The organism is Desulfosporosinus metallidurans (assembly GCF_001936615.1).
Lineage (GTDB): Bacteria > Bacillota > Desulfitobacteriia > Desulfitobacteriales > Desulfitobacteriaceae > Desulfosporosinus > Desulfosporosinus metallidurans.
Window position 1 is genome coordinate 1 of the sequence record NZ_MLBF01000012.1, and the last position, 57,671, is coordinate 57,671.

General features: G+C 44.1%; 45 protein-coding genes and 5 pseudogenes (1 of these 50 running past the window's edge). 8 read left to right on the forward strand and 42 right to left on the reverse strand.

What is annotated here, in order from left to right:
- Positions 1–1,104, forward strand: a 1,104-nt coding sequence (locus DSOL_RS09835) for an SEC-C metal-binding domain-containing protein (RefSeq protein ID WP_170871481.1), incomplete at its 5' end; no start/stop codon positions are given.
- Positions 1,105–1,160: 56 nt separating this feature from the next.
- On the opposite strand, the gene DSOL_RS09840 is transcribed toward DSOL_RS09835, so the two are convergent.
- Positions 1,161–1,454, reverse strand: a complete 294-nt coding sequence (locus DSOL_RS09840; protein WP_083642420.1) for an HIT family protein — start codon at positions 1,452–1,454, stop codon at positions 1,161–1,163.
- A 44-nt stretch (positions 1,455–1,498) separates the two neighbouring features.
- Positions 1,499–2,974, reverse strand: a complete 1,476-nt coding sequence (locus DSOL_RS09845; protein WP_075364701.1) for a protein adenylyltransferase SelO — start codon at positions 2,972–2,974, stop codon at positions 1,499–1,501.
- Positions 2,975–3,272: 298 nt separating this feature from the next.
- Here DSOL_RS09845 and DSOL_RS09850 point away from each other — a divergent pair, with 298 nt between their 5' ends.
- Entirely contained in the window at positions 3,273–3,677 is a 405-nt protein-coding gene (locus DSOL_RS09850) for an RDD family protein (RefSeq protein WP_075364702.1), read from the forward strand.
- A gap of 29 nt (positions 3,678–3,706) precedes the next feature.
- Here the strand turns inward: DSOL_RS09850 and DSOL_RS09855 are convergent, their stop codons facing one another.
- A complete protein-coding gene (locus tag DSOL_RS09855) occupies positions 3,707–4,282 on the reverse strand; it encodes a Uma2 family endonuclease (RefSeq protein ID WP_075364703.1) in 576 nt (191 codons plus the stop codon).
- A 212-nt stretch (positions 4,283–4,494) separates the two neighbouring features.
- Between DSOL_RS09855 and DSOL_RS09860 the strand changes: the two are divergent.
- A pseudogene (locus tag DSOL_RS09860) lies at positions 4,495–5,235 on the forward strand (sigma-70 family RNA polymerase sigma factor).
- Between the two features lie 463 nt (positions 5,236–5,698).
- A complete protein-coding gene (locus tag DSOL_RS09865; protein WP_075364704.1) occupies positions 5,699–7,000 on the forward strand; it encodes a homocysteine S-methyltransferase family protein in 1,302 nt (433 codons plus the stop codon).
- Positions 7,001–7,099: 99 nt separating this feature from the next.
- Here DSOL_RS09865 and DSOL_RS09870 read toward each other — a convergent pair whose 3' ends face one another.
- Positions 7,100–7,933, reverse strand: coding sequence for a deoxyribonuclease IV (locus tag DSOL_RS09870; RefSeq protein WP_075364705.1), 834 nt, complete (start codon positions 7,931–7,933; stop codon positions 7,100–7,102).
- A gap of 317 nt (positions 7,934–8,250) precedes the next feature.
- Between DSOL_RS09870 and DSOL_RS09875 the strand changes: the two are divergent.
- The 3 pseudogenes from DSOL_RS09875 to DSOL_RS09885 all read left to right on the forward strand — a co-directional run.
- Positions 8,251–8,776, forward strand: a pseudogene (locus tag DSOL_RS09875) (UBA domain-containing protein).
- A 30-nt stretch (positions 8,777–8,806) separates the two neighbouring features.
- A pseudogene (locus DSOL_RS09880) lies at positions 8,807–9,343 on the forward strand (response regulator transcription factor); the annotation flags it as partial.
- A pseudogene (locus DSOL_RS09885) lies at positions 9,342–10,577 on the forward strand (sensor histidine kinase); the annotation flags it as partial. The pseudogenes DSOL_RS09880 and DSOL_RS09885, both read left to right, overlap by 2 nt.
- 203 nt (positions 10,578–10,780) lie before the next feature.
- On the opposite strand, the gene DSOL_RS09890 reads toward DSOL_RS09885, so the two are convergent.
- The 11 genes and pseudogenes from DSOL_RS09890 to DSOL_RS09940 form a co-directional block, all read right to left on the reverse strand.
- Complete coding sequence (locus DSOL_RS09890; RefSeq protein ID WP_075364706.1) at positions 10,781–11,719, reverse strand: DUF401 family protein; 939 nt, start codon at positions 11,717–11,719, stop codon at positions 10,781–10,783.
- 335 nt (positions 11,720–12,054) lie between these two features.
- Complete coding sequence (locus DSOL_RS09895; protein ID WP_083642433.1) at positions 12,055–12,651, reverse strand: peptidoglycan recognition protein family protein; 597 nt, start codon at positions 12,649–12,651, stop codon at positions 12,055–12,057.
- Between the two features lie 524 nt (positions 12,652–13,175).
- Positions 13,176–13,808: a corrinoid protein gene (locus DSOL_RS09900; protein WP_075364707.1), complete on the reverse strand. Its 633-nt coding sequence runs from the start codon at positions 13,806–13,808 to the stop codon at positions 13,176–13,178.
- Positions 13,809–13,831: 23 nt separating this feature from the next.
- On the reverse strand, positions 13,832–14,626 hold the full coding sequence (locus tag DSOL_RS09905; RefSeq protein WP_075364708.1) for a methyltetrahydrofolate cobalamin methyltransferase: 795 nt from the start codon (positions 14,624–14,626) through the stop codon (positions 13,832–13,834).
- A 79-nt stretch (positions 14,627–14,705) separates the two neighbouring features.
- On the reverse strand, positions 14,706–16,052 hold the full coding sequence (locus DSOL_RS09910; RefSeq protein ID WP_075364709.1) for an MFS transporter: 1,347 nt from the start codon (positions 16,050–16,052) through the stop codon (positions 14,706–14,708).
- A gap of 13 nt (positions 16,053–16,065) precedes the next feature.
- Complete coding sequence (locus tag DSOL_RS09915; RefSeq protein WP_207649621.1) at positions 16,066–17,097, reverse strand: MtaA/CmuA family methyltransferase; 1,032 nt, start codon at positions 17,095–17,097, stop codon at positions 16,066–16,068.
- An 11-nt stretch (positions 17,098–17,108) separates the two neighbouring features.
- A complete protein-coding gene (locus DSOL_RS09920; RefSeq protein WP_075364710.1) occupies positions 17,109–18,158 on the reverse strand; it encodes a uroporphyrinogen decarboxylase family protein in 1,050 nt (349 codons plus the stop codon).
- Complete coding sequence (locus tag DSOL_RS09925) at positions 18,142–19,311, reverse strand: glycerate kinase (RefSeq protein ID WP_075364711.1); 1,170 nt, start codon at positions 19,309–19,311, stop codon at positions 18,142–18,144. Before DSOL_RS09925 ends, DSOL_RS09920 begins: the two co-directional genes overlap by 17 nt.
- Positions 19,312–19,526: 215 nt before the next feature.
- A complete protein-coding gene (locus DSOL_RS09930; protein WP_075364712.1) occupies positions 19,527–20,747 on the reverse strand; it encodes a CdaR family transcriptional regulator in 1,221 nt (406 codons plus the stop codon).
- Between the two features lie 724 nt (positions 20,748–21,471).
- A pseudogene (tnpA, locus tag DSOL_RS09935) lies at positions 21,472–21,882 on the reverse strand (IS200/IS605 family transposase).
- Between the two features lie 217 nt (positions 21,883–22,099).
- Positions 22,100–30,685, reverse strand: coding sequence for a GH36-type glycosyl hydrolase domain-containing protein (locus tag DSOL_RS09940; RefSeq protein ID WP_075364713.1), 8,586 nt, complete (start codon positions 30,683–30,685; stop codon positions 22,100–22,102).
- Positions 30,686–30,928: 243 nt separating this feature from the next.
- Here DSOL_RS09940 and DSOL_RS09945 point away from each other — a divergent pair, with 243 nt between their 5' ends.
- Positions 30,929–31,432 (forward strand): hypothetical protein, encoded by a 504-nt coding sequence (locus DSOL_RS09945; RefSeq protein ID WP_075364714.1) that lies wholly within the window; start codon positions 30,929–30,931, stop codon positions 31,430–31,432.
- Between the two features lie 738 nt (positions 31,433–32,170).
- On the opposite strand, the gene DSOL_RS09955 is transcribed toward DSOL_RS09945, so the two are convergent.
- The 27 genes from DSOL_RS09955 to DSOL_RS10090 form a co-directional block, all read right to left on the reverse strand.
- Complete coding sequence (locus DSOL_RS09955; RefSeq protein WP_083642437.1) at positions 32,171–33,040, reverse strand: hypothetical protein; 870 nt, start codon at positions 33,038–33,040, stop codon at positions 32,171–32,173.
- Position 33,041: 1 nt separating this feature from the next.
- Positions 33,042–33,983, reverse strand: a complete 942-nt coding sequence (locus DSOL_RS09960; RefSeq protein ID WP_075364716.1) for an aminopeptidase — start codon at positions 33,981–33,983, stop codon at positions 33,042–33,044.
- An 11-nt stretch (positions 33,984–33,994) separates the two neighbouring features.
- Positions 33,995–34,669 carry an AroM family protein gene (locus DSOL_RS09965; protein ID WP_075364717.1) on the reverse strand — a complete coding sequence of 225 codons (675 nt, stop codon included), beginning with the start codon at positions 34,667–34,669 and terminating at the stop codon, positions 33,995–33,997.
- 22 nt (positions 34,670–34,691) lie between these two features.
- Positions 34,692–35,627, reverse strand: a complete 936-nt coding sequence (locus DSOL_RS09970) for a DUF1177 domain-containing protein (protein WP_075364718.1) — start codon at positions 35,625–35,627, stop codon at positions 34,692–34,694.
- A gap of 17 nt (positions 35,628–35,644) precedes the next feature.
- Entirely contained in the window at positions 35,645–36,718 is a 1,074-nt protein-coding gene (locus DSOL_RS09975; RefSeq protein WP_075364719.1) for an S-methyl thiohydantoin desulfurase family protein, read from the reverse strand.
- 9 nt (positions 36,719–36,727) lie between these two features.
- Entirely contained in the window at positions 36,728–37,381 is a 654-nt protein-coding gene (locus tag DSOL_RS09980) for an aspartate/glutamate racemase family protein (protein ID WP_075364720.1), read from the reverse strand.
- A gap of 19 nt (positions 37,382–37,400) precedes the next feature.
- Complete coding sequence (locus tag DSOL_RS09985) at positions 37,401–37,619, reverse strand: hypothetical protein (RefSeq protein WP_170871482.1); 219 nt, start codon at positions 37,617–37,619, stop codon at positions 37,401–37,403.
- A 175-nt stretch (positions 37,620–37,794) separates the two neighbouring features.
- The gene (locus tag DSOL_RS09990; RefSeq protein ID WP_075364722.1) at positions 37,795–39,396 is read right to left on the reverse strand and encodes an OPT/YSL family transporter; all 1,602 of its coding nucleotides are present in this window, start codon (positions 39,394–39,396) and stop codon (positions 37,795–37,797) included.
- 512 nt (positions 39,397–39,908) lie between these two features.
- Positions 39,909–40,661 (reverse strand): IclR family transcriptional regulator, encoded by a 753-nt coding sequence (locus DSOL_RS09995; RefSeq protein ID WP_075364723.1) that lies wholly within the window; start codon positions 40,659–40,661, stop codon positions 39,909–39,911.
- A 652-nt stretch (positions 40,662–41,313) separates the two neighbouring features.
- On the reverse strand, positions 41,314–42,144 hold the full coding sequence (locus tag DSOL_RS10005) for an ATP-binding protein (protein ID WP_235838767.1): 831 nt from the start codon (positions 42,142–42,144) through the stop codon (positions 41,314–41,316).
- A 19-nt stretch (positions 42,145–42,163) separates the two neighbouring features.
- Complete coding sequence (gene cooS / locus DSOL_RS10010) at positions 42,164–44,113, reverse strand: anaerobic carbon-monoxide dehydrogenase catalytic subunit (protein WP_075364724.1); 1,950 nt, start codon at positions 44,111–44,113, stop codon at positions 42,164–42,166.
- A 131-nt stretch (positions 44,114–44,244) separates the two neighbouring features.
- Positions 44,245–44,931: a Crp/Fnr family transcriptional regulator gene (locus tag DSOL_RS10015; protein WP_075364725.1), complete on the reverse strand. Its 687-nt coding sequence runs from the start codon at positions 44,929–44,931 to the stop codon at positions 44,245–44,247.
- 658 nt (positions 44,932–45,589) lie between these two features.
- On the reverse strand, positions 45,590–45,943 hold the full coding sequence (locus tag DSOL_RS10020) for a hypothetical protein (RefSeq protein WP_075364726.1): 354 nt from the start codon (positions 45,941–45,943) through the stop codon (positions 45,590–45,592).
- 143 nt (positions 45,944–46,086) lie between these two features.
- Positions 46,087–46,965: an urease accessory protein UreD gene (locus tag DSOL_RS10025; protein WP_075364727.1), complete on the reverse strand. Its 879-nt coding sequence runs from the start codon at positions 46,963–46,965 to the stop codon at positions 46,087–46,089.
- Positions 46,962–47,573, reverse strand: coding sequence for an urease accessory protein UreG (ureG, locus tag DSOL_RS10030; protein ID WP_075364728.1), 612 nt, complete (start codon positions 47,571–47,573; stop codon positions 46,962–46,964). Before ureG ends, DSOL_RS10025 begins: the two co-directional genes overlap by 4 nt.
- Before the next feature lie 15 nt (positions 47,574–47,588).
- On the reverse strand, positions 47,589–48,269 hold the full coding sequence (locus tag DSOL_RS10035) for an urease accessory protein UreF (RefSeq protein WP_075364729.1): 681 nt from the start codon (positions 48,267–48,269) through the stop codon (positions 47,589–47,591).
- On the reverse strand, positions 48,266–48,697 hold the full coding sequence (locus DSOL_RS10040) for an urease accessory protein UreE (protein WP_075364730.1): 432 nt from the start codon (positions 48,695–48,697) through the stop codon (positions 48,266–48,268). Before DSOL_RS10040 ends, DSOL_RS10035 begins: the two co-directional genes overlap by 4 nt.
- A 33-nt stretch (positions 48,698–48,730) precedes the next feature.
- On the reverse strand, positions 48,731–50,437 hold the full coding sequence (gene ureC / locus DSOL_RS10045) for an urease subunit alpha (protein ID WP_075364731.1): 1,707 nt from the start codon (positions 50,435–50,437) through the stop codon (positions 48,731–48,733).
- Positions 50,438–50,493: 56 nt separating this feature from the next.
- Complete coding sequence (locus DSOL_RS10050; protein WP_075364732.1) at positions 50,494–50,844, reverse strand: urease subunit beta; 351 nt, start codon at positions 50,842–50,844, stop codon at positions 50,494–50,496.
- On the reverse strand, positions 50,841–51,164 hold the full coding sequence (locus DSOL_RS10055; protein WP_075364733.1) for an urease subunit gamma: 324 nt from the start codon (positions 51,162–51,164) through the stop codon (positions 50,841–50,843). Before DSOL_RS10055 ends, DSOL_RS10050 begins: the two co-directional genes overlap by 4 nt.
- A gap of 28 nt (positions 51,165–51,192) precedes the next feature.
- On the reverse strand, positions 51,193–51,885 hold the full coding sequence (gene urtE / locus DSOL_RS10060; protein ID WP_075364734.1) for an urea ABC transporter ATP-binding subunit UrtE: 693 nt from the start codon (positions 51,883–51,885) through the stop codon (positions 51,193–51,195).
- Positions 51,878–52,630 (reverse strand): urea ABC transporter ATP-binding protein UrtD, encoded by a 753-nt coding sequence (urtD, locus tag DSOL_RS10065; RefSeq protein WP_075364735.1) that lies wholly within the window; start codon positions 52,628–52,630, stop codon positions 51,878–51,880. Before urtD ends, urtE begins: the two co-directional genes overlap by 8 nt.
- A gap of 69 nt (positions 52,631–52,699) precedes the next feature.
- On the reverse strand, positions 52,700–53,806 hold the full coding sequence (urtC, locus tag DSOL_RS10070) for an urea ABC transporter permease subunit UrtC (RefSeq protein WP_075364736.1): 1,107 nt from the start codon (positions 53,804–53,806) through the stop codon (positions 52,700–52,702).
- 33 nt (positions 53,807–53,839) lie between these two features.
- Positions 53,840–54,748: an urea ABC transporter permease subunit UrtB gene (urtB, locus tag DSOL_RS10075; RefSeq protein WP_075364737.1), complete on the reverse strand. Its 909-nt coding sequence runs from the start codon at positions 54,746–54,748 to the stop codon at positions 53,840–53,842.
- Positions 54,749–54,839: 91 nt separating this feature from the next.
- A complete protein-coding gene (urtA, locus tag DSOL_RS10080; RefSeq protein ID WP_075364785.1) occupies positions 54,840–56,069 on the reverse strand; it encodes an urea ABC transporter substrate-binding protein in 1,230 nt (409 codons plus the stop codon).
- Positions 56,070–56,369: 300 nt separating this feature from the next.
- Positions 56,370–57,452, reverse strand: coding sequence for a response regulator transcription factor (locus DSOL_RS10085; RefSeq protein WP_075364738.1), 1,083 nt, complete (start codon positions 57,450–57,452; stop codon positions 56,370–56,372).
- Positions 57,453–57,469: 17 nt separating this feature from the next.
- Positions 57,470–57,671 carry the 3' portion of a hybrid sensor histidine kinase/response regulator gene (locus DSOL_RS10090; protein WP_235838763.1) on the reverse strand. Its footprint extends 2,492 nt past the window's final position, so 202 of the gene's 2,694 nt are visible here — the last part of the coding sequence; the start codon falls outside the window, past its right edge; it ends in the stop codon at positions 57,470–57,472.

Below are 57,671 nucleotides of genomic sequence, written 5' to 3' on the forward strand. Positions count from 1 at the left end.
ATATTTTTAATGACCAAGCTTTTTGAATTTCCTAATGGTCAGAAATTAGGGGATTTTTCATTTGAGGAAGAGGACAAAAGTTTTATCACAGTACTTGATGAGCATCCTGAAATCAAGACACTATTGGAACGGAGGCATCTTTACCCTGAGGCTTTGACGATTAATGAGGTAAATCCTATACTTCATGTCATGATAGAAAGCATTATTGAAAACCAGCTGCAAAGCCAAGCAGAGGTACAAGAAATCTATTACAAATTACAGAAAGAAGAGAGCCTCACTCCTCATGCTGCTCGAGCTTGTATCGCCAACGTATTCCTGCATGATTTCTCAGCTGTTTTAACTGAGCACAAACCATTCGACCAGGAATCTTTTGTTCGTCGTCTAAGTTTAATCGGAACAGATGTTAGTAACCTTGGCAGAAACGATCGATGCCCATGCGGAAGCGGTGCAAAGTTTAAACGCTGCTGTTCTCCCTATGCCGAAGCCTTTATCGTTTCCCCACTTACGGGAAGAATGGACTTGGGATATGGATCATATATCTTTGATACGCCCGAAAATATTGAGGACCCCCTCGATCCAATTTTTCAACTAGAAGCACGCTATCACATCGCTAAGTATATGAACACTCATAAGGACTTAGACGGTGCCGTTAAAGTACTAAAAGAAAATATCACCCAAGCCGAATTTTATGACGGAGGAAACTTTTTGGAAAATGCTTGGCAGGATTATATGTCATTTTGTCAAAACCACGAGCAACTTGCCCAAGAATTTTTCAAAGCATCTGAACATCTGATTTTACTAACCGATGATGACGAAGAAAAAGGAACTCTAATCTGCGATAAGGCAGATTTTCTCGCCCAAATGGGAAATATGGAGGCCGCAGAGGCAGAATACACACGTCTCTTCAGCTCTCTACCAAAATTTCATTTCGGTCGCTACCGCTATGCTTTAATGCTCAGTGACAATGATCGGGAAGATGATGCCATTAAAGCCCTAACTGATCTGCTTAGTTTGAAGGATATCGATGATCAAAGCCATGAAGAAGCATTGACTCTCCTCGAAGTTTTAGGAGGAGATACCTCAGAATTTGAATATCTGTATTAAACACAGCATACCGTAGAAAAGCAAATGGTGGACAAGCAATTGGACGCAGGACTCCTCTACTCTTCTCCCTCCCCAGTATTGGGTACCAAACTCTTCTTGATATTCCGGATACCACCACGCGGATCCGAAACATCTCCTTGATACCGTGGGATGACATGAACATGCAAGTAAAAGACCGTTTGCCTTGCGGCTGCTCCTACATTAACTCCGACATTGTATCCATCGGGGTGGAACCGCTTATTCAGCTCCTCTATCACTTCTTCAACTAACTTCCAGATGCTCATAATTTCTTCCTGGGTCGTTTCAGAAAGACTTGCAAGATGCCTCTTCGGGATAATTAAAAAAATCATGCGCCTGGCACTCGGGCCACGTTCCTATGGATAATGCTTCTATATCAGGTACCGCAAAAGGTTCGGTAAGGATGGGTTGGTGGTGCAGGCAGTGTGGAGTAATCAGCCTGTTCGGGGGAGTACGCGTAGGGGCTTGAAAGAACATCAAGAAGCCGCTCCATCACGCTGTAGTCTCCTTCTTTCACTGCGGCTTCTAGTACGGCTTCTACCCGATGGTTGCGAGGGATTAGCGCAGGATTGCTGTTCCTCATCAAAAGATGTGAGGAGGCTTTCGGTTCCTGCTGCCTGCCTAGTCTCGCCTGCCACAGCTCATGCCACTGAGTAAATTCTGTGATGCCAAACAGGACCGTATCTTCCGGGTTATCAGACGTTAATGCGCGGAAGGTATTGGTATAGTCCGCACGATACTTCTGCATCATACTGAGCAGCCCTTCAATAAGGGATTCATCCTGTATCTCTTCGTTAAATATTCCTAGTTTGGCTCTCATTCCCGCGAGCCAATTAAGGTGATACAACTCAGTAAAATCTGAAAGCGCATCCTGGGCCAGTTTGACAGCCTGCTCCTGATCAGCATGCAGCAGTGGCAATAGGGTTTCCGCAAATCGCGCGAGATTCCACCCGGCAATATGCGGTTGATTACCATAGGCATAGCGGCCATGAAGGTCAATGGAACTGAATACCGTGGCCGGGTCATAGGCATCCATGAAGGCGCAAGGACCATAGTCAATGGTTTCTCCACTAAGGGCCATGTTGTCGGTGTTCATCACCCCGTGAATAAAGCCAACCAGTTGCCATTTGGCAATCAGTACTGCCTGACGCTTGAGCACTTCCTGAAGTAGCAAAAGATAGCGGTTCTCAACATCGTCAACGTCTGGAAAATGTCGTTGCAATGTATAATCAGCCAGAACTCGGAGATCCTTAACAGTGCCCCATTTTGAAACGTATTGAAAGGTGCCGACGCGCAGATGACTGGCAGCCACGCGGGTCAGAATTGCACTAGGCAGCTCGGTATCGCGGATGACTGACTCACCGGTTGTCACCACTGCTAGGCTGCGGGTGGTAGCAATACCCAGCGCATGCATTGCTTCGCTGATGATGTATTCGCGCAGCATCGGTCCAAGTGCCGCTCGACCATCGCCCCCGCGGGAGTATGGCGTTCGACCTGAACCCTTGAGCTGAATATCAACCCGCTCACCTAGGGGAGTGATCTGCTCTCCAAGCAGCAGAGCCCGGCCATCCCCTAACATGGTAAAATGCCCGAATTGATGCCCCGCGTAAGCCTGAGCAAGAGGCAATGCGCCTTCAGGAATTTGGTTGCCAGCAAGCACCGCTACACCATCTTCGCCTTGCAGCACCTGGACGTTCAACCCCAGGGATGTTGCCAACGGATCATTGAGAATGATCAACTTTGGTGAGCGTACAGGGATTGGGTTAAGAGTGGTAAAAAATGATTTTGGGAGACGAGCATAACTGTTGTCTAAGTTCCATCCTGTTTTGATTATTGAATTTCCCTTTGTCATCGTATCTCCTTTTCTGCTTTTGTTTTTTTGTATCCTAGTTTTTCCTTTTACATAAAATAAAAATCATAGGCATTCTATGATTTTCTTAGTATCTACTTTCTATACCAACACAAGGCAACCCCTTTTAGTGTGTCTACTTCTGCCGAGTTATTATACCCTTCCACATTGAAATAATCCAAGTTTTACGAACACTTTGGGCCTAACAAGTCTTGCTAGGTTAATGATAAAATCTTCGTGACAGAAGTGATATAATAAATATACTAGATATAACGCTTAATGAATGGAAGGAGGCGGTGTTATGGAGCAACCGTCTATGGTAGACAGATATAAGTCGCTAATGGTTGATTTTATTATTATATTGGAAATCACAATACTACTTATGCATTCACCGTCTTACCTGGTCAAATTCATTGCTATATTCATCCCACTGGTTTATTTCCCTATTCTCCACACTCTTTTGAGCCGTAGCATTGGTGATATAGTTTCCAAGTTAAAGGTCGTTGACCAACAAGGCAATAAAATAGGCTTCTGGCTAGCCTTGAACAGATTCTTCTGGGTATTTAAGTGTTCTATTTTTGCTTTATTATTTAGTAACCTGTTATTTATGTTTTTTATCCTTTTCCCAGGCACATTAAAAAATATTACAGAAGTTTCATTTGACTATGAAGGGGAGAGCAAGACCTATTTAGTAAAAACAAGTTAATGTCCCGCTAACCCTTACCAATAAGCTCATCACATACCGTCAAACACTGGTTTTAAATCAATCGTGAAATCCGGAAAAACAGATAATTGCACTTTATCTTCCTCAGTGTATGCTTCTGGGCGGCCGTATCGTTTGTTTTCCTGTAATGTGAACACGTTAATATATTTGCCGTCTGGTTCTACAATCCAATATTCTTTAACGCTGGCCGTTTCATACTTGTTGAACTTGACTACCCTGTCCTGCCGAGCAGTCGATGGTGACGATATTTCAATGATCAGAGTCGGTACTCCAAAATATCCAGTTTTCCTAAGCTTGGTTTCATCACACACTACAACAATATCCGGTTGTATAATACTTGAAATTTCATCGTCATTTTCATTGTATTCTGCCAGACATAAGTCAAAGGGTGATGCAAACACTCTACATGGTTTACCAATCAAGTAGTTTGATATTTGCCTGTGAAGCTCACTGGATATGCTTTGGTGTTGCCATTTAGGAGCAGACTGCATATAAGGTACTCCGTCAATTATTTCCCATCGTTCATTTTCCGGCCAGGTTATATAATCAGCATAGGTATGTTTTTTATTTTCTTCCGGTAAGGACATCACATGAACCCCCTTTCATAACTTTCTATATAATAACATTCTTTGTGGCGCGAACTATTTCCCATATTATAACATATTTTTTTAAGAAATCTATACTCCCTAGGGTACGTTTAGTACTACAAATTTATAGAACTCATAACCTTTCCCTCTCCTAGGACAAACACCAACTTCATTTCTTTCGCATACCACAATGCGAAAGGAGGCTGACATGAATGGAAGTTTTCCTGATTAGTTTTGCCCTCTCAGTTCTTAAAGGGGTAACCTTACTCGTTTCATATATTAACAATAACTCGTTTCCACACCCTCTGAGTAAAGAAGATGAATCACGCTACTTTCAAATCATACAGCGCGTTCATACTAACTCAGACTCAGACTCAGATTCAGACCTAGACGTGATCGACGAAGCCCTTAGGATAGAACAGGCCCGAAACAAGTTGATCGAACACAACTTGCGTTTAGTGACCTATATCGTCGAACGATTTGGCGAAACGGAAGAAAAGAACGACGATCTGTTTTCAATAGGAATGATTGGCTTAATCAAAGGAATTGATACCTTTAATCCGAGTATTGGAGCCAAACTGAGCACTTATGCGGGGCGCTGCATTACGAACGAGATCCTTATGTACTACCGTAAAGATAAAGGAAAGTCAGAAACGTCCCTCTTTAAGCCTATCGCGCAAGATGATAGTGGATCAGATCGTAAACGAAGAGGAGCAACGAATTCTACTCGAAAACATTGAAAAACTCCCGATTCGATACCGTCAAGTCCTACAAATGAGATATGGTTTGCAGATAACCAACCGATTCCTGAGATGAACAGCCCGGAGCGTTCACAACAAGAGATCGGTGATACACTTAGGATATCACGTTCCTATGTATCAAGGATAGAAAAAAAGGCCCTCCAAATGCTAATCCATGAAATGAGGGATAGTCAAGGACTCAGCCGAATTTAGCGGCTGAGTCTCTTAGCTTATTTCCCCCGGCCTCTTCTCTATTGATAAGCTTGGGAAGACATCTTTTTACGGAGGGATTTATCGTAACCATCTTCAGACATAAACTGTAGTGATTCACTTAACTCCTTGATTTCCGCCTGGAGTTCCAGATCATTCATCTCACAGGCCATAAGGATTCAGGGCGTTGATACTTGCTTCAAGTACTTTAACGTGTGAAGCGATCATAATATCGTTTGCCATCACCAAATTTAATGTTGTTCAATCATTCCGATGGCTTCTCTCCCTGATGGACCCACAACTATCTTAATGATACAACTCCGATCGATATAAAAAGGCCACGGAAAAATGGAGTTTAAATAAAATCAGAGTCTATGACCAATTTGTTTGCGAAAAGGGGTAACTTAGGCTTAGAATTGAGGTTATCGGCAAACTATATTTCGATCTTTACAAGGGAGGCTAAATCATGAAGAGTTTTCTAAGTTCCATTCAAGAAAGGGTTTTATTATATGATGGTTCTAAAGGGGTTATGCTCCAAAGGAGAGGTCTAACCGGAAATGAAGCTTCAGAATCGTGGAATTTATCCAATCCAGAGGAAGTAAAAAATCTATATAACGAATACCAACAAGCCGGTTCTGATGTGATTCAAACAAATACGTTTCCAGGCAATAGAGTTACCTTAGATAAGCATGGTATAGGAGATAAAACGTATGAAGTAAACTTTGCAGGTGTGAAATTAGCCAAAGAAATAGCAAGTAGAAACACATACGTTGCTGCTTCATTGGGTCCTACCGGTGTGTTATTAGAACCCTCCGGCAATTTAAGCTTTGATAAAGCCTATAGTATTTTCAAAGAGCCCTTAAAGGCCATCGAAGATGCAGGTGTGGATCTTGTAAACTTTGAAACATTTGCAGATTTAAATGAATTAAGGGCAGCTATATTGGCGGCTAAAGAAACTACAAAGCTTTCTATTATTGCTTCGATAACCTTTAATGCCAATAGTCGAACGCTCTTTGGTAATTCAGCAGAGGTATGTGCTATTGTCTGTCAATCACTAGGTGTTGCTATCGTAGGTGCTAATTGTTCAGGTGGTCCAGATAGTTTAATTGAACCCATTAAAAAAATGTATTCTGTGGCATCCATTCCTCTTTGCGTAAAGGCAAATGCCGGGATGCCTGAACTAGTGGAGGGAGAGGTAATTTATCAACAAAAACCAGAACAATTTAGTTCGTATACCAAAGAATTTGTAGAAAATGGAGTACGACTTATTGGTGGATGTTGTGGAACTACCCCAGAATTTATTCGTGCGATTAAGAAGGACCTTGCAGAGATAGAAACTCCAGAGTTAGAGTTGAACTTTAAGCCAACAATTGCTTCTGCCTTTAACCATCTTGTTCTTACCCAAGACAAGGAATATTCGGTTAAAAAACTTTCCCAAGATGCTGTTACAACATTAATAAACGGTGATTTTTCTAGCTTGATTCGAGAATCTAAATCCAAACAAATTGATTACCTTTTATTAGATTTTGGCAATATCAATGTAACGTTTGATGTATGGAACTTTGCTAGCCAATTTGGGTTGTTAATCAAAAAACCAGTTATGATTAAATCCGAGTCCACGGAAATTCTCTATAAATTCCTAAGATATTATCCTGGAAAAGCCGGAGTGGTTTTATCCGATGATTCCAAACTATCTCTTTCCCAATTACAACACTATGGTGCTTTAATCGTAAATGATGCCTTGGTACCTATCGACGATTCATTTTAAACGTTCCTATAGTATTCCTACTATAAAAAATAAACGTGTTTACCCCTAGTGAGTAAACACGTTAGCTTAAGGACGACTATGGTCTTTATGCCCGACCCACTATTCCTCATACGCATCTTTCAGTAACGCTATCTCTTCAGCATGGCCCGAAATGTCGTTAGGTGTTTCAAGAAAGAACGGTAGGTGGCGGAGTTTGGGGTGATTGATAATTTGGGTGATAGCTTTCAAACCGATGGAGCCTTCACCGATTTTGGCATGACGGTCTTTATGACTGCCCTTGGGGTTCATACTGTCATTAAGGTGGATCGCCAAGAGCCTCTCTAACCTGATGACCTGATCAAAAGTATCAAGCACACCGTCAAGGTCATTAACAATATCATAACCGGCGTCATAGATGTGGCACGTATCCAAGCAAACGCCCATTTTTTCGGAGAGGTTTACACCATCCAAAATTTGCCTGAGTTCTTCAAAAGTGCGGCCAACCTCAGTGCCTTTGCCTGCCATGGTTTCAAGCAATACGGTGGTTGTCTGTCCGGGCTTTAAAAGGGTGTTAAGCTGAACTATAATCTGTCTAATACCGACCTCTGCGCCTTGTCCACCATGGCTTCCAGGGTGGAAATTATAGAGGTTGTTCGGTAAGTATTCCATACGAACCAAATCGTCCGCCATAACTTGGGTAGCGAACTCTCTTGTTTTTTCCTCAGGGGAGCAAGCGTTGAGGGTATAGGGGGCATGAGCTAAAATCGGCACAAATTGATTTTCTTTCATAAGCAAACGTAGTGCCTCAGCATCTTTTGGATCAATTTCCTTCGCTTTGCTTCCTCTTGGATTACGTGTGAAAAACTGAAACGTATTCGCATGTATTTTCAGGGCATCTTTACCGATAGCCTTAAATCCCTTAGAAATAGATAGATGACAACCAATTTTCAACACCATTATCCTTCTTTCCGATATATTGTTTCAATGCATTATATTCCCATTATCGAGTTTATTCTAATAACAACCTAGCAGATTACTGTACTAAAGTAAGCCGAAAATGATGCATTTTTTCGGCTTACTTTTTATTGTTGCCATTATAGTCATTCAGGATGTAAAATTATCTGAAGTAGATGGGGTCAGCAATACTAAATGTGATTCTGTGCCTTAAATTTTTAATCTAATTTTAATTTTAGTCAAATTCTCCTTGAAGTTTTTTGGGTTAGAATTCATACATACTCAATTGCGGAACAAAAAACAAAGGAGGAAATTTTATGACAACCTTAGAACAAGTGGAAAAACTATGTGCAATCCAAGGCTGCCCTAGATGCGGCAAATGGGGATTTGCTTGAAGCCATTATCTATCTGGAGAAACAGGGAAAGGTAATCGCACCGACCGGAGGCGGTTATTACAGCAGTGAAAAAGCCATAGACGCAAGCGCAGTGGCCTACAAAGAAAATTGTTGGGAGAAGCAAACTAAGAACTGCCACAGTGGCAAAGGCTTTATTTCTCTCATGAAAAAAATAGGGGAATTTTGCTTGAAAATGATTCGCAAGGGCAATAAAAATTCCTTTGAAGTCCTCAAGGGCGAGGAAATCAAAGGTTCTTTTCCTGTCACTATCCTTGCCTTGCTGCTGATCTTCGCGTTTTGGGTTACCATTCCACTGATCATTATCGGACTGTTCTTTGGTTTGCGCTATCGTTTCAACGGGCCTGATTTTAGAAGCAACACTGTCAATGACGCGATGAATAGTGCGGCGGACGCTGCCGAAAACCTCAAGAAATCCATAAATATCTAAGAAAAATTATTGGAAACGGCGGGGGTTTCAATGAGTTCGAAAATACTGATTATTGAGGATGAGGAAAAGATTGCCCGATTTGTCGAGCTGGAGCTGGGCTATGAGGGCTATACCACAAAAAAGGCCTTTGATGGCAGAACAGGGCTTGAACTCGCTGAGACCGGCGAGTTCGACCTCGTTTTACTGGATGTTATGCTGCCTCAGTTGAGCGGCATGGAAGTGCTGCGCAGGCTTCGCCGAACCTCCTCCGTTCCTATCATCATGCTGACGGCGCGGGACAGCGTGATGGATAAGGTTTCCGGGCTTGACAGCGGGGCGAGCGACTATATCACCAAACCCTTTGCCATTGAGGAGCTTCTTGCACGAATCCGCACCGCCCTTAGAAAAACCATGCCGGAGGACGTGGGGGTGTTGTCCGCCTCCGGTCTGCTGCTAGACACGAGCCGCCGTACAGTTACTATGATGGACACGCCCATTGATCTGACAAAACGCGAATTTGACCTTCTTCACTATCTGCTTAAAAATAAGGGATTGGTCATTTCCCGAGAAGCACTGCTCGAAAATGTCAGAAGAGTGGCTTGCGCTCAACGGATGTCGTGTTTCTCTGCAGACGGGAGAACCGAAAGGGTTTCAAATACCCACACCCCTACAGACCTACCTTTCCAAACAGACTGCGTCCGGTGTCAGGAGTATCGACCTGCCGGATTCGGAAGGCTTGACCGATTGGGGACGATTAGTGGGTGTTACCTACAATGTGAACATAGAAGCTAGCAGTCGTTCTTATCGTATTTCCATCCGCCCTCAAGAGACCCTTCAGATATTTGTAGGGATGTTTGCCATAGTCTTGATTCTGGAGCTATTAATGTTGTTGCGCAGCATTTTTTCAGGCGCAAGAATGATCCGCAAGACCCTCCGACCCATTCAAGAATTGGCTGAGACGGCGCAAAACCTGACTACTGACGGCGTCTTTACACCGGAGCAGCTAGAAGTTCTGGCAGGTAAGTTGGACGACATCAATGCCACAAGGCTGGATACGAGAATTCCAGTGAGCGATACGCAAAGCGAATTGAAAACCCTCGCCTCTGCCATTAACGGGATGCTGGACCGAATCAATGAATCCTATCGTTCCCAGGTGCGCTTTGTGTCGGATGCGTCCCACGAGCTAAGGACACCGATTTCCGTCATTCAGGGGTATGCAAATCTGCTGGATCGATGGGGAAAAAAGGATGAAAAGACGTTGCAGGAATCCATTGATGCCATCAAGGATGAAACAGCGAATATGAAGGGCTTGGTGGAACAGCTTTTGTTTCTGGCACGAGGCGACAACAATACCATGGCTCTGCAAATAGAGCGTTTTGAACTGTCCGCCCTTGCCGTAGAAGTGCTACGGGAAACGCAGATGATCGACGGCGGGCACGACTACAATTCAAGTGTTACGTCCGTTTTCATTAACGCGGATAAAAGCCTTATCAAACAGGCGATTCGGATACTTATTGACAATGCCATGAAGTACACGCCCTCGGGTAAACGGATTGCCATTTCTGTTTCCGATGCAGACAGCTATGCACGACTGACCGTACAAGATGAGGGCATTGGTATCGCGCCCGATGCGGTTCCCAAGATTTTTGATCGGTTCTTCCGCGCCGACGAATCCCGCGCCAGAGCCACGGGCGGAACGGGGCTGGGTTTATCCATTGCCAAGTGGATCACGGAGCGGCATGGCGGGCACATGGAGGTTTTGAGCAGGCAGGATATCGGCACCAGAATTTCCATTATGCTCCCGATCGCGCCCGAGGGATAATGGTTATTAAATTTTCTCTATAGGAAGTGTGAGTCAGCGCGTCCTCCGAAAATCGCCACGTCCTGTCCTTATCGCGAAATAAAATGACATTATCAAATGTTGAAAAGGCTGTTGACGATTAAACCTCGTTAACGGCCTTTTCTTTCTTACGAAAATAGAGCCTCTCCAGCGTTAAACTCTAAAATAGGCAACGGAATAATTGTTCAGTTTAGAATAAACACCAAGACAGTGATAATTCCGATCATCAAAGCAATCGGCTTAAGTGAGTTAATGATACCGGCTTTAAAGTAGTCTAAGGAAACCACTAAACAAAGATGGGCAGGCGACAACATTGTGCCTACCACTCCCATCACATACCCAATGGTCACCACATTGATATTCCCCGGAGCGATCACATTAACTATCGGAAACGTAATTGCTACGAAACTCGTCATTTGGCCGGTGAGTATACCCACCGTAAGGGTAATGATGGTGATTAATACCGCAGGCGAAACCCCGGACCGCCTAAGCAGATCCACAATCTCATTGACGCTCCCGGTCGCGGACAGCACCTGCTGAAAAAAGAAGATAGCTAATAGTCCCAATAATAATTTCGCGTGAAAGGACTTCTTAAGCATCTCACAGATTTGGCCAGCCCGTAGACGAAAAACAATCACCATCACCCCTACGACCAAGGCCATTGATACTGCTGCGCTGAGATGAAATCCGGTTACAAGAATAAGGTTTAACACAATAGGACCAATCGCATAAAGGATAGCCTTCACAGCTTGATAAGAATTCTTTGTCGTTTCCACTTGATCGGATTGACCTTGGGTCAGAGTGTTTTCTCTATTATAGTTCCTACCCGTTAGCAAAACCAGCCAGCCAAGGATAGTGGCGACACATGTGTAAACAGCCAAATGTTCGATTAACACATTTAAACAAATCGCGGTAATTTCACTGGCAAGCAATAAGGCTGGCACTATTGGATTGGAAAACTCCCAAATGTGGCGAAACCAATAATTGATAGCCGTCTTCGTCTCCGCATTGAGTTGATACCTTACTTCCTTCTGTAGGCGGGGCCCTGTTTTCAGCTCCCCTGGTGGATAACGCCAGCCGAAACGAAGATGAAGGTTATTAGGATAGCAAGGAATCGATTGCACACAAAAATCCACCTCCCGCTGAATACGTAACTTTTGAGACGGCTGGTACCTATCTGACTTAATATCGTATTTGACCCGATTTCGTAAATTTTTGTCTTAAACGAACAAAGTATATGATTTAAAATCCCCTTAAAGGCGGTCTCTTATCTCATTTTTGCACCGGTAAATTAAAGGGTTAATTCTTAATTTAGACATTTTTATAGTTTAATCCCTGAGTCGAAAACTGCTCAATGAGACTGCTCTTCAGTTTTCCACTGCGAAAAATTAAAGATAAAGAAACCTCCCGTAGCCGTGAATTGTTTCGGCAACGGGAGGTCTTTTGGGTTACTCCTATTTTATACATCCCTAGATGCTACAATGCTATTTCCTTTCACGTCTTGCGTATCCTCGAACCCTCTCTCATGGTATATTGGCATTATAAGGTGTACATCCGCTGGAAAATACCGTCCTGGGCATTCCGTGGCAGTTCCAGGCACGTCTCGATGTAGTTCAATTGACTCAAGACCCAATTTAAAGGCCTCCATAAGTCGAACGACTTTAGTTACCAGACCGCTGAGTTTGGCATCCGGCACTTCTGTCTCGCTAAAATTCCCCACGAGACAGATCCCGATCCCAATAAAATTTCGATGCCCTACGTTACAATGCGCTCCTGGTCGATATAAGGGCTTTCCCTCTTCGCAGCGACCATCGGGCATGATCACGAAGTGATACCCAATATCGCTCCAACCCTTGGTTTTATGCCACTCCCGAATCATGGCTGCATCGACTGGTACAGTTTTTCCAAAGCGTCGAACCTCCGTGGGACTTGCCGTGTGGTGGTTTACGACGCAAAACAGCGGGACAGTACATTGTTTCAAATCAAAAGTCAAGAGCCTTTGTTCCTCAACTTCAATTCTCGATTTATTCCCTACAACGTATGGAGTTATGTCCATAGCCTGTGCCTCCATTACAATATTTCCTATATATACCATACATAAGTAAGACAAACGAACAATAGGCGCATAAAGTTAAATCTTCTATGATCGCCTGTTTTCCACTTTGTCCGATGATTTGGTGTATTTTATCACGAATAAGTTTATTGTAGACTTTTACACTCATTGTTTTCACACGATCCTTTATTGAAAAAATGGAGCACATTCTTGACTATATCCATAAATTCTGCATTTTTCTGTTAAGTCCTGCCAATAACTGTTTCCTTTTGCATTATTAATAAAACATTTTGGCACTGGTACTTCGGAAGTTCTACATGACAGTATCTATTACCCAAGTCGCAGTCTGTGTTGCGTGGATCATAACACTAATCGCGAACATTTTTTTGCAAGTTCGAAAACGTATCCTTTAGCTGAAATATCAAACACTCCAAGCCTAGGCAAATATGGGCTTGGAGTGTTTGAGGCTATAAAAAAAAGCCCCTATAAGGGGCTGTGAACTCGTAATAACTTGCTTCTTAGAACCATCAAGACAATACAGCTTTGACTAGCTCGACTGCTGAGCCAGCATCGGCAGCATAACCATCAGCGCCGATTTCATCAGCAAACCGTTGGCTGATAGGCGCTCCACCGACCAGAATCTTAATTTGGTCCCGTAAGCCCGATTCTCCTAATACTTTGACCGTTTCTTTCATGAAAGGCATAGTGGTGGTCAACAAGGCAGATAAACCAACGACTTGTGGCTGATGCTCTTTAACTGCTGCCAGAAATTTATCTGGAGTGACATCCACTCCTAGATCGATCACTTCGTAACCGCCACCTTGGAGCATCATACCAAGCAGGTTTTTGCCTATATCATGCAAATCCCCTTTAACTGTGCCTATGATTATTTTACCTAGATACTTTCTCTCTCCGGCCAGCATTAATGGCTCCAGTACTTTTAGCCCGGCCTTCATGGCCCGCGCTGCGATCAGCATCTCTGGTACAAAGATTTCGTTGTTCTTAAATTTCTCCCCGATGATACTCATTGCTGAAATAAAGCCTTCATTAATAATGTCATCTAGGGACATTACCTCATCTAGGGCTTGTTGGGTTAGCTGCGCAACTTCTGGGGCTCGCCCGTCTATCGTTGCTTGTTGAATTTCATTTAAAAGTTTCAAGGTATTTCCCCCTTACACAAATCTTAATCAAGCCTCTGTTCACGAAAAGCATTGATATACCCCATGCAGAATTCGTCTTTACCTACTAATGCAGCCGAGGCATAAATAGCCTTCATCATGTCCCTGTCTAAGGGGTCGCAAATCACGCCATCCAAGCCCATCGTGACACACATTGCCAAAAAAGTCCGATTCAACAGACGTCGGATTGGTAAACCGTAAGAAATATTGGACAACCCACAAATTACGTGCACATCCGGGTACTCGGCCTTAATCACGCTGATAGTGCCCAGCACAGCCGCACCTTGATTAGAATCACTACCAATAGGCTGGACCAGTGGATCAATATAAATATCTGATAGGTCTATCCCATCTGCATTTAAGCGTTGAATCAACTTCCTTGCCACGTTCAGTCTTCCCATAGCATCTGTTGGCATGCCGTTATTGTCCATCGTCAGAGCAACTACGGCTGCTTGATATTCTTTCGCCAGCGGGATTATCGCTCGATAGCGCTCTTCTTCCCCACTGATCGAATTTATTAGGGCTTTACCTTTATGAACTTTGAGGGCCGCACTCAAAGCCAACGGGTTGGGGCTATCCAAACAAAGTGGCACATTCGCTTCCGCCTGCGCTACTTGGGTGAGCCATGCCAATGCCTCTGGCTCACCCTCCAGGAGGGTGCCGGCATTGACATCGATCATGCCGGCACCTGCTGCCACCTGTAGGACAACTTCATTATTAATAAATTCTAGATCTCTGCTCCTTACCGCTGGCTCGATGCCCTTGCGGCTGGTATTAATTCGTTCTCCTACAATCAACATATTCTTAAATCCTCCACGTCAAATCAATCCCGTATTGTCAAGACATCGCCCCTGACTGTTACTCGGCAGGTAAAAAAAACTAAGCATCTATGGACACTATTGTTTCCCGGTATTTCTTGTCCTTCACAAGGGATGCGGCAATTAAGCCAACGAGACAACAACCAGCAACAAAGATCCAGGAGTAAGTGTAATTAGTGCCAGAAGAGGTCTTGATAATCAAACGGCTCATGATCAAAGGAGCGAAAGCGCCGCCGATATAAGCCAACATATTAACAAAGCCCATCGCTTTACCGTAAACTTCTGGCGAAAACACATCAGCAGGCCAGGATAAGAATGGGCCCCAGGCCATGTTGGCAAAGAAGCCTGCCAACGCGAGCACAATCAATAATACGCCATGGCTGACACCAGCCGGGAGCATAGCCAAGGTAATAATCATTGGAAAAGTGCCAAGGAAGGAGACCATAATCATTGGTTTGCGGCGGGAGCCTAGGTGCTTATCGCTGATCCGCGAACTGAGATAGGCGCCTAATACTCCAGCGATGAAGTAAACAGAAGCCCACATACCCATTTTTGTAATCGAAAACTTAAAGACATCGGCTAGATAAGTGGGAGACCAGGCGATCACGCCCCAGAATGTCATCTGACAGGCGACGTCTACCAATGCAATCGCCCAAAATCCAGGATAACTCAAGATCTCCTTCATAGGAATATTGACTTTTTGCTGGAGTTGCTCCCTTACGTTTCCTTTCTTCAAATCAGCTAACGTGATTGTGCCACTGGCCAGCTCATCTTCGTAACTTTCCTCAAGTTCAAGCTGTGAAATACCTTTTAGCTGTTCCGGACGGTCTTTGATAAACACCAAGACCAAAATGAGGGGGATTAAACCAAGTACCGCAGCAACGATGAAGACTGGACGCCAGTCGCCAAAAAACGCTGCCAACTGGGTTGCTAATATCGAAGCCCAGGCCGGGGTTAAAATCCATGCCCAAGCCAAACTACTTTGCGCTTGCGCTCTCTGCCGGGAAGGGAACCAGCGAGCAAGAAGCCGGGCACTAGGAACAAACTCAGTCCCAACCATAATTCCAAAAATAGCCATCCGGATATACCATTGCATTGGAGTTCTCATGTCAGCCATATAAGCAGTTAAAATACTCCAAGAAACTAATGAGAAGACTAGGACCTTCTTTGAACCGAACTTATCGCAAAGCCACCCAGAAATAAATTGCGACGGCCCGTAAAATATCATCATTAGAAATATTCCGTTACCAATGTCGCCATAAGAAAGTCCGACGCTCTTCATGATCAATGGTGTCAATACCGTTGTCTTAATTCGGTCTAGATATTGAATTGAGTAACCAAAAAAAAGGAGCGCTGCTACAAAATACCGATAACGCCACCAACTACTGGGCTTTTCAGTATTAGTCATAATTCATACCTCCCTAATTTCTTGCCGAAAATTCTTTTGCGGCCTGAGCGATTGCCAATAGGTTTTCCAAGGGAGTAGTTAACGGGATAGCGCATTCTGGAGCGACTATTTCGACGCCGGCTTCCAAGGCATACAACGTCTGCGCCCGTACATCGTCCGGACTGCCACACATCAAGATTTCGGCATTATTGATGTTGCCGATCAGAGACATTTCTTTCCCCACAGTTTGCTTGGCTGTGCGCGCATCAACCTTCGAATCAAAATGGAAGGCATCGAAAGCAGCTTCGACGAAATAGGAAAGGAACTTTGTCGTATTGCCACAAATGTGCAAAATAATCGGCGCCCCTAACTCTTTTGTTACTTGCTTGTGAATTGGCAAAAGAAAATCACGGTAAGTTTGAGGGCTGACTAAGTCGCCTGTGGCATGGTCACCCCACAGGATAACGTCAGCGCCAGCTTTTATTTGGGCTTTGCCGGAAATCATGGAAGCTTCTAGTAAAACCTCGAGGTATTTCTTAACTTTGTTCGGATCAAGGAGCGTATCCATCAAGAATTCTTGAGTTCCAGCCAGGTGGTAGGCCAAAGACCATGGGCCATATACCTTCCCGATAATCGCCACCCTGTCACCATACTCGCGCCGTAAGATGCGAATGGCCTCCAGCACAGTATTCATGGATGGATGCTCAAGAAAATCCTTCGGGATAGAAATTTGAGATGGGTCAGTGATCGGGTGGTCCGTGTTAACCGGCCAACTCAGTTGCTCTCCCCAATCCACGGGCACTCCTAGGGCTGCGGATTCCGTTTGCGCCCCAAACACGGGCATAATCGTGTCATAACCCAACACCTCATAACTAGTAGCCGCCAACCGGGCCATTTTCTCTGAATTAAGGTGGACTTCCGGGAAAAAGGCTCCGGACATTTTCATCAGTTCTAACGTTACTACCGAAGTTGGGTTGGCTACCGGTATCCGATCCACCCGACCACCGAAGAGAGCTGATAAAAAACGTCGTTTCGAAGTCATCCATTCATCATGCCGTCCGACCACAATGTCACCCCCTAAAAAATTGTCTGATTAGCTGTTTCAATCACTAAACGCATTCGTTCACTCGTAGTTTCCGGAGCCATTCCACCTCCTGTCGAAAATAAATAGCGTCCGCCCGGGCCAGCCTGTTTAATTTTTTCCTGGCATTTGGCCACAACCTCCTGATCGGAGCCTTCCAACATTTCATTAACTGGGTGAAGGTTGCCCATCACACACTTGTCCAGACTGTCCCTTGTCTCTGCCAGGTTATGCTTAGGCCCAATATGGACCACGTTGGCATTAATTTCTTTAATCGTTCCCAACAAGTGAGGATAATTGTTTTCGTTATGGTAAACCCGAATCTCCGCCTCCTTCACATGCTCGAAGAGTTCTTTTAGGTATGGATGCACGAACTCTCTGTACATCTTTTCGGAAACCATCCCCGGGAAATGGTCCCAGATAATCGCCCTCTTTAGCGGACCAACGATCTCCAATTGGGCGTCAATATATTCTTTTAAGAAGTCTGTGACCTTGCGAGCCAAGACATGCACTAATTCGGGTGTATCTACCATACCAAAGCTATATTTGTCATATCCTAACAGTAGAGCGGTAACTTCACCGGGACCACCGCAAAAAACGTGGCCATCCAGATAGCCTTGTTTTTCGGTCCAGTGTTTCGGCAAATTTGTCTTGAAATATTTCAGATAACTTAACACTTCCGAGGTATAGGGCGCCTTACGCGGGTCGGGGGTTTGAAAAGTCGCCGCCTGGCTCAGATCCTCCAAAGCCGATTTGCGGATGTGCGGCGGGCTGTAATCCAAAAATTCAACCTGACAACCCATAGCTCCCAATTCCGGCACAAGCCCAAAGTCCGGGAAAATACCGGGTACTGTAAACGTATCCGGAAATTGCTCATGAAACAGCATTTGCGCTTTTAGCATTTTTTCCGGGTCCGCATAATACTGGTCATCCGGTATACCCGCAAAGGGTGCGTAAGTCTGACCAATAGTCCACAAACAAACCGGTACTCGCTCTGGAATAACCTTGCCATTGATGACATCTAAGATTTCATGATAGTCGTTCACTATTAATACCCCTTCCTCTATTTATCTGCCAAGTTCGAATCAACTGATCGACCGCGTCTTCCAGCATAGAAGCCGCATTATGCATAGCCTCTTCTAGGCTCATCGGACGAGAAACGATACATTGAACAGAATCTATACCATGCTGATAGACAGCAGTGTAACCAGGCCCAAGACTTCCCGTCATGGCAACAATGGGCAAGCCATATCTCTTTGCCAGCTCAGCCACCGCAATCGGCGCCTTACCGAGGACTGTTTGACCGTTTATTTCCCCCTCACCGGTGATAACTAAATCGATTCCGCCGCTGGCGAAAACTTGATCTAAACCAATTAACCCCAGTACTAAAGCACTTCCTTTAACTAACCTTGCGCCAAGGAAACCAAGTAAACCAGCGCCTAACCCCCCTGCAGCTCCGGCCCCCGGGATTTCTGCAATGTTTCGTCCTGTAGTTTGGTAAAGCAAAGTTCCCAGATGCTGAAGAAGATGATCTAAGTGATTAACCTGTTCCGGTGTCGCCCCTTTTTGGGGACCAAATACCGCCGAGGCCCCGTGTGGGCCGCACAAAGGAGAATCCACATCACAAGCCCCGATAATCTCGACCTCGGCCAAGCGCGGATCCAAACCTGATAGATCAATCTCACTCACATACTCTAGATTGCCAACATTAGTCTCCACTATTTGCCGTTCACTGTCCAGAAAACGAATTCCCAGGGCAGACGCCATCCCTACCCCACCGTCATTGGTGGCACTGCCCCCTAATCCAACCACAATCCTACGGCAACCCGAATCCACCAATTTTAATATCAATTCCCCCACTCCATAACTAGTTGTTTGTTCTGGGTTTCGCTGTTCAGGCCCAACAAGCGGCAAACCACAAGCGGAGGCCACCTCAATTAACCCTGTTTCACCGTCATCCAATATTCCGCATACCGCCTTAACAGTCTGGCCGATCGGTCCAACTACTTGAACTTCTATCAGATTGCCACCGGCCGCGGCTATCACCGTTTTTACCAAACCCTCTCCACCATCGGCGATCGGAAACTTTTGTACTACAGCATCCGGAAATATTCCTTTTACTCCTCTTTCAATACAGAGGGACGCTTCGATCGCGCTGAGGCTCCCTTTGAATGAATCCGGAGCAGCCACAAACCGCATGTTTTAACCCCCAATTTGCTGATCAATTTACTTTAGGCCAAATATCAGAATCAATTGTTTTCTCTGATTAATAATTCGCGATTGTTGTTCTCTTTGCCTTTGAAGCATTTTCTGAACTTTAAGCCTAAAGTCAAAAAAAAATTGTGCAATATGCACAATTTTCTGAACCATTCCTAACAATTAACTTTCTTTGACCGTAATAATGACGTACTCATCTAACTTAAATATCTCCAAGCCATTATTGCTAATTTAAGTTTAATTGCCTGGTCAAATGATGTTGCCGGTTTATATCCAGTCAACTTTTCTATCTTCTCCAGGCGAAACAGGATCGTATTGCGGTGCAAAAATAGAGCATGGGCAGTTTGGGTGAGACTAAGGTTGTTCTCAAATAACGCCTCCAACGTTTGAAATATCTCTTCTCGCTGGTTAGCGAACCGTTCTGTTAAGAAGGTACCCATCACAGCATGGATGTAATCTTCTAACACTTGTTTGGGCGCAGCAGTTAACAGATTTTCCAGAGGCATTTCTTCAGACCAGAAAATATGCCCGCCACTTCGCAGAGAGCGGCCGATGGAGATCGCTTCTACAGCTTCCCGCAAAGAGTTTGAATACCCACTATAATGCTGATACAAGCGTCCCACCCCTACGGTAGTGGTAATCCCAACATCATGTTGGATAGCGCGTTGGACTTTTTCAATAATTGATTCAGCTTCTTTTTTACTTTGATTCCGATCCGATCCGGCAAAGTCTTTAAAAACGACGATTTTGCTCCCCCCTGCATGGGTCAGGATCTCTTTGCCACCAAAACCCTTCGTGCGAGCTGCAGACTGGAGTATTTCCTCCTTAAACAACTGAACAGCCAGTTCATCCGGCGGTAAGTTATGTATGGAAGATCTAGTTTTTAAATTCTCATTAAAGTCGTCGATATCAAACACTATGGCGTATCGGGGGACGCTGAGATCGAAACCTAAAACCGATGCTCTGGTTAAAAATATTTCTTCACTTACCTCAATATCACCGTTGCACAGATCGCCAAGAAACCGTTCTTTGGCTCTCAATTCTAAGTTTAGTTGCTCCTTTAACTGCAACTGATCCAACATCAACTCGACCGAAGTTCGTACTAACTTGGCGCTGACACCGATCTCCTCCGGCAACCCGGTAATACCGACCACCCCAACAATTTGGCCTTTAAAGATAATTGGCAGATTAATGCCCGGTTTACCACCTGACGAAGGGTCAATGTCATTGGTAAAAACCTCAATCGTCCGGCCACTTTGGATAACCTGCGCTGCCCATCGATGAAATGAACCCAAACGGTCCAAATCCCTACAAGCAATGATGATGGCCTGTTCATTCATAATGTTAATGTTTTTGCCGATGATTTGTACCATCTTATCTACAATTGGCTGAACTAAGTCATGTGTGAGTACTAACACACTGTAACCTCCTTGTAAGATAGATATAGGGTTAAGGTTACAAAACCAACCCGAACGTTCCTTGATAACTTACTCCCTGTAAGATTTAATGTAACACCATGCAGTCCAAACCTGACCATGTGAGTGCGCGAATCTCCCGAGCTTTCATTTGAATGAAAGAGCTCAAATCCTCCGTATTTAAAATATCTTATCAGCCCCCTTAACTAGATGCAAGAAATGTGATTGGTCTGGGGCACCACTAACTCTCGCAATCGCTTGTAGGAGTTAGTAACATTGGTGCGCCACCAAATCTAAGCTACTGGAAAAATACTTTAACAGTGATAACCACTCCCAAAGGTGTAATCCAGAAATGGTCTACCTTAAAAAATGGAAATTGATCATAATCCGCGTTACTAATGTCATCTTTCACCCTGGGAAAGGTGGCTCTTTATTCGCTCTTTTTCGAATATTGTAGAACTTTGGTAAAACTGAAGTATTGAGCCCCAAAAAGTTGTATAATGAGGACTGTCGATTGTGAAACTCAACGACCCTGTACTGAAGTACAGGGGTTATTATTGCGACTGGGAAGTCGCGATTACGGCTAAAGCCGTTTAAAAAATGCGGGACTAGAAGTCCTTTTAAAGACTTAAGTCTTCTGAAAGACCTATTGCTGAAAGCAATCTTAAGCCGGTGACTGAAACTCACTCCTCACTCATCCTCTATTTTAAATATCTATTTTAAATATCTATTTTACACCGTTCTTGTATTGATCTTCTATGTACGCCTTAATTGTTTCTTCTGTTACTGACCTCACAGTTGCACAAAAATAGCCTACTGCCCATAAATGCTGTCCCCAATATTTTTTCTTAATTTCTGGAAACTCATTTTGTAGTAGCTTCGACGATCTTCCTTTGAGATATTGCACTATTTTACTAGGTGCTATATTCATCGGACACGATATTAGCATGTGAACATGATCTTTGCCTATACTACCTTGAACTATTGTCACACCTATTGTTTCACATCCCTGACGGAGCAGTTCTCTCAATCGTTGACCTGTCACTTGTGCAGTATTTTATATCGGTATTTTGTCACCCACACCTACGTGATACTTTATATCATATACTGTGTGGCTTCCTTTTTTGTAATCTACTATAGTAGCGGTCACCTCTTATATATAGTTTTAGCTGACCGCTACTACTTGGTCTACGCTAGAAGCTGTCCCGACTGAAGTCGGGGGCATTAACCCAAGCGCATTGAAAATTAGCTAAATAAAGATCAAGAACCCTCCCGTAGCCGTCAATTGTTTCGGTAACGGGAGGGCTTTTTGTTGTCTCCGAGATAAGTTTGACAATGGGGCACAACAGTGGCGTCTATAAAACCAACCTCACAACATGGTCGAGACCATCCTCGGTCAAGCTTATGTAGGGCTCAGAAAGTTCTAACTCCCGTCCATCAAGTTCTAACCTACTTCCTCCGGTGCTCTTATGCAAGTGGTTTTGAACCTGGATCTGATACGTTGTCTGCTTAAATCGATAGATCATAGAATACTCTCCCCAAGCTTTAGGAATACACGGTATCAAATACAGGCGTTCCCCTCGCCGCTGTAATCCTAAAATCCACTCTACCCCCGCTTGATACATCCACCCTGCTGCTCCTGTGTACCATGTCCATCCTCCCCTGCCGATATTTGGTTCAGTTGAGTAAACATCAGCAGCGATAACATAGGGTTCCACTTTATAACGCAAGACTTCGCTTGGCGTCAGGGCATGATTAATGGGATTAATCATTTGGAAGAGTTCCCACGCCTTATCCCCTTCTCCTAATTTAGCCCAAGCAATAATACTCCAGATAACACCATGGGTATATTGTCCACCATTTTCTCGCACGCCCGGAGGATAACCTTGGATATAGCCCGGACTAGGATCCGTCTTCTCAAAAGGTGGGGTCAAGAGACGTACTAAGGAATACTCTCGGTTCACCAGTTCTCGATCCACCGCCATCATGGCCAGTTTCGCTTTTTCAGAGGGCGCCGCCCCAGAAATCACAGACCATGCTTGAGCAATAGCATCAATCTGGCATTCCTGATTTTCCGCTGAACCCAGCGACTGTCCGTTGTCAAAATATGCCCTGCGGTACCATTGTCCGTCCCAAGCCTTTTCATTGAGATTGCCGGCTAATTCTTCAGCAACTTGGCGATATCTCAGAGCTATATCGCCGGCCTTCCAGCGTTCACACAGTTCAGAAAACCCTTCTAGGATCGTATATAAAAACCAGCCTAGCCAGACACTTTCCCCTTTCCCTTCACGCCCGACCCTATTCATTCCATCGTTCCAGTCGCCCGTCCCCATTAAGGGCAGACCATGGGAACCAAAATGCAAAGAACGTTCGATCGCTCGCAGGCAATGTTCAAAGAGAGAGGCTCGTTCCGTCGATATCTTAGTTTCCGAATAACGTTCATCCTCATCTGGCCCCAAGGGGAGGTCTTCTAGAAAATACACTTCCTGAACTAAGAGTTCCTCGTCCTGAGTATGTTCCAGATAACGCAGCACGCTATAAGGTAACCATAACAAATCATCGGAGAACTTCGTGCGAATCCCACGTTTTGTCTCTTCATGCCACCAGTGCTGGACATCCCCTTCCTTAAATTGATGCGCAGCATGGCGCAGGATTTGTTCTTTGGTCAGTTCTGGGGAAACATGCAGGAGTGCTAAACTATCTTGCAGCTGGTCTCTGAATCCATAAGCTCCTCCAGCTTGATAAAAAGCGGACCTAGCCCACATCCGGCAACTTAAGGTTTGATATAACAACCAGCCATTGAGCATCAGATCCATACTCTTATCCGGAGTAACCACCTGCACACCCTTAACGAGGTGTGCCCAAAAATTCTGGACCTCTTGAAACTTCTTAGCAACTGTCAACGGTTCTACATAGCTGGACGTGAGACCTGTCACTTCTTCACCTGAGCGGGCTTGTCCGAGAAGCACCAAGACCTGTTTTTCTTCCCCAGGGTCTAACGTTAGCGTCACTTGAATTGCCCCGCAGGAATTGTACATCATCCCACTAGAATTCGACAAAGCGACCCTAGAAAGAGCTGCTGGTTTTTTCAACGACCCATGGCGCCCTAAAAATTCCATGCGATCCCCAGTCCAAGTCCGGTTCGGTTTTTCCCCCACGGTTTGAACCCAAAGGAAAGCCTTCCTGTCAGGGAATACTTCTTGGTAGATGTTGCGAGCTAACAAAGCTCCCGACCCCTCATCGATCTCTGTGATGATAAACGGTGCATTGACTTCTCTTTGCACCCCCAAAACCCACTCAACATAGTACGTAAGCGAAATTTGACGAGCCTCTTGGCCCAGATTTCTTAAAGTAACCTGCCAGACCTTGAGGGAATCCTTCAAGGGAACAAACACTAACCCTGCTTGGAAAATCCCGTGACTGGTGTGCTCGAAGCGGCTGTACCCCCACCCATGATAGACAGTATAGGGATCTTCCTCATGGATCGGGAAACAAGTCAGCGACCAAAACTCGCCACTATCTTCGTCACGAAGATAGCCTACTTCTCCAGGGAGATCCATAACGGGATCATTGTTCCAGGGGGTTAGTTTATTCTCCCGACTGTTTTCTGCCCACGTATACCCTGCGCCTGATTCCGAAATCTGAGTCCCAAACGACGGATTGGCTAAGATATTCGACCAAGGAACTGGAGTTAACTTATGGTCATTAAGGTAGATAGCGTACTCGTGTCCCCCAGCTACAAATCCCCCCAACCCATTAAAGAACGCCAGGTCCTTGGCATAGTTGGGCGGGCCAATCCTCTCTGGAATCCAAGAACTCACTTTAGGAACGAAGACAGCTGGTAGATTACCTTCTACTTTAGGGGCTGTCAGTTGTTTAGCCAAGTTTCCACCATCCGCTTTCAAGGAAATGCGCGCTACCGTGGAAAACAGTATTTTATCCTCAACGGGCATGCTATTGGAAGAGCGAATAAAGACCCCCCCTGGCCGATCTAGAAAATCACGATCTGAACTAGCAAACACTAGGTGGCGCAGGGCTTCTGTTAGTGGCTGTTCGTAGCTCCCTGCAAAATCGTTGAGAATCAGCAAGTCAACTTTAAGCCCTCGCAGACGCCAATATTCATGGGCTAAAAGAACAGAACTCACTAAATCCAGATTTTCCACTTCTGAGACATGGATGATCACCAACGGTATGTCCCCTGAGATACCATAGTTCCATAACGCCGATTGTCCCTTTCTGTTTTGCAGGATACTTTGCGCTCGCATCGTCCTCAAGGGGTTAAAGTAGAAAATCTGAGAAAGCATCCACTGATAAATGTCCGCTTGTCGAGTCGACAAGTTCAGATACCTCAGTTCAATTCTGCTTCTGGTCCATGCTAATTCTAACGTATGATCTACTTGATGAGGGGAGGAAAGATGCTGTATCATCGTTAGCACCTTTTCTCTCGTCTCGGCAACTCCTGTCACAAAGGTTAGACGAACTTTTTTACCGGGAGGGACTTCTACCCGCCTTCTCAGTGCAAGAATTGGGTCAAGTACTGAACCAAGCGTTCCCGAGAGCCGTTGGTTCTCCACCACCGCCTTCGGACGATCATAGAATTGCCCCCGCCCTAGAAAGCGCGCCCGATCTGTCTCATACTCTAAAACTCCCACAGTCTTCCCTTCAACACTCACCGAGTGAGCCAACCATGGAAAGTGTTCTTCTGGGGTCCGTCCCCTTCGATGGGCTAACAGAGCTTCCGGTTGATCGGAAAACTCCGTGTGTACAAAAAGTTTATTAAAAGCAGGGTGGGCATCATCCGCTGCTTGAGGCGCTAAAACAACTTCGGAATAACTCGTCACCTCCAACACATGAGCTTCCTGCCCTTGATTTGTAAAGGTAATCCGGCGAATTTCAGCATCCCATTCTGGAGAAACTGAAACTTCTGTAAGGGTGTGAATATCACCGTTCGTTCTAGTATACGTCACCTTCTCTAACGAGAAACTCATCTCATCACTGGCTGACCGATCATGGCAAGGTTGGTAGGTTGCCGACCAAATCTTATGTTCTGTAAGATCATTAATATAGAAGAAACTTCCCCACGGATCCTTAGCTGGATTCTCTCGCCAACGAGATACGGCTAACTCTCCGAAGCGACTAAACCCGCTTCCGCTACTTGTCAGCATGACCACATAGCGACCATTGGAGAGAATTCTAGCTTCAGGCATGGGCGTATCCGCACTGTAAAAGCGTCGTTCGAACTCGTTCTCATCCTTAGCCCGAGGGGATCTTGGTGCCGTCCACTTCCAACGATTTAGAACCACGGGTTTTTGCGAGATTCGTTCCTGCAAGAGCAGTTCTATGGCCTGAATTCGTGAGTCCGCATGAAACCGACTACTCAAGGGGCGATCCATCAGGGAATGACTCAAGGCCACCAAACTCATTCCCTGATGATGAGCCATGAAGCTTTTAATCGAGACGTTTTGCTCAGTTTCAGGTAAGCGCTCCTTGGTGAAATCTAGGGCTTCGTAAAAACCATACTCCCCTCTAGCCCCTAACTTCTCGAGGACGTTCAAATTTTTAAAGGCTGCTTTAAAATCGATCAAAGAGGCTAATACAGTGGCATACGGAGCGATAACCCGTTCATACCCTAACCCACGTTTGAGTCCTAAAAACGGCACTCCGAACGCCTGATATTGATAATTCATCTCAAAATCAAAGGCATAAAAACCTGACTCAGAAATCCCCCAAGGCAATCCTAGATTTGTGGCATATGAAATGTGTTTTTTCACAATGGACCTGTACGTTTCATCCCAGAGAGTATCCCTATAGCGGTTCATCAAGAGTAAAGGCATCAGATATTCAAACATCGTCCCAGTCCAGGATAACAAAGCGGTTTCCCGTCCTACCATAGTTAAGGTACGTCCTAAAGCAAACCAGTGTTCAGTCGGAAGCTGACCGAGCGCAATCCCCATAAAGCTTGCCTGCCTGGCTTCAGAAGCCATCAAATCATAGTATGAGTTGTCCCGCTGTTGACTGGAAACATTATATCCGATGGCCATGAACCTGATCTTTTCATTATACAAGGGTCGAAAATCGGGTTCTATCGCCATCTTTTCTAGACGAGTTTGCAGAGTTTCGATCCTTGCTAAACATTTCGCAAGGGTTAAAAGGCCTTTTTCAAGGGCTTCCCTCCACTGCAAAGCAAACTCCCCACTCATTTCCCCGCTATGCTTCAAGCTTTCTCTAGTAATCTCAACGAGCTCCGGTAACGTTTGCGCTTCCTCCCAAAGTGACCCTAGTCTTGCCACTTGTTCCTGGGCACTGGCCACTTCGGAATTTCCCTGCGCAGTGAAGTCCTGCTTACCCATCTGTTCGATAAGCTCTAAGCTCGGGATCAATTCCTTCAGTTCCGTGATCGCCAGGTCCACTCTTTGCTGTATTAGGAACGGAAACTGCTCGACGTTCGCCTCTAAAAGTAGCCGATACCAGCTCATATAGCTTATCGACTGTTCTTGCAAGGCATCTTCAAGTTGTTGTTTCCAAGCCTTTAATTCCACACCTACCTTGTCGTCATCCTGTTCCTCCTTGGTAATCCGATCTAACATGCCTAGGATCGTAGCTTGATCGACAAGTGGGTTAGTTCCCCATTCCTTAACCCCTTGTTTTACCGTGAGTAGGTAAGCCACCATATTGCCACTATCCACTGTGGACACATAGAGGGGCAAAAGCGGTTCTAGCGTGCATGTATCATACCAGTTATAAAAGTGTCCCTGCCAACGTTGCATCGCTTCGAGGGAATCCAGGGTATGTTCTAGGCGATCCATTAGTTCTGTCGTCGTTAAATAGCCCAGATCGCGAGCCACCATGGTCGATCCCAAGAGCAACCCTATATTAGTAGGAGAGGTCCGATGAGCGATACCCCGTGGTGGATCGACCTGTAGATTATCCGGCGGAAGCCAATTGTCCGCTTCCTGCACAACGTGTTCAAAGAAGCGCCAGGTATCATAAGCCAAGGCACGCACGTAGTTCCGCTCGTCCGGCATCATTTCTGTCTTTTTATCAAGTTGCGGTTTACTGAGCCAATACGCCAAAAAGGGTCCAAACATCCATAGGGAACCAATTCCGAGACCTAATTTAGCCATATCACGCTCGGAAAATAAGGTTCCGAGTAATAAGAGTACAACGAAAAAATACCCTTTACTTAAGCGACAAATGAAAACGCCGACTGTTTTTGGGGTCTGTCGTTCGATATCGGCTGCCGTAACCCACTCCAACAAATGCTTTTTGGAGAAGAGCAAGCGATAGAGTGTTCGAAGAATGGCATCCAATAAAATCGCGCTCTTGAACGGTAGCATTACGACAGTGACCGCAATTTGTCCCAGAATACCTAGTAGGTTTCGCCATCTCCACCGCCACTTCAACCTTTGTTTAAAACTATTCAGGGAATGAATGAAAAAAGGAATTGCAATCGTTGAAATAACAATGCCTAACCAACCCATCTTCCAGCCCGGCAATCCTAAACTACTAGAGATTGTCAACCCTAATAAGATCGGATCCAGTAAGCTACGTCGCAAATTGTCGATCATTTGCCAGCGAGTGATGATCGGGAGATCGACCCAAAGACGTGTCCCTCTTCGGTTCCGTACAAGAGGAGAAAACCAGCGCAAGAGTTGCCAATCGCCACGTACCCAGCGATGCATGCGCTGAAGATAGGAATAGTAATTCGAAGGAAAATCATCCATTAGCTCGATATCTGTGACGAGACCTGCTCGTAAAAACCCGCCCTCTAACAAATCATGGCTCAAAACGGTGTTGTCTGGAAAACGGTGGCTGAGAATTTTGTCAAAAACCGTTAAGTCATAAATACCTTTCCCCGTAAAAATTCCATGCCCGAATAAATCCTGATAGGGGTCGGAGACCGCAAACGTATACGGGTCTATCCCTGTCACGCCTGCAAACCAATACGCCAGTCGTGAACGATACAGGCTCTCATGCTTGACCAAAATTCTGGGTTGCAACAAACCATAACCACGAACAACTCTCGTTTGATCCTCATTAAGCAATGGGATATTCAGAGGGTGAGCCATTGTTCCGATCAATCGTTTAGCTGCATCCCTAGGTAACTCTGTATCCGAATCAAGTGTGATGACATACCGTATTTTAGGGAAAATATTGGTATCCCCTAGAATATCTGTAAAACTAGTCGTCTGATCACCCAGCAACAGCGCATTAAATTCAGTCAACTTACCTCGTTTACGCTCCCACCCCATCCAAACCCCTTCTTTAGGATTCCAAAGGCGTTTACGCACCAAGAGATAAAAGGTTGAACCCTCTTGGCAAGGATATTTATGATTTAGGTCTTCTAGCAACAGGCGCGCAGTCTGCAGTATTTGACCATCTTGGGGTAATGTTTCCTCACAGGCGTCACGGAAATCCCCTAATATCGCGAAATGGACATGAGGATCCTGATTCGCTAAATGATGGACCTCGATATGGTGTAACAACGTTTGAACGTCAGTTTCACTTGACAAGAAGGTGGGGATGACCACCATCGTTGCCGCTTCAGAAGTTACTCCTTCTTTGAACTCTAACCTCAGCAACGGCTTGGGGGGAAAGCAACGTTGAATAAGAGAATTAACGATGCTTAAGCTCCACTCACTGGCAGGAACTAATAAGACTAAGCTCAAAGCCACACCCGTCCAGATAGTTTGAGTCCAGAACCCTCCGACGATTTTCCAGAAAACGACTAAGGTGAACATTGCTAAGATCAAGACAGAACTTAGGAACGTAAAGGTCGGATGCCGCTTTAACCGCAGCAAAGGATTACACCAAATGTTACGACGCGCTTGTAATGCCACATAGAGTTCATCTTTCCCTTGATCGATAAGATAATAACCCACATGTTTTTGAGGAACTTTCTCACAAGGGAGCATGGTTGGAAATTTACCTGCTAAAGAAACCGCCGTTTGGGCGATTAAACATTCTTGCACCTTCAAGGTCTTAGCTATATGTTCCACCGCATGTCTCAACTGATCCCGACTGGCGAAATCCATTAAGAGATAAATCCTGCTCGGATCATTCTCCAAAATTCGTTCTACCGTGCTTAACGATTCAAACTGTTCCTCCCATTTCCAACGGGATACATTGCGCAAGCTGCTGATGAGATTTCCAGCCTTAACCCGATAATTTGCTTGGAGCTGGTGTTCATGACCCATCAGTTTCTCGATACCTTCTGTTTGCAAACCGATTTTGCGTTCGATCCATTGACGAATAGGAATACCCTCTTCTCCATAGTCCCGGAGCCTTCCTATGATATAAACGACAAAGACTGTGGGGAGAACGCTCAGGTCACTTGTTGTTTGCTCTATCTCAAAGCTGAGTTTATCTTGATCAGCGAGATGAGGCACCCACTTTTGGAACAACTCTTCAGCCTGCTTACGGGCCTTATGACGTTCAAAAACCTCTTCAAAAAGATCGCCCAGTTCTTCTAATAAACTTATGCGTAGAAATAACGGAATCGACCAAAGTTCGCCCATCGTAAGGGTCGAAATCTCTTGAAAAGCTCTTATGTATTGAGAAAGCATAGGCAAACTCGCTTGCCCACCCATATTCTGTAGAAAGTTTTGTAAGATGACTGAAATGCGAGTTTGCGAAGATTTGACATCCCATTTGGGTAAACGTCGATAATAAGACGGTGAAAGATTCTTCTCAACATTAAGGTTCTGTTCCTTAAATAAATCAACATGATCCATCAACCATTCCATCGCCGGCAATAAAGGAAATCCCGCGCTTTCGTCAACTTCAAATTCATGACTATAGGCTTCTAGTTGCTCGACAATCTTTCTTAATTTACGAAACGGTGTGCTTCCTCGTCTGTGATAAACCGTGATATTTTCAAGCGCAAGGGTATGGGCACGTTGTTTGAGTTCCTCAGAATTTAATACATTTTGTTCTAGCACTTGATCATCACCTCGTTTTGAATTCTTCCACTAGTCTTCGAGGTTACTCCTCGCACAGTGGAAACTTTTTCATCCGAGTCTAACAATTAGTTTAATTCCCATTATACTCTAAACTTTCTATATACTATTATCTTTTCCTTCTATAATCCGGTTTTGTAATAATAATATAATTCTATGTCTGGCTTGCTCTTTTTACATAAAAAGTTAGTAAATACGTCATAATAATGGCAGGAGGTGTTCCATATGGAGCTTTATTGGTTTACTCAGGCTGTCGCCTACTGGTCCCTTGTTTTATTCTTAGTACCCATAATCTATATCAAAAAGCTTATGCCCTTCGCCTTTTTAGGAGGTTTCATCTACACATGGATCGTACAACTATTTGCGGTTGATATATTTAAACGTTGGGCTTTTAAATCAGATTTAGTAATGATTTATAATATACCTGTATTCTTTACTTTAAGTTGGTTTGCCGTCACAACAATTTTCGGCTATTTGCTATGGCGTTTTCCACGCTATCAGGTATGGTTCGTATTGTTTTTTACTTTATGGGCTACAGCTATGAGCTATACAGCCCAGTTGCTTAACCAGATAGTCCTTCATGGTTGGAGTATCACTGAGACCTTTATGTTCGCAATCTTTTCCCACGTTTTATTACTTTATGTTTTCAAATATCTGCATCATGTAAATGAGTTAGGTGCTAAAGAAACTATGTTGCAGGATTCACTTTCATGGCTAAAAGACCGGTAACAGGGAAACAGGGGGACAGGTACGTTGTTTCAAATTTAAAATCCCACGGATTTCTTCACAACACGAACGGACCTTTGGCCTATGAGAATATGATAAGAGGAGCGAACCCTAAAATTCCTTAGAGTTCGCTCCTTAACGTTATTATCCGACATGCTATTCTTATGATAGTCTAACCACGGTTTTGATTTACTAGTTCACACCTTTTGCTAACATCTTTTTAGGTAGTTCTCGCATTTTCGAGGTATTCATTATTAAAATTGATCCCACTGCAACAAAAATCCTCTTATCATTAAGACTTTAAATGGACCCTTTTTGCCGAATTGTACCTGCCCAAGCGAATACGAGAATAATACCCAATAGGTCATTGAGAGGAATATAGTCAAGCCACCCAGGAGCTTTCCTCCACCACGAAAGATAAAAATCCATGAAATGACGAAAAAGGGAATGACAATATAAAGGGTAAAGACATTGGCACCGGAGATAGCCTTGTTCCGATTGAAAGAACAATATCCACAATGAAACAAGAATCGTGGTAACTAGTGAGATAACCTTGAGCCTATTTTTGAAAATACCCATAGTGATATAGGTTGGAAAGCTGAATCCCTTGTGCTGTGTAGGATTTAGTTTTTTGTTTTCCATCTCCAGTTTAGTTCTTCTTCAGAAAGCTTAGTAAAAGAAAAACCGGAAAGCTTTAGCATCCCGGTCTATAATATGAATTGAGCCTTGATTCTTATGCTCCTAGATTGTGGTGAATCCGCTTCTGTGCCTCCTATAAAGACAGCTCTTATGTGTACCACAACTGCGCCCGCCTGGTTCGCATTCTTGAAGTGATTCTGGAATCCCACTTTCCTGACAACCTTTAACTTGATTAATGTGCGTGGCTACTTTTTGCACTTCGGAGGAATCACCTGCAATGAGGAAAGTCGTTGAACCTTCCGCCCCGTCGATTCCACCTTTAGCAATGACAGTGCAGCTAACTTTTCCTAGCGTCATTAGAGCTTCACGTTCAGTTATCAACTCACCAAAAATCGGAACAAGGCCAAAAGCCATTCCGTGTGCCTCATCTACTGTATTTCTACCGGCTTGGATGATCGCCTCTCTGATCTTGCCCGGGATCAGTTTTTCTAGTCCACAAGCAATGATCACTTTTGCTCCATGACCAAGCATCCCACTGAGGGCTTCACCAGGAATACCGCCCAACGAGGCCCCAATACACATGGCGGCATTCCCATCAGTATCGATTGCATTTGCTCCAATCAGAATAATGTCTTCCCGCCCAAATGAATCCACAACTTCTTTGAGAGTCTTATCTACAACTTCTGGTTGCCCATGGTCTAAGAGTATACTATGCCCTGTTATTTCTGTATGACGAGTTCCCTTTGCCCCTCGGGGCGAAAATCTTCCAGAGATCTTTAACGGCTGCCCGGCCAGAATTTCGGCAATTGCCGAGACGGTTGTCCCACCTTTGAGCAGCACTTTTCCATTCTGCAGCGCATTTTTAACCTCCGGTAAGGAAGCGATGCCCGCGGCAATGACCCGTTTGCCCTCCGCTACGGTCAAGGTAACCTGTATACGCGTATCTATGGATGCCTCCCCCGTTTTTATCAATTTAAATAATAAACTCTCCTTGAGCGATAATACATATATCATCAAAATAGACATCAGGCTTCAAGATGATACCGTCCAGATGGCAATCTGCTTTGACCGTACCTCCGAAGGAAGTATTCGTGCCAAAAGCAATATGCACGGTTCCATAAACCTTTTCGTCCTCTAGGATAACGCCGGAAAGTCTAGCCTGAGGATTAGTCCCGATCCCTAGTTCCCCAAGACTGGCATTCCTTTCATTTGCAAATAAGATTTGGACTTTGTCAGCATCTTGCCCACGCATTTCAACAAGCTTACCATCCAAGATCTTCACATGAAGTGGTTGACACAGCTTTCCTATTCCTACCATGCTCCCGTCGATAACAGTTTCACCTTGTGCAGTTCCTTCAATTGGCGCGATATAGGCTTCACCTGAAGGCAAATTACCTGAAGTACCAGGATCCCGATAGACACCGGTACTTGGTACTCCCTTACGACCTTTTAGGCTCATGGCAAGGACGAACCCATCCTTTATGATCTTCACAGTTTCCGCCTTAGTCAATAGTTCTGTCACCTTCAAGGTGAGAGCTTGAACTTCGTTATAGTCTGCTGTAATTGCTCCTTCGGAAAACATCTCTTCAGTAATCCCAGGCATGGTGGCAACTCTTGCTCCTCGCTTGACAGCCTGAATCCTGGCATTAGTATGTGTTAGTGAACTCACAGTTGGGCAAATCACCACATCAGCGGCAGCCATCGCTTTTGCCACGGGTTCCGGCGGCTCTTCGCCGTTCACTGCGCGAGGCTTCATCACCATGAGCATTCCTTCAGCACCTAAGGACTGCGCCTCTTCATATAATGCTTGCCCAATCTTTAGCTTCTCATCGTCGGAAACAATCAGAACCTTTTCACCAGGACGCACATTGAGACAATCTCTCAGGACAACCTGGCTCCCTTTTTTCAGACTCATCGAACCACTCCTTAGTCCATCATCTCTCGGACGATTCGTGCCACAAGAGTACGAGCGAGGATGACTGGTTTGCCGGTAATATTTTGAACGATTCTTTTCATTTCAACTGTGTAGCCTATACAGTCCATGACGATGACATCCACGTCCTGCTTTCTAAGCTCTTCTGCTGCTTGAATGACTTCGGCGATATCACCATACGGGGAACCTACTACAGCCTCCACCTTTTCAACACTTTGTCCCCAGAGCTCCAGACATTGCCTAACCTGATCCCGATCCGGATTGAGAACACCGATGTGGCTATGTGGAGCAAGTCTAGGAACTACTGCATGCAGAATAGTTTGCGGATATAGTAAAAGTTTCTGCGTGTTAAATATCGTGGGGAACTTACCGGTACAGATAAAGACAATTAGCTCCGCACCTTCAGCATCCAGCTTTTCTACACATTTTTGTAAGCGCGGAAGGATATAACTTTCGCCAAACTTTACACTTAATCCATCTTTTAACTTAGATACGAGTACAAAATCTCCTTCCTTAGGGACAAACTGAAGAATTTCATCGTTCGTTAATCCGTCTAAAGCCCCTGCCTGAAGGATCTCAATATTATCACCCAGAATATCCCGCATTTCTCCAATAACGTCTTCACGTGGAGATTGTCCAATTGTAATCGTGCCAATTTTTCTTTTCATCCCCGAACCTCCCAAAACTTGATTACTTTCCTAAAGTTTGCAGATGATTCATCGAGCCATACTTTGTCACGATCTTCTTGTACTCTTCCTCATCGAAGAATTGACATTGTCCGCGACCAAATGCTTTGGCCACTTCTAACATGAAGCGAGCCGCCAGCTCCATATCTACAAAATGACTAGCCCCGGATGCAGATCCCGGAACTGGAACTTCCGTGGTAATAGCGACCCCTACGACAGGAGCCTTCGTCGCAGTTGCAGGTTGAAGAATACTGTTAATATGAAATAAATCATTGCCATAAGGGGTTATATCCTGAGTAGAAAGTGCAAAGACATAAGGCATCCGTCCAGTTGTAATTTGCATGATGTCTAATAGATCATCACTGACCTTTAAAATATACCCCTCTTTGACTGTAGGGGAGATGGCAAAGCCGCGTGTATTGATAATCCTGTTCCCTTTGGTTGTATCACAGGAAAGAATCGCATCTAGCTCATCGTCCACCTCTGCCTGGTTCACGACCGACATTTCGACCGGAGAACCCATGAAAGGTACGGGCTTATGTGGTTGAGTCGGTGCATCGGGGCAGATGTGTGTACATACAACAACATCTCCCTCGATAAAATCCCCTTTTTGCTGCATATCTAAAAGTTTAGCCGCAATCGTCAAAGCAACAAGTGCTCCATCTCCGTCTGAGACCATGCCAATGACTTCTGGACGAGCACCTAAGCCGCCTAATCTGCCTAAAAGTCCGATGGTCGGGGCATTCATCCCTTGGGATTTACCACGTGTACCAGAAATCCGGATGCGAATGAAATCCGTGCTTCCTGGATTCCCTTGAATCGTTCGAACTGTTATGTCTTTGGCTCCATAAGTATTCTCTAAGAATTCTTTAACACTGTATCCGTTGGCGTCGCTGCGGTCGATCAGTTCATATAATTCCATAAGTTGTTTGATAAGCATTTTCCCTTCACCTCATCCTAAAAAATATAGTTAAGAATTTCTTTATGCACGATCGGCTCAATTTCCGCCATAAGCTTACGATCAAACATCCCGCTTCCCAGTTTGAGATTCTCTTTGGCCGTCTTAATCACGACGACCTTTTGCCCTTGTTGGATTTCGGCACTGGTTACTGGTATTCCAGTCAAACTATCCAGTGTCATAATTAAATCGGGGAAGGTTCCTAACCTTTCGCCACCTTTTTCTAAAGTCATATACTCATTCCAGAAAGTCAGTTCATAATCCTTGATCTTGACTGTACCCACATCAAAACCGCCGTCTGTGACGAGCTTAAGTTCCTCGATTAAACCCTCGGTAACGATTTCACCCTTAAGAAAGTCTACAACTTCCTGAATTCCGTCCTTCGGAGATTTTTGCAGTCCGTGAAATAAGGCCCGCCCGGTTTCAATCGCATGAGTTACCCCATGGATGGCTCCGTTTTGTCTTACGTATCCCGCTGTCACCGGGTTTCTGGCGACAGCTACTAACCCGCCGGCTACTACAGAACTTTGTCTGACCATCCTGGCTGTTTTATCTAAGGATCCTTTGAAAAATCCTTCGATATTGTTTCCGAGCTCTGGATTCCCACCTGCGACAGCCTGATATGAAACGTAATCTTCGAGATTGTTTAAACCCATGCTACCCATTGTTCCGGTGGGATGGGCACGTCCATTACAAGGGGCATCCACGATGGGAATGTTCAGAACGGCTGCTTGAATCCAGCCATTTACTGTTGCCGTTCCTCCATTCTCATTCGTGATTATGCCACCGACCTTTATACCTGTGTTTTCTTGAAAGATTTCCACAGCACGTACATAATCGCGTGGGGAAACATATTTGTCCGGAGCAGCCGGTGCCCCGACAGCAGCTGCGGTTAGTATAACCGTATCCTCAGAAAGATCCTCTATATCTATTAATTGGGGTGCTCCAAAATCCACGGCTGTCTTCGCAGCGATCAACCCAGTTTCCTTAGGGCCGCCGCCCCCGCCTCCGAGAATGGCACCACCATAAACTGCATATTGAATCAATTCCTCGTTTAATCTTATTTTAGACATGTCCCACCCCTACTCTCTTCGCAGACAAGCGAAATACGTCAGCAAACCTTCAGCCATCACAGGATCAATGACTGGTATTTCACATACTTTCTCTAACTCTTTGGCTATCCTGATCGTCGACAGCCCGGTACATGCCAAAGCGATCACTTCGGCTCCTAACGCTTTTAGCTCTTTAGCTTTCTTAATGACTGCCGTTCTTCCTGCTGGAGTCAGCAGATCCAAAGTTGAATTAACCCCTTCTGCCCTGCAAGTACCAACTATATTTTCACCGAAAGTTCTTGCATAGGCGCGTGGAACTACTTCCGTTATTCCTAAGACCCCGACCTTTTTGCCATAGTGCGAAGCCAAGAGCGCAGTTGCTTCCCCACCGCCGACGACAGGAATCTTGAGTTCTTTCCGCAATTCCTCTACAGCTGGGTCACCAGCACAACTGATGATAAGGGCTTCTATCCCCTCCCAAACTTTAGCAAGATCCACGATTTTGGGCACAGCTAATAACTCTGTGGCCTCATCATGAATTCCTTCAGGTTGATTAAGGATACATTTTGATTCTACCTCTAACTCCGGATAATACTGTTCTAGAAGTCGACCGTGAAGATTAAGCATTTCCTCATCATGGATGGTGACAACTCGGACAAGCCCTACCTTGAACTTTTTAGCCATAATTCAACCCCTTATTCTTTTAAACTAAATTGATAATTTTTTGTTTCGTTATACCGATTGGTAAACAAACATCAAATTCTTGATCGAGCTGCTGCATTTTTCGAATAAAATCCTTATCCTGTTCCACATAGAGAGGTAATTTATGCTGATTAATAAGAAGTTCTACTTTCATAGTTTGAGCAATTAATTGCAGTTTCTCGAGGATAGCTTCGCCATCCACTGTTGCTGGATAGCGCATATCAAACTTAATGCTTCCTTGTTCAAGATCGAATTGTGCTACACACATATCCAATGCCAAAGAACCAGAGAAAGTTAAACATCCTCTTTGACAATACGTATATCTACATTGTGAGAGACCTAAATGACCTCGTGGCCGCCTAGATCTCTCCGAGACCTTAATTCATTTTAGATAACTATTTCTTAGTTCTCATCGTAAATACCGAACTAAAGAAACTGTATAGTGCATCTCCAGCAATAAATCCCGCTGCCATGATGCTCATCGGTGTCTCAGCTTCTTTACCCTTGACTTTCAAGACGATAGCTCTGATTGCAATCCCGGCTAGAACTGCCCAACCAGCTTTAGGATTGATAATTAAGAGTCCTGTTGCTAATAAGATGCCCATTTGGCGGTTAGGTCCGCCTACAAATTGCAGAATGGCTCCAGGAATAGCCCAAAGAAGCAAATTCCGAGCAACCTCAGCCGAAGCACCTGCTTTGATCGTAGCAACGTAAACCCGGTCAACAGGCGGAACTAGATTGGCTGCAAAATACCCTTTGTGCGAGAAAAAGACAACGATGATGGCCACAACAAAAGCCAAAATAGCCGTAATATATTGCTGCTTGCGTCCATCCTTTTCCAGTTCAGGATTACTGCCATCACCACGGATCCTGTAGCCTGTTTTCAGGTCATAGCCCATATCAGCAAAAGCTGGACCTGTAGAAGCACTAAATCCAACCATTAAGGCGAGCGCTACCGGAGGGAATCCGATCAACATACCAATAATCAAAGTAATCAAGGCAACCGCGAAGGCAGGAAACCAGCCGGAATGCATCGCGGAAATACCGACAATGATTTCATGAACAAAAGCCGCAAAGGCCGCAAAGACTAAATAGACAATCAGCATCCCGAAAGACATCTTTGTAATGATGCCTGTCGTTAAAGCAATAATTAACGCAATGGCTAAGTAAGCGATAAAGCCATAAGTAAAGGCTTGAGAAATATCTTTTTCGGTACGGGTAAGATTTTCGAGCACTTCACCATGTGCGTCTGCCTTTTGGGCTTCTTGCTTCTTGCGTACGATTAAAATAACTTGAATGAGGGCAACGATGCCAGCTCCAATCATAAAACCATGTGGAACATACAAGGAGTTGATATCGAAACCGAATAAAGGTTTGGAATATCCCCGCAATAATAAACCGACACCAAACATGGTCAACGCCCAGATGTTTCCGATAAAGGCAACCCCAAAGGCCGACATGGAAATTCCGAAATAGGAACCCAGAAGACCTAGCCCAGTCCCAATACCGAGAAGGCCTGCACGCTTACCACCTTGGTCTCCGGCAATTAAAGCTTCAGCCGTTGCCACACCGGGAGGCCACGCTCCTTTAGCAGGAAATAATTTGGAATCAAATACTTTGAACAGAATGGTGGCATCAGAGATCATTGCAAGTGAAGCACCTAATAGCATAGGAAGAATAAGTTCAGGTGTCCCCATGACAAATGGAATCCCGATAGGAATCAATAAACTGTTACCTGCCCCAAAAGTAGCAGAGGAAATACTTGTTTGCACAAGGTTTTGCTCATGCAAAGAACGGAATTGCTTAAAGAACCTTACAGGAATTCTGGATAAAATCATTGCAATCAGAGCGCCGATAATGGAAGTGTTGGGCGTAATCCCTAAAGTAACGATCAGTTGAATACCGATGATTGCTCCGAGGATTGCCACAATAAGATTAAACACTATTATGGTTGGCCTCAAAGCTGAAGGATGTTTTTCAAAGTCAGAACTAGCCATCTTATCTCTCCCTCTTTTAAATTTCTTCAGTGTACTATGGAAAGAACTTATAGTAATAAAACTATCCCCCACCACCTTTTTTCACGGATTTTTTTATTGTGCTTTTCTTAATAGTCAAAACACTTCTTTCTACCTGTTTAGATTAAGCCTTTAAACTCTTGTCTCCATATTGGAACCAGTGGTTCTAATCCTCCCCTTAAGTATAACCTAAACTTACCCGAAATCAATATTCTTTTCTAAAAAAGATCTTATTTTCTACGTGTAATATATACTCGTATCGCTTTCTATCTCGTACGACTATATAAATAACTCATACGGACATATAACTCAGTACGGATAGATAATCCTTACGTCTATATAAATCTTACGGAATCTATAACTCATACGAGATATAGACTTTATAAATAAAAAGCTAGAGGGCAATTAAAGCACCCACTAGCTTTTTATTTATAAACAATGCCTTACTTTACCAAGTTAAAACAGGTTCCCTTTGGAATAGATCGACGGAGTTATTATAGGATAGTGTCAAGGTAAGCCTGTATCTCCGAAGTCCTGATTTCGAGTATAGTCAATACTTCCCGTACTTTGCTCTCCGGAAATCTATATTCAGGTCCGGCTACAGTAATGGAGCCTGTAATTTTACGTTTACGAGTAAATAACGGAAGTGCAACCCCAACTACTGCATCGGAATATTCACCTAACGAGTAACACCAGCCCTGCAGGCGTATTTCTTCTAGATTCTTCAATAATTTTTGTGGATCAACAATCGTATAACCAGCAAACTCTTGCAGTCCTTTCTCAATAATTGCCAGCTGATCTTTTTCTGGGACGTAAGCCATAATAATCTTGTTTGAAGCACCAGCGTATAGAGGCGTACGGCTTCCGATAGACACAGCAAATTTGACCCTTTGGGAAGATTCGGCTATGTCCACGCAAATACCTTCTAATTCGTCTAACCAGGTTAAAAAAACAGACTCTCCTGTCTCGTTAGCAAGCTTTTCCATAGTTGGATAGATCATATCTGAAATTCTAAGTTTACTTCTTACAATAAGCCCATATTCCCAAAATTTAATGCCGAGCTCATATTTTTTGGTATCTTCATTTTGAACCAAAAAACCGTGGTCCTCAAAAGTAGCTAGCACCCGGTAAATGATGGAGTGGCTGATATTCAGTTCTTTAGCCAATTCACGTACACCCCAAGCAGGATGTTCGTACGTAAAATAACGAAGTATCTCTAAAGCATTGTCCAATGTTTTCAGCGCCATTAAATTCTCCTTTTAGATTCTCTATAAATTCTCCATATAAATCTTCTTTTTACTAATCATGACCTATTTTATAACTTTCGTCAAATCTATTCACATTTCAGACGCTTAAGCACTTGACAGAGTTAAGACCAATAGGACATTTTCAACAATTCTAACCTTGATAATCGTTCCCGTAATGTATAGCATTTTAATGGGGTTAAATCATAAATTGCCATTTCGGAGCAGACTGCCTATAAGGTACTCCATTAATTATTTCCCAGCGTTCATTTTCCGACCACAAGGGGACGTTTTGTTTGCCATCCAACAAATGCTTACAAACACAAAGAGACTACCTTAATCCAAAGATAGTCTCTTCGTTACTTACCTGGCGATGACCTACTTTTCCGGGGGTCTTCAAAACCGGTTTCCTATTGGTTCTGTTATTTTTAGCTTTTAAATCCTTGTTCCTTCATGGATGGATACACTTCATCATGACAGAACGCTACTTTAGGCATACGAGGTTATTAACTTTGTTACCGCCTGTGTTTCACAGACTTTTTAAATTGCCGCGCACATCATAGTTTTCCGGGTCTTGCAGCGCCTTCGGGCCTTCTTCGATCAGCGTCAGCAGCAGCCCTTCGGCAAAACGATCTTGGATATTTCCTTGAACACATTAACCAAATAAAGATTCGATATGAACCTTAATTTCTTTGGCTAGTTCCACGCATTTCGGACTTAAATCAAAGAGGCTTTGCCCTGTAAGATCTGCCTGCACTGCCATAGGGTCATAGGGTAGATATCCCAAGATAGGAATAAAATTCATTTCCCGTTTGATTTCTTCAATCTGACCGGGATGTACTTTATTAATCACGGCATAGACTCGGTTAACCCCAATGTCTTTGGCCAGTTTAACCACTGCATGCGCGGTCTCAAAACTCCGTTTGCCTGGTTCGACGACTACAATAAAAGCATCCACTCCATCCGCCGTTCCGCGCCCGAAATGTTCCAAACCTGCCTCCATGTCCACAATGACGGTTTCATCCCGTTCTAAGACCATATGCTGTAACAAACTGCGCAATAAGGTGCTCTCAGGGCAGGCACAGCCAGCTCCTCCCAACGTTACTGAACCCATCCGTAAAAGTTTGATTCCGTTATGCCTAGCCACATAAGTGTCGGGAATGTCATCCACGTAGGGATTTATACTAAACATCGCCCCAATTGATCCTGGTTCTGCACCAGTGCGTTCTTTAATTAACTTTCTTTCCTCAGAAATGGGAGTGAGCTTGGCGAGTAGCTCTTGAGGAAATCCTAGGGCAGTCCCTAAATTAGCATCTGGGTCAGCATCAACCGCAAGGACATGCTGCCCATCCTGGGTATATAAATGACATAAAAGAGAGGCCAAGGTGGTTTTACCCACCCCACCTTTACCAGAAACAGCAATTTTTACACTCTTATTAGTCACGCTCATTTTGTCGTTTTCCTTCCCGTTAATAATAACCTTCATCAACTCAAGAATTCTGCTTTTAAAACTCCAGATCGGGGCTTTGTAACCCTAACGCTTTTCGTTTTTTGATAATTCGTTGAATTAATAAATGTGCCGCTTTGATGGGGTCTTCCTCATAAATCAGCTTGCCTCCGAACAGTTCATCCGTCGTTACGGCAAAATCTCCTTTATCTGCCGTCAAAGCATTATCCACAAAAGGCGAACCGCTGATCGGAGCGTTGAGACCGATATGAACATCGACACCCTGGGCTATAAAGAATGTGCCAATCGACAAAACCTTTGGACTCTGAGGTTCTGGGCTCGATCCAGCGACCGGCAAATCCCGCACACCGACTCCAACCCGATTGGCTAGGGCAACCAGCAAATCATCCACACGGGAGTTATCTACGCAGCTTCCCATATGCCACGCCGGAGGCAACGAAGGAAGCCCATTGGCTACGCCGATCGTTTTCAGCACGTTAGCAAGTTGAGGACCGCAATACTCGATGCCATCCGGAGACAGAAGACCGTTTTTACCTAAAGAATGTGCCGAGCAGCCGGTTGTTACAATCAAAACGTTATGTTTTAAAAGTTCCTTTGCTACTTCTGTATTAGCCCAGTCTTGTTTCAGTCGCGGATTGGTACACCCGACAATGGCCACCACGCCTAAGATATCCCCGTCTGTGAGCGCTTGGATAAAGGGTTGGAGCGGGTCTTCCTGATTGATTTTCGAAAGCAGTTCGATGATTTGTTCCACGGAAAAGCCGGCATAAGCGTCAACGGTTCCTTTTGGTATTTGTAGTTTAACCAAATCGCGTTCGGTATATCGTCCTAACGCTTTGCGGACGATTTCCTCGCCCATCTTATCGGCATTAGCCGGAGTAAACTCAACGTGGCTAGATCCTTCAATCTTAATCATGGGCAAGGTGGAAATCAGTTCCGTGTGATAACATTCGGCAACTTTTTGCAAGCCCGGCATGATACATTGGGCATCGACAACCATAGCTTCTAAGGCCCCTGTTACAATCGCCAGTTCTTGGCTGGCAAAGTTGGTTGCCACGGAAACCCCTTGCCTCATCAATAATTCATTGGCACTGCAGCATATCCCGATGACATTAATCCCTTTGGCGCCTAGGGTTTTTGCCTCCCCGTTTAGTTTTCGGCTCCATTCCACCACTTTTTCCGAAACCATAGGAATATGGCCGTGAACTGCAATGTTAACATAATCCTCTTTAATGACTCCCATATTGTATTGGGCCTTGACTAACTTTGGTGTGCCAAAAAGGACGTCTGAAAGATCGGTTGAGAGGTGAAGCCCATCATACCCTTCAACTAGGGCCATCGTCATAATTCCGAGAAGGAGGTTGAGTGGATCACTGTCGCATCCCATGGCAGCTTTGTTAATTGCATTGGCAATTTCCAAGTGAGCATTGCGAGGTAGAATGTTTAATTTTCCCCACGTTTCAACGGACTTGTCATGGGCACGTAAACTCAGCCAGTTGGCTACCCCGGACTGTTTCTGAAAATCTTGCAAGGCTATTAGCGCGACTTCCTCTGCCACTTCGTTCATGCTCTTGCCGTCAAGAGTTAAGCCCAAGCCCTGCGCAATTTTCATCAACTTATCTTTGCCTTTAATTTCATAAGGCGCTTTGCCTTCGGCGACTTCCAAAAGGGTTTGTGCCACTTCGCGGGCATGTTCGACATGGGGTGCCGCCCCATCGACAATGAGTGTAAGCAAGTTGCGAGCGACGATTTGATCAGCCGTTGCGCCGCAGACCCCTCGTTTCGCCCCTTTGTCGCTAAAACTTATACGACAAGGTCCCATCATGCAGCGCCGACAACAAACCCCAGCTAAGCCAAACTTACAGCGAGGTTCTTGTTGCCTAGCTCGATCAAATGCTGTCTCAATTTCTTCATCCCGTGCTTTCAAGAGAAGTTCCTGTACCCCAGTATCAATTGTCAGATCTGTAGCCAAAAAGGTCTTAATCATAATCTCCTCCTTAAATTGAGCGATTGCTTTTGTAATTGGACTTTAACAGTTCCACTATTCTGATTATGAAATAAAAGAAATAAGAAAACCGTCAGAATTCTGACGGTTTTCTTATTTCTCATGCAATTCTCTTAGTTTTCTTCCATACAATTTTGTAAGGATTGAATGTCCCTTAGGATAATAGATTTGCGGCTGAGAATTAGGATTTCTGCTTTCTGCCAACGATTGAGGAATGTAGAGGCCGTTTGACGGGATGTTCCCACTGCTAAAGCTATTTCTTCAACTGTTAACCCTAAGTTTACGAGGGTACCGTGTTCCGAAGTCTGGCCTTTTTCCTTAGCAGCTTGTAACAAAAAGCTCGCTAAGCGTTTACCTACATCGCGAAAAACGAGGTTTTCAATAATTCCTAGGGTGTTTGCCAAGCTTTCTCCTAAGACTTTGATCATGCTGATTAAGACAACCGGATCTTGAAGCATAAAGCTGCGAAAGGCTTTAATGTCAATAGTCCAGATGATCGTTTCTTCCATTGCTTCAGCAAAAGTGCCCGAATGGCTACTATAGACATCCCCGGGTTCTAAGAAGGCAATCGTGAACTCCTTACCGTCAGGATAACCGAGATAAATTCTAACTTTGCCCTTAACGACAATTAAAATAAAATCCTCTTGCTTTTCAGGGGTAAAAATACATTCTTTTTTGCGGAATGAACGTTCGTGGGCAGATTGATTCAGTGTGAGTGAATGTTGTTCGCTTAAGACTTTAAGAAGAGGAATTTTAAGCAATTCATCAGGGTTAATTTCAGGTAGCCTAGACTTCACCATTTAACCCCCCCTTATTCATAACCTTGAATTTAATATACAGAGCATATGACATTGCGCAAGGATTGTCAACGTCGCCTTTAAGCAATACTCAGCCTATACTTAAGCGATAGTTGGTTAAATTCTGTGCGGTGTTTACGGCGTGAATCCATTTTATGTATAGATATTTACTATCCCTCGGCTTAAAGATATGATATGGATAAAAAGAACGCAATTCCTCACGGACGACGCTGGCAAAGATGTACGGGACTCTGTTTCCATCATGCCAATTGCTTTTCTGAAATTATCAAGCCTTTGCTTCCAACGCACATCATTATCCATAAGTTTCTCACCTACCTTTTTTGTACTAGTCAGAAAGTATAACTTTCCGGAAGGTCCCTTCTCGCCATCCATGGCCGGCGCATCAGTGCAACTAAGTCTAACCGCCGGCGCCTGAAGGCTTGACGATAGCCAAGTTTTCTATATGATTTTCAGCAAATAGCTCACATTATTCATTATATCCTAAATATGGTATATTTCAATAATCAATCAGTTAATGAACGTTCAACATTCCTTCAACTAACCCCTACTCAAATAAGTTGATCTGCTTAGTCTCAGAAACCCTGAATATTGCTTTTTCCAGCTTTTCATCGATAGATCTTAAGCGCCGTTTTAATATCGCTCACTCAAAGCTCACCTCAATCTTAAAATCGCTGATAGCGATGCGCCTGCTAAACATCTCTTCCCCGATATGTTGATCATCGATGAGCTTATCATCAATCAGTCTGATTCGGAGTTGTTCCATTCCCTGCCCGTACGGGTTGGCTTCTCTGGTACGAAAAAACAGACGGATACCTTCCCAGTCCAGATCGCCAAAGTAGAGAAGGGCAGATCGTCCTCCTTGGCCTTCTTGTCCACCCAACATAGTGGCACTGTAGTCGTCCAAGGCCCCTCGCTCCGTGATTTTATTCCCTTCCCCATAGAGGAGCACATTGACGACCGTTCCTTCGATGTTATTTTTTCCCGTATCTTGCATCAGCTTTCGGAACGTAAACCAAGTGTCTTTATTCTTTGATCACTAAGACGGTAGTATGCTTGCCACGATCATGCAGATATTCGAAAAATGGCTCGGGATTCATAAACACCCGTCTCTGCCGAAAATCTAGGTTAGTGAAATCCCTAGAATTTTCTCCATGGCCACTCAAGCTCATTATATAATCTCAAACGTAAGATTCTCCATATCTCCTTAAATCCCTCTTGAATATTTTCTGCACTATGGCCCAAGGCCCGGAAACAATAAGCCTGCTTACAAATTGCAGTTCCGGCAATCAAAATATTGTAGCGTTCAGCCATATGTTCCAGAAAACCGTTTTCATCTTCCGTGTTTCGCTGCACTAATTCAAGCATCGCCTTTTCCATATTAGGATCAATAGCCCAAAATGTGCCCATATGCGTATAACCATGCATTACGCCAAGCTGCCCATTCCAAGTTTGTAAAAAGGTAAGGACTTTTGGTGGCTCCAGCATAAACCTGTCACTAAAAATTAATTCACCGTCAAGAAAAATATTGGTCTGCTGATCAAGCAAATTATATTTAAACAGCTCTTGCCGGGCTACTCGCCCCGGTGCAGTAATTTCCCAAAAAAATGCTGAGGCTTGGCTTGATATTTGGAGATTCGTACGACTAAATAAACATGATTCGGCAAAGGGTATAACTACTTCTGGCATGTATTCCAGTCTCGCCCCTTGTTCAACAATCAAGGTTGTAAATACCCTCGAGAGATTTCCTTGCGGTGAGCGAAAAACCTTTGTCGCCCCTTGACCGAAAACAACCGCCTGAGCATCCTGCTTGAGCCGCACTAAAATACTATGCTGGTCTCCTTGCAGAAGACCAGCAGCAGGATTCATGATATAGAAAAAAACCTCTTCCCTGTCAGTAAAATAGAGCGGGTTTGAAGCCCGGAGCGGCATTCTCTGGCGAAGAGAACTGATAATACTCCTACCGTTATCCTGCTGGACTTCAACTTGAAGAATACCGTGTTTTAACGGTGCATTCATTTGATATCCTCCATGATAACGTTTTTCCGGATCCACAGTAAGACGTTATCTAAGCCCTCTTCAGTTTTTAGATTGGTAAACAAAAAGGGGCGTTCACCGCGCATTCGCCGGGAATCTTGGGCCATCACTTCCAAGCTGGCCCCGACATGAGGAGCCAGATCCGTTTTATTGATTATCAAAAGATCTGAACGGGTAATCCCAGGTCCCCCTTTTCGAGGAATTTTTTCCCCTTGGGCTACGTCAATTATATAAATCGAAACATCTACTAGTTCAGGACTAAAGGTAGCAGCTAAATTATCACCGCCACTTTCCACAAAAATTAGTTGCAGATCCGGGAATCTTTCCTTAAGGGTATCAATCGCTTCCAGGTTCATAGAGGCATCTTCCCTTATAGCTGTATGGGGGCATCCTCCCGTTTCCACTCCAAGGATTCGATCCTGTGGCAAAATACCATTACGGCAAAGGAATTCAGCATCTTCCTTAGTAAAAATATCATTGGTTATAACAGCCTGACTATACTCTGCCACCAGATAGCGTGTTAATTTTTCGACAAGGGCAGTTTTCCCTGAACCAACAGGACCCCCAACTCCGATACGAATCGGCCACACTAAAAAACACCTCCTTCAAGACATAAAAATACGAGAATATAATCTCTCGTGAGCCATACCTGCCCAATCAAAGGCTGGCGCACTGCCACCCCAATCTTTTGCAGTTGCCGTTGTTACCCATTGAATACAGGTATCAAGCAGTGGTTGAAGGAGCGCAAGCACCTGCTGTCCACTAGTCTGGCCTAACGGAATAGCCCGTACGCCATTCGCAATAAGCGACGCAGTGGTCATATGGGCAACTGCAGCGAGTAATAACGTTAAATCAATCCCTGCGCCAGCTCCATAATGTCCCAAAATAATGGCATGGTGACCAAAGGGAAAGTCAACTTTTGAAAGGTAATTGGCATCGATTTCAGCGAGTAGTTGTCGAAGCCTTCTACCCATCTTAACACTCCCTTCCCTGCTTTCAGACGGTAACTTCATGGCATTTAACCGTTTATCCAGTAAATAGAGGTGCTTCATGTCGGATTGTTGTGCGGCTTTCCAAGCGAGTTTTACCGCTAGTAGATCCGTTGGTCGCCAAGTGAAATAGAGAAAGGTCTGCATAAACTGGGCTAATTCTTGCTTGGTTTTAATGTCACCGTCCTGAATAAACGTCTCAAGTCCGAACGATTGAGTAAAGCCACCAGAAGGAAAGGCTGAATCTGCTAACTGCATTAAGCGCAATCCTATTTCCAAAGAGGGTTGGTTAATCATGGCGCAAAAGCCCCAGCTTCTTTAACTGGGGATAACCCTAGTTTAGCGAGCTGCTCTTGTAACACCAGATTATAGGGAGTAATAACAGAATTACTTTTCAGCTCAATAGGGGCATGCATATTACCGATAGCATGTGCAGCCAATCCCATTTCCCTCATATTCCTGACTGGAACGAGCAAAACAGCCTCTTCTTTTACCCTTACGACTATGAGATGATTTTCTTCTCGGTAAAGAATATCGCCAGGATGTAAATGTCCACTTTCAAGTTGTATTCCTATATCTCTGCCCACATCGGTTGTTTTACGCAGAATCCTTTTCTGAAGTTCATCCCAGGAAAGAAATAGCTGTTCTATGGTAAAAGCCTCTTTTTCGCGCTGATGATCCTGTTCCAAGTCAGCAAGTTTTCCAATCACTTCAGTCACTATCATAGATTTCAAACTCCTATCAGCTTTCGTCCAAACTTAAAACAAAAAGTACCGCTGTGCCAGAGGCAGGATATCGGCTGGTTCGCAAGTAAGTATTTCTCCATCTGCGGTCACTTGATAGGTTTCAGGATCCACATCAATGCGCGGTGTAGCAAAGTTATGTTTCATGTCAGCCTTACCAATTTGACGACAATTCTTCACCGGAACAAGTTGCTTATCCAGTTTTAGCTCCTTAGCTAACTTTTCCGAATCAGCTGCTTGGGATATAAATGTTACAGAACAAGCGGAAATCCCTTTACCAAACGCAGCAAACATTGGCCGTTGGATAACCGGTTGTGGTGTTGGAATGGAGGCATTGGCATCTCCCATGGCGGCATGCATGATAAACCCACCTTTGATCACCATCGCAGGTTTTACACCGAAAAACTTCGGATTCCACAGCACAAGGTCCGCTAATTTACCCTTTTCAACCGAACCAACCAAATGGCTGATTCCATGAGTAATAGCAGGATTAACGGTATATTTACTAACGTAACGTTTAATCCGGTTATTGTCATTATTTATACTGTCAGACTCCAAGGGACCACGCTGAATCTTCATCTTATGCGCTGTCTGCCAGGTCCTAATTATAACTTCTCCGACCCGTCCCATCGCTTGAGAATCAGAAGACATCATGGAGATGACGCCTAAATCGTGTAAAATGTCCTCAGCCGCAATCGTTTCTGGGCGGATACGGGAATCAGCAAAAGCGATATCCTCAGGAACCTGTTTATCAAGATGATGACAAACCATTAACATATCGAGATGCTCTTCCAGTGTATTAACCGTAAACGGCCGGGTAGGATTGGTTGAGGAGGGTAAGACATTGGGCAAGGAGGCAATTCTAATAATGTCCGGCGCGTGCCCTCCTCCTGCTCCTTCAGTATGAAACGTATGGATCGTACGCCCGGCAATCGCAGCAATTGTATCTTCAACAAAGCCAGCTTCATTAAGGGTATCCGTATGTATGGCCACCTGAATATCATATTCATCCGCAACGTTTAGGCAGCAGTCAATAGCTACAGGAGTAGATCCCCAATCTTCATGTAGTTTTAGACCTATTGCTCCGGCTTTAACTTGGGCTATCAGCGGTTCCGGACAAGAATTATTCCCTTTCCCGAAAAAGCCCAGATTAATCGGAAACCCCTCGGCAGACTGTAGCATCCGATATAAATTCCATTCACCCGGTGTACAGGTTGTAGCATTGGTTCCAGCAGCTGGACCGGTTCCGCCCCCTAACATGGTTGTAATACCGGAAGCAATCGCTGTTTCGATCTGCTGGGGACAAATAAAGTGAATATGACTATCAACCCCGCCTGCAGTCACGATATAGTTCTCTCCGGCAATCACCTCGGTGCCTGCCCCTATTGGAAGGTTAACCCCAGCCATCGTCTTGGGATTTCCTGCGTGACCAAGACCATAAATACGTCCTTCCTTAATCCCTATGTCAGCCTTAATAATCCCCCAGTGGTCAACAATCACTGCATTTGTAATGACCAAATCCATAGCCTCAGCCAAAGCTTGTGGGTCTTGCCCCATACCATCGCGCAGGACTTTACCACCCCCAAATTTTGCTTCATCACCGGGACTGGTATAATCATTTTCCACTTCCAACCATAACTCTGTATCTGCTAAGCGGATTTTATCGCCAGTAGTTGGTCCATACATATCAGCATGTTGACGGCGTGACATGCTTAAAGTCACAGTTCTCCCCCCTAACTTTGTTAATAGTTACGATTAGTAAATTTTACGTTCCTTCTTTATATAAACCCTTGCTGTTTAGCTTGTTCGATACATATCGTCTTGTCCCTACAACCAGCCGTTAAGTTATTTGCTCCAAACCAAGGACCCTGACCTGAAAATTGAACAAGCCTAATCGTACGGCTTTCTCCCGGTTCGAAACGAACAGCGGTCCCTGCAGGAATGTTTAAACGCCTGCCCCAAGCTGAGGCTCGATCAAAGACTAAATACCTGTTTACTTCGAAAAAATGATAATGAGAACCGACCTGGATAGGGCGGTCGCCAGTGTTTTCAACCGTTATTGTTTCTATAGACAGGCCTTGATTCGCTTCAATGGTTCCCTGGGCCAATTTATACTCTCCAGGTATCATAGCTCTGACCTCCCCGACAAACGGATAGGATGATGTACAGTAACTAATTTCGTCCCATCAGGAAAAGTTCCCTCAACCTGAATTTCCTCAATCATTTCAGGGATTCCCTCCATAACCTGGTCACGCGTCAGGATCTTAGTCCCCATCTCCATGAGTTGGGCGACAGTAAACCCATCACGAATTCGCTCCAGCAGTTCAGCGCTAATCAAGGACACTGCTTCTGGATAATTCAACTTCAATCCGCGATTTATACGTTCACGTGCTACCTTTCCTGCTGTATAAATCAACAGTTTATCTTTTTCAGTCGGACTTAGATGCATCGTCTAACCTCCCGTCCCTCGTTATTCCTCAAATGGCCATCCGTTTCTGAATTTCCTCCTGATTTATTTCTTTAGTAAAGCCTTTGGTCACAATTAATCCTTTTTCCATTACGTAATAATAATCTGAGACATCAACGACAAACTCCAAATACTGCTCAACAATCAGAATGGTTAAATTCGCTTCATGATTCAATTGTTTAATGACCCGGCCGATTTCCTGGATTACGGACGGCTGTATCCCTTCCGTAGGTTCATCCAATATTAATAGTTTAGGCTTAGACACAAGAGCCCGGGCAATAGCCAGCTGCTGCTGCTGCCCTCCGCTAAGGTCTCCCCCTTTTCTTTTAAGCATGGTCTTCAAAACCGGAAATAATTCATAGATCGTTTCGTCAATACTTCCATCCCCTCCGCATGCCTCAAGACCTAGTAAAAGGTTTTCATGGACAGTTAATTGAGGAAAAATATCCCTGCCTTGCGGAACATAGCTAATCCCTTGTCTAGCCCTAAAATAGGTAGGCTTCGTAGTGATTTCCTTGCCATTGAACTTAATACTCCCTTGAGGGGTCTTAACCAATCCCATAATACTTTTTAAAAAAGTTGTCTTTCCTACCCCGTTTCGGCCGAGAAGGCAGACGATTTGTCCTTTGGGCACACACAAGTTTATATTGTTAAGAATAATTGTTTCCCCATAATAGGCCTCCAGGTTTGCTACATCAAGCATCGCGTTCCCCACCCCGTCCCAGATACACATCAATTACTTTTTGATTATTCTGAACGTCATAAACACTGCCCTCATCCAATATTGCCCCTTCATGGAGAACCGTAACCTTACTGGCATAATCCCTGACAAATTCCATGTCGTGTTCGACAACAATAATAGTACAATCTTGAGCTATCTTTTTTAAAAGTTCCCCGGTCTTATCTGTCTCCGCCCGACCCATTCCGGCAACTGGTTCATCCAGAAGCATTAGTTTAGGCTCTTGGGCAAGCAGCATACCGATTTCCAGCCACTGCTTTTCACCATGAGATAAGGCTATCGGGGTGTTAAATCTTTTTTCATACAAACCAATCGTGACTAAGATATCTTCAATTCTCTCGATCTGCTCCTTTTTCAGGCTATGAAACATGGAAGAATACAGCGAACGATCCTTCACGACAGCAAGTTCCATGTTTTCATAAACGGTCATGTTAGTAAATACGGAGGGTACCTGAAACTTCCTTCCTATTCCTATATTGACAATCTCATGCTCTGAATAGCGGGTAACGTCTACATCAAAAAACATAACTTGCCCAGACTGAGGCTTAACCCGACCGCAAATAGCATCAAGCAAGGTTGTTTTTCCAGCACCATTCGGTCCGATAAAAAAACGAATCTCACCTTTCTCAATCCCGGTATTCACCTTATTAACTGCCTTAAAGCCATCAAAACTTACGGTTAGATTATCAATCTGTAATATCGAATCCACATCCCCACCGCCCTTCGATTTCTAATATATCCTTTGTCCTGCCTGGTTTGATTTAGGTGATTTTGTTTATCAAGCCGCCTTATCCGTATTTATCTGCTGACCACCTTTATGTGCTTGATTACCAAACTTCCCTGCAATTTTCTTGATCAGTCCGACAATACCGTTAGGCATAAACAAGACTATGAAAATAAAGGCAAACCCAATAAAGTAAGACCATACATCAGGGAAACTTTCACTGATCCCGCTTTTCAAGGCATTCACAAGTATGGCCCCAATAACAGCGCCGATCAATGTTCCGCGTCCACCAATTGCTACCCAAATAATCATTTCAATAGATGGCACTATACCCATTTCGGCCGGGGAAATAATACCAACCTGAGGTACAAAGATTGCGCCGGCAAGCCCTGCTATGGCTGCAGATAGACAGTAGACAAATATCTTATACGTTGTAGGATTATACCCCGAGAACCTGACTCTGTTTTCTCCGTCCCGGATGGCTACAAGGATCCTGCCTAATCTTCGTTTAATCAACAAATTACAAAATACATAGATCAAAACAAGGAGGCCTATCGAGATGTAATATAAAACAAGCTTCGTCGAGCCATTGGATAACGAAAAGCCCATGATACTTTTGTAGTTTGTCAGGCCGTTTGTTCCACCGGTATAAGCCTGTTGCCCAACAAAAAGAGTAACGAAAATAATGGCTAAGGCCTGAGATAAGATGGAGAAATATACTCCCCGGATACGGTTCTTAAACGTTAAAAACCCAATAAAAAACGCCAATAGAGTCGGTACTAGAATTGCCATAGCTATTGCAAAAAAACTGTTGGAAAAAAGTTTCCAAAACCACGGAAGTCCTTCAAGCCCGCTCCAAGACATAAAATCCGGTAGTTTTCCGTGGGCAGCCTCTAACTTCAGATACATCGCCATGCAGTATGCCCCAAGCCCGAAGAACACCCCATGTCCAAGGCTTAAAATCCCCGTAAATCCCCAGATCAAATCTAAACCAATTGCCAAAATAGCATAGGCAATAAATTTTCCCAGTAAATTCACTCTGAAATCGGATAAAAACAAGGGAGCTAAGACTAAACCTAAAATGATGATGGAGAACACTAATTTTTCCTTTGATTTTATCAAACTTCGGGCATCGAACATCGAGCTTCGAACATCAACCATTGTGTTCTGTCCCCCTTTCCGTAAAAATTCACCCTATTCGTCTAACGAACGGCTACTGATGTTAAACAACCCTTTGGGCCTCCACTGTAAAAATGAAATAATTAAGAGAAAGACAAGTACCTTAGCAAGCGAGGTATTAGTGAAAAATTCAAGCGTGGTATTGGCTGTTCCGATTAATAGTCCACCAGCTACTGTTCCCATGAGCGTTCCTACTCCGCCAAGCACGACAACCATGAACGTATCTACAATATAATTAGTCCCTAAGGTGGACCCGATGGAACCCAGCAAGGTTAAAGCACACCCGGCAATTCCCGCAAGCCCTGAGCCAACAGCGAACGTGTAAGCATCCACCCTTCTCGTGTTAATTCCCATACACTCCGCCATTTCCCTATTCTGCATGACCGCTCGGATTCGTCGTCCAGTTTTACTTTTATAAAGCAGTACAAACATGCCAACGAGACAAGCAAGAACTAAGGCGATAATAAACAAACGCTTATAGGGTAGTTGCAGCCCTTGGCGTATAACAAGTCCGCCGTCCAACCAGCCTGGGCTTTTAACATCGACATTAGGCGCTCCAAAAATACTTCTTGCCAGTTGCTGAAGCACTAAACTGACACCCCAGGTTGCCAGTATGCTATCCAGCGGTCTATTGTAAAGATGGCGTATCACTGTCCCTTCCAGAACCAATCCAATAAAACCGGCAACGATAAACGAAGCTGGAATAGCAAGAATAAAATATAATCCAAAAAGACTCTTATCTATATGCGCCATAAATAGATTTTGAATGAGATAAGTCACATAGGCACCTATCATAATGAACTCACCATGAGCCATATTGATAACTTTCATCAAGCCAAAGGTAATGGCAAGTCCTAGAGCGGCGAGCATTAGAATCGAGCTGACGCTGATTCCATTAAAGATTTGAAGGGTATACGTTCCCATTTTTCCACCACCTTTTCATGAGCGTATTAGTAGCAACGGTGCAGGTTTATTTGACCTGCACCGTTAAACCACAGCTCGCAATGTTTAGTCACTAATTACTAAGACCCTTAGCCCAATCGTATGATTTCAGGAACGGATCCGGTTTGACTGTCTTTTCTGTGCTCCAGATCTCCTTAATCAAACCATCTTCAGTGACCTCACCAATTCGTACAGGTTTCCAGAGATGTTGATTTTCACCCTCGATTTTAACCAGACCTTCTGGGGCCTTAAATTCAATTCCTCTAGCAGCTTCCTTTACCTTAGCCACATCCGTTGAGCCTGCTTTTTTAACCGCTGCTGCCCATAAGTACACTGCGTCATAAGCAGCTTCGATAGGATCATCCGTTACACGGTCTGCGCCATATTTTGCTTTGTATTTCTTAACGAATTCTTTGTTCTCAGGCGTATCTGTCGTTTGATAATAGTTCCAGGATACCAGCTGACCCTTCATGTTTGCCGCGCCAATACCGCGGATTTCTTCTTCAGCAATACTTACCGAAAGGGTTGTCAGATCTTTGGAAGTAATACCAGCATCCTTAAGTTGCTTGAAGAAGGCGACGTTACTGTCCCCATTTAACGAATTGAACACAACATCCGGCTTGGAGGCGTTGATTTTATTGATAATGGTACTATAGTCAGTATGTCCCAGCGGTGTGTATTCTTCAGCAATCACTTCGCCGCCCATAGCTGTTACTTGAGCTTTAATAATCTTATTTGCGGTTCTTGGGAACACATAATCAGACCCTAACAGGAAAAATTTCTTTCCTTTATTTTTAAGCAACCAATCAACAGCAGGAACAATCTGCTGATTGGGAGCAGCCCCAGTGTAAAAAATATTGGGTGATGCTTCCATCCCTTCATATTGAACAGGATACCAGAGCAAGCCATTGTTTCCTTCGAACACCGGCAGGACTGCCTTACGGCTTGCCGAAGTCCAGCAGCCAAATACGGTGGCCACCTTATCTTGTTGTAACAGTTTCTTAGCTTTTTCAGCAAAAGTAGTCGGGTTTGATGCACCATCTTCGATAACTGGCTCAAGTTTTTTACCTAATACCCCACCAGAGGCGTTGATTTCTTCAATCGCCATCATTTCTGAATCTTTAACGGATACTTCACTGATTGCCATCGTTCCACTTAAAGAATGTAAGATCCCAACCTTAATTGTATCTCCTTTACTAGCGGTTTCTGCTGGTTTGCTTGTCTGACTGGCTCCACATCCAGTCAGCAGTAATCCTGCTATAAGTGTTACCGAGATTATCCCAGTTGCAGCACGTTTTCTCATTTTTAGTGAAAAATAATTTTTCATAACTTACCCCTCTCCTAATCCTTGATCTTTTCCAACATGACTGGCCAGGATCGATGTTGAGATATTTCGCTAGCGCTAACGTACTAACCAAAAAAGCGCTGTAAAGAATGTTTGGCATCCTAGTGGATACTGTTCATTCCTCACAGCGCCGTTGCTGGTTAAAAATTGAGTAACTCTATTTGTAACCATTCTGCCATTTATCCCTATAAAATTATACATTAAAAAGTAGCTATTTCCCCCTAAAAAACCGGAATGGAAATTTTGCAGGAATGATTCTCAGGCCCCTAATTTTCTAAACTGCAGGGGTGTATAACCAGTATAGTTCTTAAACAGACGGCAAAAATAATCTGGACTGCTATAGCCAAGTTTTTCGCTTATTTCATAGTTCTTAAACTCACCGGTTCCAAGCAGATGCTTGGCATATTCCATTTTGATTTTTGTCAAATAGTCGTTAAAATTAACGCCAGTTTTTTGTTTGAAAATTTTCCCCAGATAATCTTTACTCACATATATCTCATTAGCAACCAATTCAAGATTGATATCTCTGTCAATATGATCAGTTATATATTGACACGTCTTTCTGACAATACTTTCGCTTCGATGAAGCTCATATTTCCTTATAACTCTGATCAGACCCCTAATACGGCTGAGAAACTCTGACTTCATACCACACATGGAATTGATATGAAGTAAAACATTGCGAAAAGCAGCTTCTTCAACCTTTTGGAGCCAGGAGAACTCCTTATACATCGCCCCGCTTAGGTTTAAAAGCATGATTTCCAGCAACTTAGCTGTTTTAAACAGGTCTTGATCCAGCAGCTTAGCTAATTCAGAAAAAGCAGTTTCTGCTTCAGCCAGGGCCGCTAAATTTCCTGCTAAGATGAGATCTGCTATTCTTTCTTCTCGTTTTTTCGGATAAAAATGCGTCAGGCTGTCTTCAATCAACCTACGTTCTTCTTCTCCTCTTATTCTCTGTTGATTTTTTTCATCTAAATATTTTTTTGCTCTTTCCAAGGCTTCGCTCAAAACATCATCTTCTAAAGGCTTGGTTATAAAGTCAAAGGCACCCAAGCGTATCCCTTGTTTCGCGTACTCAAAATCACTATGCGTACTAAGTAAAATTGAACAAACATCCCATTTCCTGAATCTAAGCTCACTTAAAAACTCTATCCCATCCATACCTGGCATCTTAATATCCGTTATGACAAGGTCAATTTGACCAACTGAAAGCTTCCTCAAAGCTTCTTTACCATCACTTGCTTCCTCTTCCACACTAAATCCATAGTTAGCCCACTTTTTATATCTCTTTAACATATACCTTACCACTTTGTCATCATCGACAATTAGCACTTTAAACATTTGCTTAACCCCCCTGTCTAGGCAGTCTGGGTTCCTCTCGTTTCGGCAATTAGTCTTTTTAAATATTCAGCAGCTTCTTCAAGATTGTACGTGGAGATTTTTTCATTCAGTTGGCTGTAGTCTAGACTACTCAACTCTTTCTTGAGAAAATATTTACAGGACGCATAAACAGAGGAGGCCTCTGAATCTCCCTCTTCCAATAGCTTTACTAATTTAATT

What these genes read in the sequence shown, in the direction of transcription:
- cooS (WP_075364724.1), bottom strand. Translation starts at nt 44,113, where the DNA reads ATGATTAAGACCTTTTTGGCTACAGATCTGACAATTGATACTGGGGTA.
- DSOL_RS09905 (WP_075364708.1), bottom strand. Translation starts at nt 14,626, where the DNA reads ATGTTGATTGTAGGAGAACGAATTAATACCAGCCGCAAGGGCATCGAG.
- DSOL_RS09925 (WP_075364711.1), bottom strand. Translation starts at nt 19,311, where the DNA reads ATGCGGTTTGTGGCTGCTCCGGATTCATTCAAAGGGAGCCTCAGCGCG.
- DSOL_RS09865 (WP_075364704.1), top strand. Translation starts at nt 5,699, where the DNA reads ATGAAGAGTTTTCTAAGTTCCATTCAAGAAAGGGTTTTATTATATGAT.
- DSOL_RS09980 (WP_075364720.1), bottom strand. Translation starts at nt 37,381, where the DNA reads ATGGCTAAAAAGTTCAAGGTAGGGCTTGTCCGAGTTGTCACCATCCAT.
- DSOL_RS09995 (WP_075364723.1), bottom strand. Translation starts at nt 40,661, where the DNA reads ATGGCGCTGAAAACATTGGACAATGCTTTAGAGATACTTCGTTATTTT.
- DSOL_RS10015 (WP_075364725.1), bottom strand. Translation starts at nt 44,931, where the DNA reads ATGGTGAAGTCTAGGCTACCTGAAATTAACCCTGATGAATTGCTTAAA.
- DSOL_RS09840 (WP_083642420.1), bottom strand. Translation starts at nt 1,454, where the DNA reads ATGATTTTTTTAATTATCCCGAAGAGGCATCTTGCAAGTCTTTCTGAA.
- DSOL_RS09960 (WP_075364716.1), bottom strand. Translation starts at nt 33,983, where the DNA reads ATGAGTCTGAAAAAAGGGAGCCAGGTTGTCCTGAGAGATTGTCTCAAT.
- DSOL_RS10040 (WP_075364730.1), bottom strand. Translation starts at nt 48,697, where the DNA reads ATGATAGTGACTGAAGTGATTGGAAAACTTGCTGACTTGGAACAGGAT.
- DSOL_RS09970 (WP_075364718.1), bottom strand. Translation starts at nt 35,627, where the DNA reads ATGCTTATCAAACAACTTATGGAATTATATGAACTGATCGACCGCAGC.
- urtE (WP_075364734.1), bottom strand. Translation starts at nt 51,885, where the DNA reads ATGCTTGATGTAGCAAACCTGGAGGCCTATTATGGGGAAACAATTATT.
- DSOL_RS09975 (WP_075364719.1), bottom strand. Translation starts at nt 36,718, where the DNA reads ATGTCTAAAATAAGATTAAACGAGGAATTGATTCAATATGCAGTTTAT.
- DSOL_RS09850 (WP_075364702.1), top strand. Translation starts at nt 3,273, where the DNA reads ATGGAGCAACCGTCTATGGTAGACAGATATAAGTCGCTAATGGTTGAT.
- DSOL_RS09855 (WP_075364703.1), bottom strand. Translation starts at nt 4,282, where the DNA reads ATGTCCTTACCGGAAGAAAATAAAAAACATACCTATGCTGATTATATA.
- DSOL_RS09965 (WP_075364717.1), bottom strand. Translation starts at nt 34,669, where the DNA reads ATGAAAAGAAAAATTGGCACGATTACAATTGGACAATCTCCACGTGAA.
- DSOL_RS10050 (WP_075364732.1), bottom strand. Translation starts at nt 50,844, where the DNA reads ATGATACCTGGAGAGTATAAATTGGCCCAGGGAACCATTGAAGCGAAT.
- DSOL_RS10025 (WP_075364727.1), bottom strand. Translation starts at nt 46,965, where the DNA reads ATGAATGCACCGTTAAAACACGGTATTCTTCAAGTTGAAGTCCAGCAG.
- DSOL_RS10005 (WP_235838767.1), bottom strand. Translation starts at nt 42,144, where the DNA reads ATGAAGGTTATTATTAACGGGAAGGAAAACGACAAAATGAGCGTGACT.
- urtB (WP_075364737.1), bottom strand. Translation starts at nt 54,748, where the DNA reads ATGGGAACGTATACCCTTCAAATCTTTAATGGAATCAGCGTCAGCTCG.
- DSOL_RS09910 (WP_075364709.1), bottom strand. Translation starts at nt 16,052, where the DNA reads ATGACTAATACTGAAAAGCCCAGTAGTTGGTGGCGTTATCGGTATTTT.
- DSOL_RS10020 (WP_075364726.1), bottom strand. Translation starts at nt 45,943, where the DNA reads ATGCAAGATACGGGAAAAAATAACATCGAAGGAACGGTCGTCAATGTG.
- DSOL_RS09945 (WP_075364714.1), top strand. Translation starts at nt 30,929, where the DNA reads ATGGAGCTTTATTGGTTTACTCAGGCTGTCGCCTACTGGTCCCTTGTT.
- DSOL_RS10035 (WP_075364729.1), bottom strand. Translation starts at nt 48,269, where the DNA reads ATGATTAACCAACCCTCTTTGGAAATAGGATTGCGCTTAATGCAGTTA.
- DSOL_RS10055 (WP_075364733.1), bottom strand. Translation starts at nt 51,164, where the DNA reads ATGCATCTAAGTCCGACTGAAAAAGATAAACTGTTGATTTATACAGCA.
- DSOL_RS10085 (WP_075364738.1), bottom strand. Translation starts at nt 57,452, where the DNA reads ATGTTTAAAGTGCTAATTGTCGATGATGACAAAGTGGTAAGGTATATG.
- DSOL_RS09985 (WP_170871482.1), bottom strand. Translation starts at nt 37,619, where the DNA reads ATGCGCTATCCAGCAACAGTGGATGGCGAAGCTATCCTCGAGAAACTG.
- urtA (WP_075364785.1), bottom strand. Translation starts at nt 56,069, where the DNA reads ATGAGAAAACGTGCTGCAACTGGGATAATCTCGGTAACACTTATAGCA.
- DSOL_RS09845 (WP_075364701.1), bottom strand. Translation starts at nt 2,974, where the DNA reads ATGACAAAGGGAAATTCAATAATCAAAACAGGATGGAACTTAGACAAC.
- urtC (WP_075364736.1), bottom strand. Translation starts at nt 53,806, where the DNA reads ATGGTTGATGTTCGAAGCTCGATGTTCGATGCCCGAAGTTTGATAAAA.
- DSOL_RS09895 (WP_083642433.1), bottom strand. Translation starts at nt 12,651, where the DNA reads ATGGACATAACTCCATACGTTGTAGGGAATAAATCGAGAATTGAAGTT.
- DSOL_RS09990 (WP_075364722.1), bottom strand. Translation starts at nt 39,396, where the DNA reads ATGGCTAGTTCTGACTTTGAAAAACATCCTTCAGCTTTGAGGCCAACC.